The following is a 57,671-nucleotide window of genomic DNA, read 5'->3' on the forward strand; positions in this document are numbered from 1 at the left end:
CAAAATGAATATCATCAAGTTGAATTGAAAGATCAATGTGTGACGCTATCGTCTACCAACGATGAAGTTCAAATTCCTTTCGCTGCATGGAATGGGGATATTACGGTTGAACGAGGTTTGAAGTGGGGCAATTTATATTTTCATGCTCATCAAGAAGACGATCAGCAATTACAGTGGTTAGTTCAAGGTTTACCTTGGCAAGATTGTCAGCACTTTGCCATATTAGCAGTAAGTGAATACCGTGATTGGCAAAGGGATCAAAATAACACTCTGGCTGAATTACTGCCGGCTTGGTTAAAACAGTTACAAGAGCTAGTGAACCAACCTAATTACTTAACGCATTCAGCCATTAATAATTGGATGAATGCTATTTGTGATGATTTAGGCAAAAAAGAATTAGAACTGTCAGATATCATTCATCTTTTTCCTAATATCAATGAGCAAAGTGAGCATGATTCGCTGTCTTCGGGCATGCTATTAATGGGTGGATTAAAACGCTGGTTAACGCATCCAGAACTATCGATTGAGCAACGAAATCAAGTCTGGATCCAAAATCAAACCAATGAATGGAGTGAATTCTTCAAGCAATGCGAACGTTCACCGCTTAATCCATCGCAACAAAAAGCCGTTTTGCTTAATGATGACCATACACTTATCTTAGCGGGAGCAGGTTCAGGAAAGACAAGCGTTCTCACCGCGAAAGTAGGTTACTTGTTACAAAGCGCTCAAGCGACGGCGGAGCAAATATTGATGGTGGCTTTTGGGCGAGAAGCGGCTAAGGAAATGAAACAACGCTTACAAGATAAGTGGGGCAATGAAGCAAAAGGAATTCAAGTTCATACCTTTCATCAATTAGGGCTAAGTATTATTCGCCATGTGGAAGGAAATGATGTCGAAATATCACCGCTAGCAACGACGCCAGCTCAAAAAACAGCATGGTTTTCACAGTGGTTAAAAATGCATTGGATGACAGAAACTAACTTTAAACGTTGGCAGAAACATTTAGCTGAATGGCCAATTGCTTTTTTACGTGGTGATATAGAGCTTGGTTCACATGTTGAAAATCCAAAATTACTCGCCTGGCTAGAACAGCAAGTCGATCAGCTTTCGTCATTGCAAAATAGTAAAAAAGAGCTCCAAGAACGATTAATTGATCGCGAAGATTACCCGCGGTTAAGCAGTGAGCTAACACTTGCATGGCCAGCATACCAAGCATGGCAAAAAATGCTAAAAGAAGAGAATCAAATTGATTTCAACAGTATGATTTTCAAAGCCATCCAATATGTTAAACAAGGGAAGTTTACTCCTAAGTGGCATTTTTTAATGGTGGATGAATATCAAGATATTTCACCAAGCCGTTTAGAATTACTGGATGTCATTTGTCAAAGAACACGTAATCAAATCACAATAGAGCAAACTAAATTGATTCAGCCATGTTCGTTATTTGCTGTTGGGGATGATTGGCAGGCGATTTATCGATTTGCAGGCGCAGATGTTAATTTGACGACTGATTTTAAAACGCGCTTTCCTCATGCTCAAATTCATTATTTAGATACAACCTATCGTTTTAATAATCAAATCGGTGATGTGGCGAACCGTTTCGTGCAATCGAATCCGTATCAATTAGCGAAAAACCTCAACAGTCATAAACATCAAACACAAAAAGCGGTCACTGTTGCGCCAATGCATCATCTTGAAACGATCTTAGATGAACTTAACGTTAAACAAACGACAAGACGAAAAACGGTGCTGATATTAGGCCGTAACCACTACCATGAACCAAAAGCGTTAAAAACGTTACAAAAACAGCATTTGCATGTCGATATACAATTTAAAACGTGTCATGCGAGTAAGGGCCAAGAAGCGGATTACGTGATTATTGTCTCTGCAGATGATGGTCAACTTCCTGCCGTTGAACGTCAGCAACATTTACATGATGCATTACTGTCAGGTCGAGATAATTTTCCATTTGCAGAAGAGCGTCGGTTGTTTTATGTCGCAATGACTCGTGCTAAAGAACAGGTATGGATCTTACACAACGCGAAACCTTCAGTGTTTGTTGAAGAGCTAAAAGCAGGGCGATATCCAATTAATGTGAAGAAAAGATAATCCTATTTTTAAATAAAAAGGATCGGTTGAGGTAAGTTATTACACCGCCGATCTTTTTTATGCTATCGATCTTTTTATGCCAGCGATTTGTTAGACATCAATAAATCAGAAAAGCATGGGTATGACGGAGAGAGTAAGCAATCCCGCCATTGAATAGTTAAACCACTTCAACCTTAATGGTTTACTTAACCATCCTTGCAATTTTTGCCCTGCGAATGCCCATAAGCTCATTGACGGAATATTGATCAAAGCAAACATTAATGAGACGAATAATACCCCTTGCCAATTTTCAGAGGTGTTGTAAACGCTGACAGCGGTTATTGCCATTGTCCAAGCTTTTGGATTGATCCACTGAAAATTGGCGGCTGCGATAAAGCTCATCGCTTGGTATGAGTTTGCATCATTATCGGGTTTCGATTGTGCGATTTTCCATGCTAAATAGAAAAGATAAGTGATACAAAACGCATTCAAAATAAGATGAAGGAGTGGATAAAAAGCAAATACTCTCATTAACCCAACCCCGACCATAATCACCATAAAACTGAAGCCAAATATGATGCCCAATATATGTGGGATCGTGCGCATAAATCCGATGTTAGCGCCAGAAGCCATGACCATAATATTGTTTGGCCCGGGAGATATGGTCGTGATCAATACAAAAGTCAGTAAAGCGATCAGTTGTTGCAATTCCATCAATGTTATTCCAATAAAGTAAGTGATTATGGGTTGTATGTTATGCGGGTTTTCGATAAATTTTATGCCTATTTTATGTGTGATTAACACTAACTGAGCAATAAAATTAAATGATGGATAGATTTGACGACAGAATATTGCAAGAGCTTCAACTGAACGGGCGCTTATCCAATGTGGAGCTATCGGAAAGAATCGGTTTATCGACCTCTGCAACTTTACGCCGTGTACAAGAGTTAGAGCGAAGTGGCGTGATCCAAGGCTACCGGGCGATTTTAGATGCTGAAAAGTTAGGCGTAGGGTTTATCGCTTATGTCACCATTGGTTTATCTAGCCATAGTCAGCAATCACAAAAAGGTTTTGAGGAGCGGGTGTTGTTAGCAAAAGAAGTGACGGAGTGTCATAACATTACAGGTGGCAATGAGTATTTACTGAGAGTTGAAACTCAAGATTTAAGCAGCTATAAAAAATTCCATTCTAACGTTTTAGGTGAGATCTCACAGGTCAATTCAATTACAACATTGGTGGTTATGGATTCTCCTAAAGATCGTAGTTAAAGCCCCCAATAAATTCATATTGGGGGCTAACGTTTTGGATACCTTAACCTGGGTGCCCATCCGCTCTTGGTTTACATAACATGGAGCCGAATTTAAGTACAAACAATGCAAAAGCATAAATCCATAATACCGCTGAAATATTGATCAGTATCATCATGTGTTCTGGCCAAAATGCGACACCAACACCTCGGATGATTGCCGCTAGCACGATAGCTAAAAAGGCATGCCACATCGCGGGGCCTTTGTAAATTTCGCGTCCTGTGTGCCCCATGGTGACTCGAGTGATCATCGCCAAAATTAGACCACCAATCGCACCAATCGCAAGCACATGGATCATGTTGTGCGAAACAAAATAACCATTATCAAGAACGCCCAGTAATGCTAGGCCTTTTATCAATAGTCCGACCGGAATGCAAACATAAGCGGTGTGCAGAGACCAAACGAGAGGCTCTTTAAATGTCGTCCAAGGTTTCCATCGTAAGAAGCGAGCAAATTGCATGACGGCTGCAAATACCATTAATGCTGGGCTGATGCTCGCTGCGGTAATGGGAAAGAAGCTTAAAATGAACAAACACACTAGTGGTGTGTTGGCTGCCGCATCAAGCCATAATAATGAGTTAGCTTTCTCAAAATTCATGCGCTTAGCCGTGAAGAAAGGGATCACGCGTCCACCCATAATCGAGATGAGTAGTACAAACCACCAAATCATGGCTTCCCATACCGCAATGGCAGGAAAAGGGGGCATGCCTTTAATCGTGGCGTAGGCAGAAAAATTGGCCACAATCGCAAGTACGAAAAAAGGTAAAAAGATAAGATTGCGATAGCCTTTTGATTTGATGACTCGAATCGATATCTCATAAGCAACAGCCGCAAGAAATAGTGCTTCAATGATAGAAATAATCCACAGTGGAGTGGGTGTCCAAAATAACACTCTTGGTAATAGCCATAATAAAACCACAATACCTAAAGTTGTACTTTTGGTGCCATTTACCCCAGTCCAGTTTTGTACGGCAGTTAATAAAAAACCCGCCACAATCGCCATCGCAAAACCAAAAATCATTTCATGGACATGCCACCAAAGCGCAGGAACATGTAGCTGGCTTGGCTGACCGTGTTGGAAAGCATAAACCCAAATCGCAATCGCAAGTGGGGCGTAAATAGCACCAAGCAAAAAGAAAGGTCGAAAGCCAAGCCGTAATAGTGGCGTAATTTTATCTTCGATGTTTTTATCAGTTATGTTCATCATTAAAGAAGATCCCTAGCAAAGTTATTGTGTATGTCATTAATTAACACTAATAGGTATAGCACTAATCGTGCCAATATGTAATCTATTGATTTTAAGTTATTATTTTTTAATTGATAACAGAATGATGTTATTTACACATCGTTATGTTAGTTTGAGTGCGATTCGTGTGTTGATGATTTAAATTCTCGATCCATTTCTTTATTTATTATTAACTTATGAGTAACATTTATGGTTAAAAACACATCGCCTGAATATGTGTTGCTACAAATTGCGTTAGAGCTTAATGCAAAAACACCGACGGCCCAACATTATCAAAAATTGATTGATGCTTTGCAGCAAGTTTTGCCTTGCGATGCTTGTGCGTTATTTATTTTAAACCAGCAACGCCATCTTGTACCTGTGGCGATGAGTGGATTATCGAATGAAGTTCTGGGTCGTACGTTTTTACCTGATCTTCATCCACGGCTTAATATGATTTTACAGAGCCGGACTCCCGTACGCTTTCCTACTCATTCCGAGTTGCCGGATCCATTTGATGGATTATTAAGTGATGATCCTAATCATAAAATTGATGTGCATTCATGTATGGGATGCAGCCTATACGTAGAAGATACACTCGTGGGGGTATTAACATTAGATGCTCAAGCAACGGGTGCTTTTGACTATATTGAAGACTCAACCATAGAAACATTTGCGACTTTAGCCGCTGGGATTGTGCGTAATATCAGTTTGTTTGAAGCATTGAATAAAGCGAATCATCAGCAACAATCGATCAACCAATTATTGATCGATGAGGCTCGAAATCGTGGTGGTAAATTGGTTGGTATTAGCCCACAAATTCAGCGGTTGTTAAGCAACATCAAAATGGTAGCAAAATCCAATTATGCCGTTCTGATTAGCGGTGAGACGGGGACTGGAAAAGAACTCGTGGCACATCAAGTGCATGCTCAAAGTCTGCGTTCGGATAAACCTATGGTGTATGTCAATTGTGCCGCACTGCCAGAGTCGATTGCGGAAAGTGAGCTATTTGGCCATGTGAAAGGTGCATTTACAGGCGCTAACTCTCATCGCGCTGGTAAGTTTGAACTGGCCGATGGTGGGACGATTTTCTTAGATGAAATTGGAGAGTTGCCATTATTGTTACAAGCGAAATTATTACGAGTGATCCAGCAAGGTGAAGTCCAGCGAGTTGGCGCAGATAAAAATAACTTGATTGATGTTCGTATTATTGCGGCGACTAATCGGGAGCTGGATAAAGAAGTGGATGAAGGGCGTTTTCGTTCAGATTTATTTCATCGTTTAAATGTATTTCCGATTCATGTGCCACCTTTACGTGAGCGAGAAGGGGATATTCCCGTTTTAATTGGTCATATTCTTGATACGATTCGCACTCAATTTCAATTAAAAACGCTGCATATTCATCCTTCTGCTTTACAAAAGCTTGAACAGCAGCAATGGCTCGGTAATGTGCGAGAGCTTGAGCATGCCTTGATGAGGACTGGCCTACGAGCTATGCAAGAACACGCGGAATTGATTGAGTGGCGCCATTTTAATACCGATCTGGGATCAGATAACTCAGCTAAAAAAATGAAATCATCGAAAGCAACCTCTTCATTATTGCCGATGGAATCGATCCCCATGCGTAGCGCCGTTGAAACATATCAAAAACAGCTTATTGAACATGCTCTGCAACAAAATGGTGGCGTGTGGGCCAAAGCCGCGGAATTCTTACAGGTAGATAGAGGAAACTTATATAAAATGGGGAAAAAATTAGGTGTGTAGTTTCTATTTTAATAGGCTGATTAACCGAATGAAAAGATAAAGTGTGGATGGGCTTATCGGTCTTTAAAATGATGTATGGTAGACTTTGCTATTCAATAATAAGTCATAAATAACAGATTTAGCATACATCAATATATTCGTTCTTACTGTTCAACTTTTACGAGCACACTCTATTATGATAAAACCTGCCACTATCACCATACTCTTATTGTCTGTTTTAACGCTAGTAGGGTGTGATCAATTGAATAATGACTTCAAATTCGATAAGCAATCAGGCACGATTACGGGTTATCTTGCCAATGATAAAAACCTCATTATTCCGAATGATTTGGATGGAGTTCCCGTGACTACTATAGGTGACAAGGCCTTTGCCGGGGTTGGTTTAACGGATGTGGTTATTCCTGATTCAGTCACCGCTATTAATGAATCTGCCTTTGCGAATAATGCTTTAACCAATGTAATTATTCCAAATAATGTTACGAATATAGGTAAAACGGCGTTTGCTAATAATGTATTAACCAAGGTAGTTATTTCTAATTCAGTTATCGTTCTTAGTGATTGGGCTTTTGCAAAAAACACGTTAACAACAGTATCGATACCAAAATCTGTGGTCATTATTGGTGAAGGGGCGTTTGCGGATAATGATTTAACCAGTGTCATAATTCCAGACTCAGTGACAACGATTGGCAAGGGGGCGTTTGCTCAAAACTCTCTAATTACTTTATCAATTCCTAAATCAGTCACTGTTATTAGTGATTGGGCCTTTGCAAAGAATGCGTTAACAAGTGTGAAAATACCTAATACAGCAACAAATATAGGCAAAGGAGCCTTTGCTTATAATGAATTACCTAGTGCTGTACTAACATTAGATGATGTGGATTTTGACAAGAATACCGGAACAATCTTGGCTTATCATTCGAATGAAAAAAATATTACTATTCCTAACGATTTAGATGGTATTCCAGTGACGACTATTGGAGAGAGTGCTTTCTTATTTAAAGGGTTAACGAGCGTTAAAATACCTAATTCATTACAGAGCATCGGTGATGGGGCTTTCAGCGGTAACTATTTAATCCAAGTAACCATACCAAATTCAGTTATATTTATTGGTGTTGAGGCTTTCAGTGGTAATTATTTAACTAACATGGTGGTGCCTAGCTCAGTCAAAACGATCGGAAAGCATGCGTTTGATGACAAAGTAACCATTAAAAGGAAGTGATAAAATAGATTCTCTGTAGTTGTCTTATTTGAAATACAAAAAAAATCGCCAATGGCGATTTTTTCGTTAGAATTACTTTAAATAATGTATTAACAATTATTTTGCAGTATCACATGCACCAATAATGGCTGGAATAGAAATGGCAGGTACAAGTAAGTAATCAGTTGAGCAAGTACCAGCTTGGTTAGTTACAGTACCAGTACAACCTGCAAGAACAGTCAGTACAACAGCAACGAAAGCTAGTTTTGATTTTGTAATGTTCATTATTAAATCCTTATATAATATAATGTTTTAAGCGGTAAAATGTAGCAACAAATCAATAATATATCAAATCATTTTTATGAAGATATATTATTGATTTTTATGAAGCTGAATATACGAATGTGGTGCTTTGATAATCGATTGCAAGCTAATGTTAATATATTGCTTATGCATGAAATATTGGAGATTGGGTGTATATAATTAGCTAAAAGTGCCAATTATCTGATTATCTATAGCGATCGTGGCGTTTTCCTTTAAGGCAATAAGACACTAGGCATGCCCATTTATATGGATAGTACTAATTTTGTTGTTTTTGCATGCCGTATTCTTAATGAATACATTACGTTGTAATAATCACATCTCTCGTTGTTATTACCACCACAAACCACATGGTTAATGGTTTGTTAAATCATTTAAAATCAATGCTTTACATGTTGGCATGTATTGTGCATTTACAGTAATAAGTTTTTATTTGTCTCAATTTATGAGGCGATGTTTTTATTTATTACTGGAGCTTAAAATCATGTTTTGTATTCAATGTGAACAAACTATTCGTACCCCTGTATCAAGTGGTTGTTCTTATTCTCAGGGTATGTGTGGCAAAACAAGCGATGTATCGGATCTACAAGATATCCTAGTGTATACCTTACAAGGTGTCTCTTTCTGGGCTGAACTTGGTCGTGAATATGGCATCATCGATTCTGAAATTGATGAATGGGCACCAAAAGCATTCTTCTCTACTTTAACTAACGTTAACTTCGATGAAGATCGCATCATTGAATTTTCAAACACTGCTTATAAATTTAAAGTTCGCCTTGAAGAAAAAGTACGCGCTGCCGCTGTATTAGCAGACAAAGCATTACCTGAGCTTTCTCCTGCTGCAATTTTTGAGCTTCCAACTGATCGTGAATCGCTACTTAAATTCGCACCATTGGCCGCCGTTAACCGTGGTCATGAAACCGTTGATCCTGATGTAATGGGCCTTCGTCTTCTTTGCCTTTATGGCTTAAAAGGTGCCGCTGCTTATATGGAGCATGCTCGGATTCTTAATCAAACTAGTGTGGAAATTTTTACTGAATACCATCAGATCATGGCGTGGTTAGGAACAGAGCCACAAGACTTGCCAGCTTTGTTAGAGTGCTCAATGCAAATTGGTATGATGAACTACAAAATCATGGAAATCCTTGATCGTGGTGAGACACTAACTTATGGCCATCCAGCGCCAACTCAAGTAAACGTAAAAACGAAGAAAGGTAAATGTATCTTGGTCTCTGGTCACGATTTGCATGACCTTGAGAAAATTCTGCAACAAACGGTAGGTAAAGACATCAACGTTTATACTAACGGTGAAATGCTTCCTGCTCACGGTTACCCTGAATTAAACAAATATCCGCACCTCGCTGGTAACTACGGCAGCGCTTGGCAAAACCAACAAAAAGAATTCGCTAATTTCCCTGGCGCAATTGTGATGACGTCTAACTGCTTAATTAACCCTGAAGTGGGTCAATACGCGGATCGTCTATTTACTCGTAGCATTGTAGGCTGGCCGGGTGTTGCTCATCTTGAAGGTGATGATTTTAGCTCTGTAATTGATTGCGCACTTGCACACGAAGGTTTCCAACATGATGAGATCGAGCACATGATCACAGTTGGATTCGGTCGTAATGCTTTGATGGAGGCTGCTCCTGCGGTTATCGATCAAATTAAACAAGGTAATATCAGTCACTTCTTCCTTGTTGGCGGCTGTGATGGAGACAAAGTTGAACGTAACTACTTCAATGAATTCACAAAACAAACGCCAGATGACAGCGTTATCTTGACCCTAGCGTGTGGTAAATTCCGCTTTAACAAAGAACAGCATGGCGAAATCAATGGTATTCCACGTCTATTAGATGTGGGCCAATGTAATGATTCTTACTCAGCTATTCAGCTTGCTCTTGCACTAGCAAATGAGTTTGATTGCGGTGTCAACGATCTACCGCTAACACTGGTTCTTTCTTGGTTTGAACAAAAAGCGATTGTAGTTCTGCTTACTCTTCTTGCGTTAGGCATTAAAGGTATCTACACAGGACCAACCAAACCTGCGTTCTTAACCGATAACCTAATGGCCGTAATGCAAGAGAAATTCGATCTGCGTTCAATCTCAACGGTTGAAGAAGATATGAAGACTATCTTAGGTGAAAAAGTCGCGTAATTATAACTGTCGTATTTGAAGCTGTAGCTTCGTTGGCTACGTTTATTCACCTCAATCTCCTAGACTAGCTTTAGGTTTATAAAAGAAAGCTCATGAGGCTGAATGATCTTGCCGCCTTGCTACAACATCAACTACTTAGGTTATATATCTGTCGTATTTGAAGCTGTAGCTTCGTTACAGCTTCAAATCTTGGATATAAATAACCGCACCATTATCTTAGAAATGAGAGAATAGTATGAAGCAATTCCAATGGCCTACAAATGGTCCTGTCACTTTAGTCTGTAAACGTAAATGGGCAGAGACTTCAAACAGTGTGAGTTTTACCTTAGCGCCTGAATCAATTCATGATCAAGGCATCGTATTCAACTTTATCCCTGGCCAATTTATTACTTTAGGGATCGAAATCGACGGCAAAATGGAATATCGCGCTTATTCGTTAAGCTCAATGCCAAATCAAACCGAATTACAATTAACCATCAAGCGTGTTGCGGGTGGTCAAGTATCAAACTATATCGTTGATCGCTTACAAGAAGGGCAAGCGGTATCGGTTTTAAAACCAGCAGGTCAGTTTCACCTCGATCAAATCCATGGTGATCGAATTGTATTACTAAGCGCCGGTTGTGGTATTACGCCTGTTATGTCGATGGCGAAAACACTATTGGCAAATAAAAATGATAATACAGATATTCATTTTATTCATGCTGCTACGGAAATTGATCAAATCATTTATCATCAAGAGCTATTAGCGATGGCTGAGCAGCATGAGCGTTTTCACGTCAGTATTATGCTTGAAGATGCTAAAGGCAGTGATTACTTAGAAGGGCGCTTAACGCAAGCTGCATTGAAAAAATATTGCTCAGATATTGCAGAGCGCAGTGCATTTTTGTGTGGTCCGGTAGGTTTTATGGGCGCAATGCAAGAAAACCTACAAGCGCTCGGTATGGATATGGATCATTTTTATCAAGAGAGTTTTACCCCCTCTGAATCCACTCAACCTGATGTGGAGGTAAATGAAGGTGATAAAAAAGTAAAAGCATTAGCCAATGCAACGATATTTGTCCCAACTTTTGGCGCTCAAGTGGAAGCCAAAATTGGCAGTGCATTAATCGATGCACTAGAAGCGGCAAAAGTACCCGTCATTGCTGCATGTCGTAGCGGTATTTGCGGCTCATGTAAGTGTAAAGTGACCAAAGGCGAATTCACTCGTACCAGTACTGAAACATTAACCGCAGATGAAATTGAGCAAGGATTTGTGTTGGCATGTTCTTGTCGCGTTGAATCTGATTTAGAAGTTGCGTTAAATTAACTAAAGTTATCATTTTGTCATGAAGATTAACCGGAATGCGTATATGCTCTAAGTGACATAGCGTTAAATAAGATGGAAGTGGTGTAAAAAGTGACATTTTACGAAATATGGGAATGAATATTTCTGAGTATGTTGTTTAAGTCTTATTAACGATAATGCTAATGGTTACGATTATGGATGAAACTTACTCATGGATGAGATTAAAGATGAATATTTGGCGGGTAACAAGATTGTTACTCCCAAATATATTAAACCTCTCTTTATAGTGTTTACCTTTATTAGCCTGTTGACGGGGCTAATGATCTGGCCTCTGGAAATATTAGAATCCGGTTTTACGTGGTTAATTTTTTATCCAGCAGTGATCATATCAGCACTTTATGCGGGTTTTTATGCCGGATTGTTGGCTACGGTACTTGTATGCTTAGTGGTTTTATTTATATTCCCGTTATTAGGATCTTCATTTCTAACCGTTAGTCAGTTTGGCTTTCTAGATATTGCTATTTTTGCCGCCACAAGCACATTTATTGCTTATTATATTGAAGCAATGCACCTTACTTTCAAATCACTTCAGCAAGCTCAATCTATTTCAAAAAATCACTTCGAAAATGAACAATTTATTCGTTCTATTATTGAAAATACACCGAATATGATGGGGTATTGGGATAAGGATTTACGCTGCCGTTATGCCAACACGGCATTCACGCAATGGTTTAACATTCAACATGAAAAAATTATTGGTATAAAGTTTTTAGACCTGGTTGGTGATGCATTATATGCGTTGAATGAACCTTATATTCATGCAGTGTTGGCAGGTGAACCACAAAAATTTGAACGAAAGCTTTATAAAACTGATGGCAGCATTGGTCATATTATTGGCCATTACATCCCTGATTTTGACAATCATGGCATGGTGAAAGGCTTCGCGATTCAGGCGAGTGAGGTCACTATATTTAAAGAAACTGAACAGAAACTTAAATTAGCGGCATGTGTATTTGATAATACATTAGATGGCGTTTTGATCACGGATATTCATGGTGCTATTTTGTCGGTTAATCCCGCTTTCGTAGAGATAACCGGTTATTCACAAGAAGAGGTTATTGGTAAAAATCCACGTATTCTGCAATCAAATCGGCATGGACCAGAATTTTATTCTGATATGTGGAAAGAAATAAAAGAAAACGGTTTATGGAAAGGGGAAGTATGGAATCGCCATAAAAATGGAGAAGATTATCTACAACGAATGACAGTTAGTATGGTGCGTCGTGATGTTGATGATGAACCAATGCGGTATGTGTCTGTATTTAGTGATATTACTGAACTGTGACGCAAAGATGAATACATTAAACATTTGGCATTTCATGATCCTTTAACGAATTTACCGAACCGAACTTTATTAATGGAGCGTCTTAATCAAAAGCTTCTTAGCTCTGAACGTGAGTGTTGTGACTTAGCCGTGATGTTTTTAGATTTAGACGGTTTTAAAATCATCAATGATCAATATGGGCACAATATTGGTGATGAATTACTTAAAAATATTTCGAGCCGACTATTAGTTCAAGTGAGAAAATCAGATACGGTTGCGAGAGTCGGTGGCGATGAATTTATTTTTATTTTGAATAAACCACAAAATAAAGACGATATCATTTATGTTGGCAACCGTATTATTAATGCTATTAGCGAACCTATCGATATCATGGGAGAAACATTTAACATTGGAATATCGATTGGTGTTGCACAATATCCAACGAATGGAAACACTGCCGTTGAACTTATCCGAAATGCTGATATAGCAATGTATAACGCGAAAAACTTAGGCCGAAATACTATTCAGTTTTACTCTTCTTAAATAGGGATAGAGTCAAGAACTGTTTTACTCTTAATGAGCATGAATACCGGATTATTGAGATCATCCATAAATCCAATTTAACCGATGTATTATATATGAAAATCTTTTAGATTCATGTGAATAAATAATTATAAATAAATGTAAGCATCTGTATACTCTTCAACTATTCTTAACTTGAATACCTTCATTTAACTAGAAACAGGTTATTTTATCTATTGATGGATCTTGATAAATAAATACCTTTATACAATAAGAAATAGGTGAGCACCTTATGTTAAAAAAACTATTGATATTAAGTTTGAGTATTTTGCCAGTGATGGCATTTGCACAAGCTGATGAGCAATTTATGACGGGACAAAAAAAAGCGGCGGTGTGTATGACTTGCCATGGCACTGAAGGGATTTCCAGCATCGCTATATACCCTAATCTGCAGGGCCAAAAATTTGAATATCTGGTGACGACATTGAAAGCTTATCAGCGTCGTCAAAGAACAGGTGGACTTGCTTTAGTCATGTATGAGCAAGCCGATAGCCTGACAGAGCAAGATATGAAGGATATTAGTTATTTCTTTTCTAAAGTCGCCATTGAACCTCAATCAAATATGAGTGATACAGCAGATGCAAAATCTCAATAATGGATTGGTTTACTAATAAGGAGGCGTACTATGGAAATTAATTACGATATGAAGGTAGTGAAGTATTTCATCATTACTAGTTTGATTTGGGCGTTACTTGGAATGACGGTAGGGTTAATTCTTGCCGCCCAACTTTATTGGCCAATACTCAATTTTGATTCAGAATACTTTCAATTTGGCCGATTACGTCCGTTACACACATCAGGCGTTATTTTTGGTTTTGTGGTGAACATATTAATGGGTACATCGCTTTACATTGTGCAGCGTACCAGCAGAACCGCATTGTTTAATAAAAGCTTAGCTTGGATTGTGTATTGGGGATGGCAGCTTGTGTTGTTACTAGCACTAATTACGCTCCCTCTTGGTTTCACATCATCAAAAGAGTACGCCGAACTAGAGTGGCCGATTGATATTCTCATCGCGGTGGTCTGGGTAATGTACGCTGTGCTATTTTTTGGCACGATTGCAATACGAAAGGTAAAACATATATTTGTTGCCAATTGGTTCTTTGGTGGCTTTATCATCGTTATTGCCATGATATTTATTGTCAATAACCTGGAATTACCAGTTAGTGCGACCAAATCTTATTCTGTTTATGCGGGCACACAAGATGCGATCGTGCAATGGTGGTGGGGCCACAATGCGGTCGGTTTTCTTCTGACTGCGGGCATCATCGGAATGAATTATTATTTTATTCCTAAAGCTGCTGAACGACCAATTTACTCTTATCGTTTATCCATTGTTCACTTCTGGGGGTTAGTCGGTTTTTATACTTGGGCTGGAACTCATCACTTAATTTATTCCTCTGTTCCTGACTGGTTACAAAATCTTGGTATTGTTATGTCGTTATTACTGTGGCTGCCTTCTTGGGGGGGCGCATATAATAGCTTAATGACACTTCTTTCTAACAAAGAGAAGCTGAAGAATGACTACGTTATGTTGTTCTTTTTGTCTGCGGTTATCTACTACGCACTGGCGACATTTGAAGGGCCTTTACTCGCTATTCGTTGGTTTAATATGATTGCTCATAATACTCAATGGATTATTGGTCATGTTCACTCTGCGGCATTAGGTTGGGTCGCGATGTCAGGCTTTGCCGTGTTCTATTACTTCATTCCTCGTTTATGGGGACATGAAGAAATGTGGTCACGACGTTTAGTAAAATGGCACTTTTGGTTTGCGCACATTGGGATCGCTATTTACGCAGTGTCACTTTGGATCGCAGGGATCGGTCAGGGTTATATGTGGTTAAAGCAAAATGATGATGGTTCTTTAATGTATAGCTTTGTTGATTCAATGAACTTTGTTGCACCTTGGATGCTCGCACGTTTCATAGGCGGAGCATTCTTTGTCATTGGTGTGATATTGATGATTTATAACCTTTATCGAACGCTCTCTTTACCTGAAAAAAATACGGTCATTACTGAGGAGGGTAAAGCATATGCTAAATAAAGATTTTACTCAGTCTGTCGGTATTTTGATTATTTCTATCATTGCCGTTGCTAGCTTTTCTTTATTGACTTGGGTTATTCCAGACATGTTTATGAAGGGTGAGCAGGTCAAAGCCTCCACAGCAAAACCATATTCGGCATTAGAATTGGCGGGGCGTGATATTTACATTAGTGAAGGCTGCCATACTTGTCATACGCAAATGGTGCGTCCTCTACCTGCTGAAGTTGCACGCTATGGGAAAGCGACTTCAGGTTCAGATGATATTTATGAGTATCCTAATCTGTGGGGTTCTGAGCGAACCGGGCCAGACTTGGCTAATTTAGGGCGAAAATATTCAGATCGCTGGCACGAAATTCATCTTATGGATCCTCGTGCCGTGGTACCGACTTCGATAATGCCATCTTATCCGTGGTTATTTGAAAAGAGACTGAATGGTGAAGATATTGCCGATAAAATGAAAACGCTACGAGTTTTAGGCGTGCCTTATACCGATGATGAAATTGATCGGGCTCGTTTGCAGGTAAAAAATAAAACTTACGCTGATGCATTAATCAGTTACCTGCAAAGTTTAGGGAAATAAGGAGGCAGCATGTTAAGTACATTTTGGAGTGCGTGGGTCATTGTCCTAACTGTCGTTTTTATGCTGATTATGATTTATGTCATTTGGCATTATTGGCATAAAAATAATGAAGCGGATGAAAATAAAGAACTTCATAATTATGATGGCATTGGCGAAAATGATGCTAAGTTACCGAAAGTATTACTCTATTCTTATCTGATCGCTTTTATTGGCAGCGCCATTTTCTTTGTACTGTATCCAGGTATGGGGAACTGGCAAGGTTTAATGAAGTGGCACTCAGATGATGCTCTGCAGCAACAAGATACCAAAATTATTGATAAAAATTTGGCCGAATTAGAGTCAGATACATTGACGTTAACCCAACTCAGTCAAAATAGTGAAGTTGTAGATTACGGTAATCGTTTGTTTCAAACTCATTGCGCAGCGTGTCATGGTGCTAATGCTCAAGGGCAAATGCATTTTCCTAATTTAACCGATGATGAATGGATTTATGATAGCAGTGATAAAGGCATTATTGACTCGATCACTTACGGTCGGCATGGCGTTATGGTTGGTTGGAAAGATGTTCTAACTGCTCAGCAAATTGACGATGTATCGACTTATGTAGCCAGTCTACAAACTAACCGTGCGGTTCCTGCGGCAAAAGTGCAACGTGAACAAGGTCAGCAACTATTTGAATACAATTGCTCTGTTTGTCATGGTGATAATGGCAATGGAAATATTCACATTGGTGCCTATAACTTAACGGATGACACCTGGGTGCATGGTGGGAGTATTGCTCAAATCCAAAAGACAGTACGTGAAGGATTAGACTCGGTTATGCCCGCCTTCGATAAGCAATTATCTAGCGCTCAAATAACGGCAGTTGCGGCGTATATCATTCATCAAAAGTCACAAAATCAACAAGATTTGGCTGGGTTAGATGCCGCTCAAGTGAAACGAGGTGAATACCTTGCCTATGCGGGTGACTGTGTGGCTTGTCATACGGCAGAAGATGGAGAACTGTTTGGCGGTGGATTACCTTTCCCTACGCCATTTGGTACCTTGTATTCAACCAATATTTCGACCCATGTTGAGCGAGGGATTGGCAGTTATACTTATCAAGAGTTCCACGATGCGGTACGTTTAGGCGAGGCAAAACATGGTAATTTATACCCGGCCATGCCCTATACGTCTTATCAGTATATTACTGAGGAAGATACCAAAGCATTGTGGGCTTATATGCAATCGTTGACTCCGGTAAACAGTCCGAATATTCCTAACGGCATGATATTTCCAACCAATATTCGTCTAGGAATGTGGGCTTGGAATATGGCGTTCTTCGATGAAGATAAGTTGGAATATCCGGAAGACCAAACAGATACTTGGAAACGAGGCAAATATCTAACGATGAGTTTTGGTCACTGTGCCGAGTGCCATACACCGCGTAATATTGCTCAAGCTCTAGAAGCCGGACAACCGTTCCAAGGTAATATTATCGACCATTGGAATGCGCCAGATATCACTGCCAACGAGTTACATGAACATGGTTGGGAAGTGAAAGATATTGCCGATTTCTTGAAAACGGGCCACTCAGCGAAAGGGACTGCGTTTGCCGGTATGGCGGATGTTGTAAAAAACAGTACCCGTTATATGACGCGTGATGATCTTGATGCGATTGCCGAATATCTATTAACTGGGGATGAAAATAATCGTTTGGATCCAAATACCAAGCCATTACAACCAAGTGGTTTTAGCGTTGAGGATAAGAAAACCAAAGAGTATGCGATTTTTGCAGAAACTTGTGGTGCTTGTCATGGCCCCGACGGTAAAGGGCGTGAAAATATTGCTCCAGCCTTATTAGGTAATGGCATTATTTCGCACTCGGAGCCATATAATACGGTCGCGGTGGTATTGCGTGGTTTATCGCCTGACTATCTTGAACCCAATCGTGATTATATGCCAATGAGCAGTTTTAACGATATTGCTGGCGATGCCGAAATGGCTCGAATGATCAGCTTTATTCGCGATAAACTGGGAGCACGATCTGAACCTGTGACGACAGAGATGGTAAAAGAGATTCGCATTAGTCTTGAAAAAGGTGGTATTACCGGCGGCTTCCACGAGGTGAAATAGCCAGCTATTTGTATTTCGAATAGTATGAGTTAAGTTTACAAGCCACTAGTGATACATATTGCTGGTGGCTTTTGCTTATAGGTAAGACAACGTTAAAAAATATAAGGAAAACAATTGATTATATTGCCTATTATCATTTTTTGTCAGCTTATCGCTTTACGGGCAGGATTGATTTTTAAAACAATCTATAAAGTGAACCTGAGAAAAAGGAGCAGATATGATAAAGCCTGAATTTCCCTTTAATGAAGCGGAGAGGCTGCATGCTTTACGATCACTTCAAATTATTGATACGTCTGATGAAGAACGATTTGATCGAATTACTCGAATGGCCAAGCATATATTCAATGTGGAAATTTCACTGGTTAGTATTATTGATGAAAATAGACAGTGGTTTAAATCGAAGCAAGGGATTGATGTACCTGAGACACCGAGAGAAGTCTCATTTTGCGGGCATGCCATTAATCAGAACGGCTTATTGATTATTCCAAATGCGATTGAAGATGAACGATTTTATGATAATCCCTTAGTGACAGGAAAGCCCTACATTCGTTTTTATGCCGGTTACCCATTAAAGTTAAGAGCAGGCATCAATTTAGGAACATTATGTCTCATTGATTCGAAACCAAGGCATCTAAGCGAGGAAGAGATGCAAATATTAACTGATCTAGGCGCTATTATTGAGCAGGAAATCCGCTCAATTCAACTAGCAACGTTGGATGAGTTAACTTCTATATCGAATCGAAGAGGGTTTATGGCATTGGGAGAAAACATTCGGAAAACGTGCCATCGAAAAAAAATTTCTATGTCCATAATTTTATTTGATTTGAATAAATTTAAGCCGATCAATGATAAATTTGGTCACCATGAAGGTAATTTTGCTTTAAAGAAGTTTGCTGAGGCAATGTGCAATGTGTTTTATGAGAATAACTTAATTGGCAGACTGGGTGGGGATGAATTTGTTGTCATGTTGATACATGCAAACGATGAACAGATTGATATCGCCTTAAATCGATTTAAAGCTGAAATATTAGCGGTCAACAAGGCAATGAACAAGCCATATATTATAGAGTACAGTGCGGGTGTTGCGAGTTTTCCTCATGATACCGAGCAATCGTTAGAAAAAATGCTTGAGAAAGCGGATGCTGCAATGTACAAGAAAAAGAAAGACAGGTTGAGATAATCTGAGAGTAGGCCGCTAAATCTGAGTCATAATAGGGTATTTCAAAACCACCAGTGAGGTAACGCTCTGGTGGTTTTTTATATATTATCATTTTTGTAAATGGTCATTAATCACAAACTAAGATCCAACATATAATCGAGTTTATTATTTAGATGAACTTCAATAATAGTCCTTATTGGTAACCGTTCACCGGGAGTGTATTGACAAGCATTCTGGAGTATGCCTCAGAGCGTTTTAATGCTTATTCTCTGGCATTTAGAAAAGTTTTAATGCCCGTACGTTATAAAAACACATAATTCCTTACTTTTCACCGTTGTCAAGCCCCTCCCGGTGAACGCTTACCCTTATTGGATTAAAATACGGCACGAGAATTTAACCGAGAACCCCTTGCATGACGAAAATAAGAAACTTCCCAACACCAGTGGCGGGTTTGGCTCTAGGGATCTCGGCAATAGGTTGGTGTTGGGAAAACTATGCACCGCATTTAGGCTTAATACAAAATCTGACCTCAGCGATTGCCTTGGTATTGGTGATGGGCGTCGCGGCAAAATTTATTCGTCATCCTAGCAAACTATTTGAAGAGCTTCGTCATCCGATTGTGGGCTCTGTACTGCCAACCATGTGCATGGCACTTATGGCTATTTCTTATGATCTTATCCACTTTCATCAACTTGCGATTACCGGTCGGGTAGTTTGGTATGGTGCCGTTATCCTACATTTGCTATTTTTCTTTTTATTTACTTACCATCGATGCCGTGGTTTCAAGTTAAAGGATATTATTCCAAGTTGGTTTATTCCACCGATTGGACCTATTTTGGGTTGTTTAGCCAACCCCGGCGCTGATACCTTATGGCTATCAAATATTTTATTAATTTTAGGCGTGGGCTCATATGTAATTATGTTGCCACTTTTAATGTATCGGTTAACCTTTCACGAACGACTTCAACCCGCTGAAATCCCAACATTTGCTATCATGGCAGCGCCATCAAATTTAATTATTATTGGTTATTTAGGTGTTGCGGATGCACCAATGATTAATATGTTATTGATGTTAAGTGGCGTGGCTATATTATTAAATGCAGTGTTCTATTTATCGTTAGTAAGGCTATTACGAGAACCATTTAGTGCAGGGTTTTCGGCTTATACTTTCCCATTGGCGAGTGGCGCGACGGCGATGTTTAAAATGGAAGAGGTGTTAAGCCGCTATCATTTGACAAATGGAGTCGAGATGTTTCATTACTTGGCTATCATCCAACTTTATATTTCCTCTGCGGTGATTGCTTATGTTGCTTTATGCTTTCTTAAACATTATCGCACCAATCTTATTGGCATGTTTGTTAATCGATATTAAAGACAGTCGCTAAAATAAAAAAGCAAGTCTCCTTTAACAAAAGGGGACTTGCTTTATTTCTAGGGGAGTCAATTATCTCTATTTAACCGCGTTAGTTTTGCTATTTAACGGTTTGTTTTATGTTTGCTCTAGTGCTTGGTAATTGCCCAATAATGCATTGTAGAACTCACTATTACTTAAAATTCCCACTAACTGATTATTTTCCACCATGAGTACAGGGTGAGCTGTGCGGTTTTTCAGTTCAATGGCCTCACGCATGTTAATCTCTGGGCTAGCAGTAATAAGCATATTGGCATTGATATCCTCAAGCCGCATATCTGTCGCTTGCCAATCAACTAAAGTGAGTGATTTTTCACTAATAATCTCAAATGATTCTAGCGATAATGACTCATCGGTTCTTTTTAGGCGAATGTCTGAATGCGAGCAAATCTGAATTTCATTATTGGCGAAGGTTAAGTCACTTATTGGCATCATTAACGAACTGCCTTTCAAGACATTTAATGGATTGGTATGCGCCACAAAATCTTTTACATACTGCGTTTTTGGCGCAAGTACAATTTCTTCTGGTGTGCCGTGTTGAATTAAACGACCCGATTCCATAATGGCAATATTGTTACCAATTTTTAACGCTTCATCTAAGTCATGGCTGACAAACAAAATGGTTTTATTGAGCTTGGTTTGCAGCTCGAGTAATTCATCTTGAAGTTGCGCACGAATCAATGGATCCAATGCTGAAAATGGTTCATCCATTAATAAGATATCGGTATCCATCGCAAAAGCACGGGCAAGGCCAACACGTTGTTGCATTCCACCAGACAATTCATGCGGATGTTTATCTGCCCATTCAGCTAGGCCGACCATTTCTATTTGTTCACGCGCTTTTTGACGGCGTTCGGTTTTGCTCATTCCTTTCATTTCAAGGCCAAACGCAACGTTGTCTAATACTGTCAACCATGGCATTAGGGCAAATTTTTGAAAAACCATTGATATGCGATGAGTACGTAGGTGTCGCAATGTGGCTTTATCGCAGCTAGCAAGATCAACAAAATGACCATTGTCTTTAATTTCTAGAGAACCACGGGCAATAGGGTTGAGACCATTAACTGCACGTAACAAGCTCGATTTTCCTGAACCAGAAAGTCCCATTAGTACACAAATCTCACCTTCTTTAACGCTGATACTGACACCATCGACGCCAACGACTTGACCGGTTTGATCAATAATATCTTGGCGTGATTGGCCTTGATCCAGTAAATCGAGTGCCTGATTAGGGTTTTTACCAAACACCACATCAAGATTTTTAATGTTAATTGAGTTCATTATTATCCCTCTTTGGTTTGGTTGGGCGTTTTACACAGACGATCCAAAATAATCGCAACTAATACGATGGCTAAGCCAGCTTCAAAACCTTGAGAAATGTTGACCGTATTCAATGCACGGATAACCGGTTTACCGAGGCCATCAGCACCGACTAACGCGGCGACAACAACCATTGAAAGTGACAGCATGATGCATTGTGTTATCCCAGCCATAATGCTTGGTAGCGCGGCAGGTAATTCCACTTTAAACAGTAATTTCATACGACTAGCACCAAAGGCTTTACCTGCTTCGACTAATTCTTCTGGTACTTTAATAATGCCTAAATAGGTCAAACGAATCGGCGCGGCGATGGCAAAAACAATCGTTGAGATAAGGCCTGGCACGATCCCGAGACCAAACAATACTAACGTTGGAATTAAGTACACGAAGGTAGGGACGGTTTGCATCAAATCCAAAATAGGTCGCATGATGGTGTACAGCCATGGTCGATGCGCTGCCATTATTCCAAGAGGAACGCCAATTAATACGGAAATCGTTGTCGCCGCAAAGACGAGAACAAAGGTTTCCAGCATTTCTTGCCAATACCCTAAATTTAAAATCAGCAGTAAGGCTGCAATGATAAAAATCACTAATGATAATTTACGATGTAAATACCACGCTAATGCGGCCGTAATCGCGATGGGAACAGCGGGTGGCATCCATTGAAATATGTCGACTAAACAGGTGATGATGGTTTCAAGGAAAATGGAAATAGCGTCGAAGAAACTAGCGGCATTCACCGTAAGCCAATCAACAACAATTTCCATCCAATGTCCGAGTGGGATTTTATGATCCGTTATAAAGTTCAATGTATTGCCTTATCTGGCGAGCTTGCACCCGCCAGTCCTATTACTTGTGTTGAGAATGTGAAGAAGCCAGCGCTGCTGATCTTCTGGTGTTACTGAGTTTTATCTTTATGACGTTTTACGCTTTAACATTGCTTAAATATTGAATAACCGCTGGCGCAGCAGGTTTGCCATCTATCGTTTTAATACTTTCTAGCCAAACTTTGACTTGCTCGGGGTGCTGTTCTAACCATTCACGAGCGGCGATAGCCGGTTTTTTGTTTTTATTTAAAATGGAATCCATGATCTGGTTTTCCATTTCAAGGCTAAATTTTAAATCTTTTAATAAATTACCGACATTTGGACATTGCGCTAAATAGCCTTGACGAACGTTAGTATGTACGCTCGCACCGCCATAATTAGGACCAAAGAAGTCATCGCCCCCGGCAAGGTATTTCATATCGACTTTGCTGTTCATCGGGTGAGGCGCCCAACCTAAGTAAACAATCCATTGGTTACGACGTACCGCACGAGTAACTTGTGACACCATGCCGGCTTCGCTCGATTCTACTAACCGGAAGTCTTTTAAATCGAAAGCGTTTTGATCGATCATGCTTTGCAGTAAGCGGTTGCCATCGTTACCCGGTTCAATTCCATAAATGCGGTCGTTAAATTTGTCGGCATTTTTAGCAATGTCTGCAAAGGTTTTTACGCCAGCGTCATACACATATTTCGGTACGGCAAGGGTATATTTTGCGCCTTCAAGGTTAGCTCTAACGCTTTCTACTGTGCCCGCTTCGCGGTATTTTTTGATGTCGTTTTCCATGGTCGGCATCCAGTTACCAAGGAACACATCAATATCGCCGTTGGCCATCGAAGAATAGGTAACCGGAACCGAAAGTAATTGGGTTTTGGTTTGGTATCCCATCCCTTTTAATAGCTCAGAGGCCACCGCGGTTGTTGAGGTAATGTCGGTCCAACCAACATCTGAAAATCGGACGGTTTCACATTGGTTGGCGGCTTGGACATTAAAAGCGGCTAATGAGGTAAACCCTAGAGTTATTAATGTTTTATTTTTCAGTGACATAATCAATCCTTATGATGAGTAACTTACTGTTATTACTTAGTTGTAAAGTGGCGCATTGGTGCATTAATACGCTGTATTTCTTGCCAGTTAGGCGCAATCCATACGGGAACATTAGTAGGTTCGAGTAAGCGCTTACCTAAAATCATATCGGCAGCCCGTTCTGCCACCATGATGGTTGGCGCATTTAAGTTGCCGTTAGGGATAATGGGGAAAATAGAAGAATCAACCACACGTAGGTTTTCTATGCCTAGCACGCGACACTCTTCATCGACGACTGCCATTGGGTCATTTTTAGCGCCCATTTTGCAGGTACAAGAAGGGTGATAAGCACTTTCCACGTTTTCTTTAACCCATTGATCAATCGCTTGATCGGACTCAACCTCTACACCTGGTTGAATTTCGGTGCCTCGGAATGTGTCCATCGCGGGTTGCGCTAAAATCTCACGGGTTAAGCGAATGCAATCTCGCCAATCTTGACGGTCTTGCTGCGTTGAAATGTAGTTAAATTCAATACTTGGCTTAGCGTGTGGATCGCTTGATTCGATAGCGACACGACCACGACTTTCCGGTTTGTTTGGACCTACGTGCACCTGAAACCCATGTCCATCAAAGGATGCTTGGCCATCGTAGCGCATGGCTGCAGGTAAAAAATGGTATTGAATATTGGGCCATTTCAAACCTTTACGTGAGCGAATAAAGGCGCATGATTCAAAGTGGTTCGTCGCGCCTAAGCCAGTGCGTTTTATGATCCATTCTGCGCCAATTAAGCCTTTGCTGACTAAACCCAGTTTGCTGTTTAGTGTGATGGGTTCTTTGCACTCGTATTGAAAATAAACTTCTAAGTGATCTTGTAGATTTTCACCCACGCCAGCCAATTCATGTTTAACGTCTACCCCGGCCTTTTTCAATGTGTCGCGTGCGCCAATACCAGAGAGTTGCAACAGTTGAACGGAACCAATTGAACCTGCACTTGAGATGACTTCTTTATCGGCGTAAACGTTATGCATTTTTCCCAACTTCTCATACTCGATTCCGCAAGCTGTTTTACCTTCAAGTAAGATTTTATGCGCCACAATTCCTTTTAGTAACGTCAGGTTTGAGCGTTTTAGCGCACGTTTTAGGTAAGCATTAGACGTTGAAGCACGTACGCCGCCATCGACGGTCATGTGCATTGGGCCAAAGCCTTCTTGCTGATAGGCGTTATAATCTTGCGTTTCTGGGTAGCCTGCTTCTTTACCCGAATCGATAAAGGCTTGGTATAAAGGATTACGCGACATGTTATTACCGTTACAAGTACCCACGGGGCCATTACCACCTCGGTAGGTGTTACTTCCATCCATCCAGCTTTCTGCTTTGCGGAAGTAAGGTAAACAGTTTTGGTAATTCCAACCGTGAGCACCAGACTCTTCCCACTGGTCAAAATCGCAAGCATGGCCGCGTACATAAACCATGCCGTTAATGGAAGAGCTACCACCGAGTACTTTACCGCGAGGGCAATGTAAGCGACGACCATCAAGCCCTGCTTCTGCTTTGCTTTCAAATTGCCAAGCGTATTTATCACTGTTCATTGGATAAGAGAGAGCGGTTGGCATTTGAATGAAAATACTTTTATCACTGCCGCCAGCTTCTAATAGTAGGACTTTATGTTCACCTGATTCGCTGAGTCTGTCGGCTAATACGCAGCCGGCCGAACCCGCGCCGACGATAATATAATCGTAGCGTTGTTGCATAAGATTGATTCTCCGCTTCCGTTTAAGGACGCATTGGTTTAGAAAATCGGTGAGTATTTCTCACCGTTTAATGGACTATTTTTTATTGATAAGGGCTTTCGAAGTCGCCAAGGTGGACAAAAACACTTTTAGTTTGAGTATAGTGGCGTAAGGTTTCAGCGCCATTTTCGCGCCCAACGCCGGAGTGTTTGTAACCTCCAACGGGCATTTCAGCAGGGGAGTCACCCCAGGTGTTTATCCAGCAAATACCCGCTTGCATTTGGTGGATCACGCGATGTGCGCGAGATAAGTTTTGTGTGAATATACCAGCAGCAAGGCCAAATTCAGTGGCATTGGCGCGTTGAATCACTTCATCTTCATCACTAAATTTTAAGACCGACATGACGGGGCCAAAGATCTCTTGTTGAACATGTTCCATGTTGTCATCGCAATCAATAAAGACCGTTGGCGCGACAAAATTACCGTTCTCTAAACCGTTGTCAATGACTTGGTAACCACCGGTTAGTAACGTTGCTCCACTTTGTTTTGCCGTTTCAATGGCGCTTAAGACTTTACCTAAATGCTCTTTGGAAATGAGAGCGCCCACTTGGGTGTTAATGTCCATAGGATCGCCAATGATCATCTTTTCGGTGCGCGTTTTTAATTGAGCAATGAAATCGTCATACATGGCTTCATGAACAAATACGCGAGTACCGTGAGTACAAACCTCACCTTGGGTATAAAAGTTTGCGACCATAGCGGCAGAAACCGCTTGGTCAAGCTTGGCGTCATCAAAAATAATCAAAGGAGATTTACCTCCTAATTCCATGGTGACCGATTTTAACGTCTTGGCACTGTCTCCCATCACGGCTTTGCCTGTTCCTGATTCGCCAGTGAAAGAAACTTTTGCAATGTCAGGATGAGCAGTCAGCATTTGACCGACACGATAATCACCTTGAACGACATTAAAGACACCGTTTGGAACGCCGGCTTCAGTGAAAATTTCTGCTAATTTGAGTACCGACAATGGTGTTTCTTCAGATGGCTTGAAAATCATGGCATTACCTGCCGCAAGCGCAGGCGCTGATTTCCACATGGCAATTTGAATCGGGTAGTTCCATGCACCAATACCGGCACAAATACCAAGAGGTTCACGTCGAGTGTAGAAAAATTGGTTATCGCTTAATGCTTGCTGATCGCCTTGTAAGCTAGGGACTAGATTTGCAAAGTATTCAATCACATCGGCGCCGGTGACAATATCGACTTCTAATGCTTCTTGTAGTGGTTTACCGGTATCAAGGACTTCTAGTGCCGCCAGCTCATCGTTTCGTGCTCTAAGGATCTCAACCGCTTTTAATAGGATTCGACTGCGTTCAACCGCACTCATTTTTGACCAAACCTCAAATCCTTTTTGGGCAGATTCTACCGCTTTGTCTAAGTCACTTTGAGAAGCTTGATCTATATTTGAGATGACTTCACCTGTTGCAGGGTTCAAGTTAGTGAAGGTTTCCCCTGAGGTTGCTGAGGTTAATTGACCATCGATATAAAGTGTTTTAGTTGTCATGTGAAAGCCTAATTATTAGAGATTTTTAAGTGATGATTGAGCATAAAATGTCAATTGTTTATCGAGATAATCGTTAATGATCTCACGCGCTTTATCGGCATCAATGCCTTCTGGATTCAAAGTGCCACGTAGCCAAATACCATCGATCAATGAGGCGATCCCATGAGCCACCAATATGGCTTGTTCTTGTGGTAATAATGCCTTTAATTCAATTTTTAAATGAGAAAGCAAGCGTTGTTCATTGACGCGTTGGAGCCTTTTTAATTGAGCGTCATGCATTGAATAAGACCAAAAGGCTAACCATGTTTTCGTTACTTTGTTCTCTGCTTGAAAGCCTTCAACGTTGGCATCGATAATGGCATTGATCCGCTGGTGATGGGCGTCTTGCGACAACGCATTGAGTTTCGTTTTTACCGTGTTAGAAAGATCTCTTAAAATTGCACGCATGGTTTCTTCTAATAGACCATGTTTGCCACCGAAATAGTGATTAATGATCCCGGTCGAAACGTTCGCTTCTTTACTGATTAAAGAGATGCTTGCGCTGTGTAAACCAACTCGTTCAATCACCGCCATGGTGGCTTTGACTAACTGCGGTTTTCTAATATCTGGCATTCCAATTTTTGGCATATTTCGAACCCATTTATTTTTCATTGAACGATCAATTAATAATAATGCTACACATAAAATGTTTAGACCTCAAACTAATATATTGAGTTTTATTTACGTTAATTTGTATTTTTTGATATAAAATTGTTATTTATCAGTGAAATAAAATGGTATTAAATATTTTTTTATAAGAATAATTGTTATGGATGTAATGATTATTATTGAGGGGATTGATAAATAAAGGGATGCGGATGAGGAAATAATGCACAAAATAAAAATGCCACCAAAAGATTAGTAGCAAAAGTAAGGGGGTAAAAATACCAATCAATACACTCGAAAATCAGAATAATTTAGGAGCATATTATGAGAAATAAGTGAGTAGATGGGTTATTTTTCAACTAGGCCATTCCTTACCAATCCACGGCGTACATTTTTGCATAACTTCCCGAATCGGTTGAGTTCATCAAAATCGGGCAGTTGATCTTTTTTGAGTTTAGATTCCCAAAAGATGAGTTCACTTTCCACTAATTCTAATAGCTTTCTTGGGCAACCCACGCAAGTATCACCACAAATAGAGGCTTCTGGAGCATCTAATGGGAAGTCTTTTTTTACCGTTTCGATAATATTTAACATAACGGTTTTACGATCAGGTTTGGCCATGATGAACTCCTGTTTATACGATAAGTTTATTATATCAAAAATAGTTTGGGTTTTTATATACTGACTTGGAGGTAGTCATATAGAAAAAGCCAGCATACTGAAAATAGATGCTGGCTTAAAAAGGTACCGTGTTGATTTAGATTTTAACGGCGGTTACGCACGATTTGGTAGCGACGGGTTAGATACTCCACTGGCACGCTCCAAATATGAACTAAACGACAGAAAGGGAATAACAGGAACATGGTCATACCCAGTACGATGTGTACTCTGAAGATCATAGCGACGCCATCTAAATGCGCTGAAGAATTGGCACCAAACGTCATCACTGATTGTGCCCAGCCCACTAATTTCATCATTTCACTGCCGTCCATGTGTTGGGCAGAAAAAGGAATGGTTAGCACACCTAAACAAGCTTGGATAACTAGTAAGGTTAAGATGCCAATATCGGCAAAGCTCGATGTTGCTCGAACGCGTGAATTAGTTAAACGGCGTTTTAGCAGCATTGCGCCACCTGTTACCGTCATTAGTCCACATGCACCACCTGCAATCATCGCCAATTGTTGTTTAGCTGCAATGGTAATGAAAGGAGCATACATCCAGTGTGGCGTTAACATACCGACAAAGTGACCCGCAAAAATGCCTAAAATCCCAACGTGGAATAGGTTAGACGCAATGCGCATGTAGCGTTTGTCATCTCGGCTACTCAGCATCTGGCTAGAGCCTGCTCGCCATGTATATTGAGCGTAGTCATAACGGATCCAACTGCCAATAAAAAACACAGCACTGGCGATGTAAGGATACACGTCAAAAAAGAACGTATTTAGAAAACTCATTGTTGGCCTCCAGATGCTGAAGTTGATGATGCAGTTGACGTTGGAAGTGAATCCAAGCTGACATATTGTGGTTGTACGCTGCCAGCAAAACGTTTTTGGTGCATGTTTTGTTCAGCAGACGCGCAACCTTCTTCACCTAAGAATTTGATTTGCTCTTCTTCCCAAACCGCATCTAATGCTTCGGGCGTATCGTCGCGTTCTTCTTTTTCTACATTACTATTTAAATGCTCAGGACGAACTTTTGTGCCTGATAACTCAAGTAATAAAGTAAACAAGTGGCGATAAATGCTGTCACGCTTTTCTAAACGAGCGCCAAGCAGCGCCAGAATAGGGGCGATATCCGCTAAACCTTGAATCGATTCTTCACGGGTTTGCGTGGCTAAGTATTCAAGGTAAACCGGTAAGTAATCAGGTAGCTCAATACTTTCGATTTGAAGTCCTGCGGCTTTGTACTGATCCATCAAGTCGATCATGGCTTGGCCACGATCTCTTGATTCACCATGCACGTGTTCAAACAACAATAATGACAATGAACGCCCACGGTCGAACAGTTCAATGTAGTTAGATTGAGCATCCAATAAATCTTGCTCAGTCAGTTCTTCAATGAAGGTGTACAACCGACTCATCTGAGCGGGAGAGAGAAAGAGCATCTCAGAAATGTCTTTCATCAACTCGTCTTTGTGTAACCAGATCTCACGATCTGGGTACTCAAGTAAGAGAGAAATAATCTTTAGATTTTCCATTATTTCGCTCCTTTACCATTCATATCTGAAGGATCCATAAATTGAACGCTATTTTGAGGGGCCGTTTTTGGATCAATGTTGATAGCATCAATGCGTTTGCTGTCAAATAGATTGAATTTGTTTTCGCTCCCGCCGCCGTGACAACCATCACCAAAGCTAAACCCACAGCTACTTTTTTGTGCATAAGCACCGGTGTCATCAAGTGCGCCTGGGAACGATTCTTTGGCCATTTCACGGTGACTGGCTGGAATAACAAAGCGATCTTCGTAATTAGCAATCGCAAGGTAACGATACATTTCTTTCGCTTGAGCTTCGGTTAATCCCGCTTCTTCAAGTGCCGAAGTATCGATAACACCATCAACGGTTTCTGCGCGTTTGTAATGACGCATAGCCAGCATACGTTTTAATGCGCTGAGGACTGGTTTTTCATCACCTGCGGTAAGCAAGTTAGCCAGATATTTCACTGGGATACGCAGTCTTTCAATTTCTGGCAAGATGCCGTCGCCGTCAAGTACACCCGCATCCGTTACCGCTTGAATTGGCGATAGTGGTGGCACATACCATACCATTGGTAGGGTGCGATATTCTGGGTGAAGGGGAAGGGCTAATTTCCAATCAACCGCCATTTTGTAAACCGGTGATTTCTGCGCCGCTTCAATGGTGCTCATTGGAACGCCTTGTGCTAACGCTTCTTTAATCACAGCAGGATCGTTGGGATCTAAGAATACATCCAATTGTTCTTGATACAGATCGGTGACGTTCTCGGTTGATGCGGCTTGCTCTACTTTATCAGCATCGTAAAGCATTACGCCAAGGTAGCGAATACGACCAACACAGGTTTCAGAACACACGGTTGGTTGACCTGCTTCAATACGCGGGTAGCAGAAAATACATTTTTCAGATTTACCTGATTTCCAGTTGAAGTAGATTTTTTTGTATGGGCAGCCAGTTAAGCACATACGCCAGCCGCGACATTTGTCTTGATCGATTAAGACAATGCCATCTTCTTCACGTTTGTAGATTGAACCGCTTGGACAAGTAGCAACACAAGTTGGATTCAAACAATGCTCACATAAACGCGGCAAATACATCATGAAGGTGTTTTCAAACTCACCGACGATTTCTTTTTGCTTTTTCTCAAAACCGAACGCATTCAAGTTGTAATCTTTTGAACGTTTTGAATACTCGCCACCAAGAATTTCTTCCCAGTTTGGTCCGTTTTCAATTTTGTCCATACGCTTGCCGGTGATCAAAGAACGTGGGCGAGCGATAGGTTGATGCTTACTTTCTTTGGCATTTTGCAGATGCTCATAATCGAAAGTAAATGGTTCGTAGTAATCATCAATGCTTGGCATATCTGGGTTGTTGAACAATTTTGACAATACGCCAACCTTGCCGCCCATTCTTGGCTCAATTTTGCCATTGATTTTTCTAATCCAACCGCCTTTCCATTGGTCTTGGTCTTCCCAATTTGCTGGGTAGCCTACACCAGGCTTACTTTCTACATTGTTGAACCACGCATATTCCATACCTTCGCGGCTGGTCCATACGTTTTTACAAGTGACTGAACAAGTGTGACAGCCAATACATTTGTCTAGGTTAAGCACCATGCCGACTTGAGAGCGGATTTTCATGCTTATTTCTCCTGTCCAGTTTGCGTTTTATTAGACGGTTGAGCGATTGCTTTTTCTTGATCGTAATCGTTGTTTTCGTCATCTAACCATTTCACGTCTTTCATCTTACGCACTACAACGAATTCATCGCGGTTAGAACCCACGGTTCCGTAGTAGTTAAAGCCGTAAGATTGCTGAGCGTAACCCCCAATCATGTGGGTTGGTTTTGGCGTAATACGAGTCACTGAGTTATGAATACCACCACGTTGCTTGGTGATTTCAGAGCCAGGAAGGTTCACTAAACGCTCTTGCGCGTGATACATCATTACCATGCCTTCTGGTACACGTTGACTCACAACAGCACGAGCGGTTAGAGCGCCGTTACTGTTAAACGCTTCGATCCAATCGTTATCTTCAATGCCAAGTGATTTTGCATCGTCCTCACTCATCCAAACAATTGGACCACCGCGAGACAGCGTTAGCATCAATAGGTTTTCACTGTAGGTCGAGTGGATACCCCATTTCTGGTGCGGAGTAATAAAGTTCAACGCTTTTTCAGGGTTGCCATTGCTCTTTCTATTGATTTCGCTTTGTACTGAGCGAGTATCAACCGGCGGACGATACGCTACTAAGCTTTCGCCGAAATCACGCATCCATTGGTGATCTTGATATAACTGCTGACGGCCAGACAGAGTACGCCATGGGATAAGCTCGTGTACGTTGGTGTAACAAGCGTTGTAAGACACATGTTCATCTTCCAAACCAGACCACGTTGGGCTTGAGATAATCTTGCGAGGTTGCGCTTGAATATCACGGAAGCGAATTTTTTCATCTTCTTTATTCAAGGCTAAATGAGTGTGGTTGATACCGGTTTTCTCACCCAGTGCCGCCCAAGCTTTTACTGCGACTTGGCCGTTAGTTTCTGGCGCAAGTGACAGGATAACTTCTGCCGCATCAATGGCACTTTCAATCAATGGGCGACCTTCAGCTGAGCCTTCTGTTTTGGTGTAGTTCAGCTCTTTTAGGAAATCGACTTCAACTTGCGTATCCCAGTTGATGCCTTTGCCGCCGTTGCCTTCTTGATCCAAAATTGGGCCGAGTGAAGTGAAACGCTCATAAGTATTTGGATAGTCACGAACCACGGTTTTTAGGTGTGGCGCCGTTTTACCCGGAATGAGGTCACATTCGCCTTTTTTCCAATCTCTCACATCAAACGGTTGAGCAATCTCAGCGTTTGAATCGTGTTGAATTGGTAGCGAAACAAGGTCCGTTTCAACCCCTAAATGGCCAACACAAACTTCAGAGAATTTCTTCGCGATGCCTTTGTAGATTTCCCAGTCACTTTTCGCTTCCCAAGCAGGATCAACCGCTGCAGAAAGAGGGTGGATGAATGGGTGCATGTCTGAGGTGTTCATGTCATCTTTTTCATACCAAGTGGCAGTAGGAAGAACGATGTCTGAGAATAAACAGGTGCTCGACATACGGAAATCTAGTGTTACCACGAGATCAAGCTTGCCTTGTGTGCCTTGGTCTTTCCATTCAATTTCTTCAGGCTTAACCTTACCTTGTTGGCCAAGATCTTTACCTTGAATGCCGTTTTCAGTACCCAACAAGTATTTCAGCATGTATTCGTGACCTTTACCTGACGAACCTAATAGGTTTGAACGCCAAATAAACATGTTACGAGGGTAGTGGTCTTCAGGTTGTTCAGCGGCAAACTTGATGCTGCCATCTTTTAAGTTTTTCACCATGTAATCTTCAGAACTTAAGCCTTCTGCTTTGGCTTTCTCAGCCACATGCAGCGGGTTAATATTGAATTGTGGTGATGATGGTAACCAGCCCATGCGTTCTGCTTTCACGTTCATGTCGAGTAAGCTTTCGCTGTAACGCGACTTGTCGGCAAGCGGAGAAAGAAGATCGTTCGAATTAACCGTTTCATAACGCCATTGGCTTGAGTGGTTGTAGAAGAACGACGTACCATTCATATGGCGAGGCGGTTTCTGCCAATCTAGACCGAAGGCAAGAGGTTGCCAGCCAGTTTGTGGGCGCAGTTTTTCTTGACCAACATAGTGCGACCAACCGCCGCCACTTTGACCAACACAACCACAGAACACCAACATGTTGATAATGCCACGGTAAGACATATCCATGTGGAACCAGTGGTTTAAGCCAGCGCCAACAATAACCATTGAACGGCCGCGAGTTTTCTCGGCGTTTTCACCAAATTCACGAGCAATTTTGATGATTTCAGCGCGATTTACACCAGTAACAAGTTCTGCCCAAGCAGGAGAATACGCTTTCACTTCATCGTAAGTGGATGCGCAGTTCTCATCATTCAGACCACGATCAATACCGTAGTTCGCCATGGTTAAGTCGTAAACGCTGGTGACTAAAATCTCGTTACCTTGTGCATTGGTAAGGCGTTTGGCTGGCAATTTATGCTGAATAACATCGTTCAATTCAACATTTTGGAAATGCTCGCTTGGCAGGCCACCAAAGTATGGGAAACCAACACTGACGATTTCATCGTATGAATCCACAAGGCTCAAACGCAGGTTACGTTCTTGGTCAGTTTTGCCATCTTTTTGTTGAAGATTCCATTTTCCATCTTCACCCCAGCGATAACCGATTGAACCTTGCGGCGCAATCAATTCACCTGTCGCTTCATCAATCGCAATGGTTTTCCATTCAGGATTGTTATCTTGGCCAAGGTTATCGACTAGATCAGAAGCACGCAGCTGACGACCCGCAACAAAAGTACCATCTTCGCGTTTTTCAAGTTCAACCAACATTGGCATGTCGGTGTATTGTTGAGTGTAATTTTTGAAGTATTCAACTTGGCGCTTGGTGTGGAACTCGGTCAACAAAACGTGGCCCATTGCCAATGCCATTGCACTGTCGGTGCCTTGTTTTGGATTTAACCAATGGTCACATAATTTTGCTACTTCAGCGTAATCGGGCGTTACTGCAACCGTTTTGGTGCCTTTGTAACGAACTTCCGTAAAGAAATGCGCATCAGGAGTACGCGTTTGAGGAACATTTGAGCCCCACGCGATGATATATGAAGAGTTATACCAATCGGCTGATTCAGGAACATCGGTTTGCTCGCCCCATGTCATTGGTGAGGCTGGTGGTAAATCGCAATACCAATCGTAGAAGCTTAAGCACGTTCCGCCGATAAGAGAAAGGTATCGTGCGCCTGATGCGTAAGACACCATCGACATAGCAGGAATTGGAGAGAAGCCAACGATTCGGTCCGGGCCATGTTCTTTCGCAGTATGAACGTTTGCTGCGGCAATGAGCTCATTAGCATCGTCCCAATTAGCACGGACAAAACCGCCACGTCCACGGGCTTTTTTGTATTGCTGCATTTTGGCTGGATCGGAAGTGATTGATTTCCAGGCATCCACTGGATCGGGATGCTGTAGCTTCGCTTCTTGCCAAAGTTGTAACAGGCGTTTGCGAATCATTGGGTATTTCACGCGGTTGGCACTGTAAAGATACCAAGAATAACTAGCACCACGAGGACAACCACGAGGTTCATGGTTAGGGAGATCTGGACGAGTTCTAGGGTAATCGGTTTGTTGTGTTTCCCAAGTCACTAAGCCATTTTTAACATAGATTTTCCAGCTACATGAACCGGTACAGTTAACCCCGTGAGTGGAGCGAACAATCTTGTCATGTTGCCAACGACTACGATATCCATTTTCCCAATCGCGGTTAGAATCCATCGATTGGCCGTGGCCATTTGAAAAGGTTTCACCTAGCTGCTTAAAGTAACGAAACCGGTCAAGAAATTTGCTCATCCGGGGGATCTCCTCATCAGGTTTTTCACCTGTAGTTATATGTATTTAGTGAATGTTGACATTGGTCATCTCTACCAGAATAGGGAGCATAAGATGGCGAGATATTGATTTTGATCAATAAGTACTTTGTTTATGTTAGGAACTAGAAGTTATCTACCTCCAATTGATTATGCTTAAGTTTTAGTTAAATCATTGTTTAATAGGTTATTTTTGGTTTTGTTGGCATGAGGTAATGATGGGCGAAGATGAGGGGACTATTGAGGGGTATAAGGAATTTAAGCTTGATAAACGATACCGTGTCCTGAAAAACGAATACATGCTAAACAAGGACATGCTAAACAAGGACAGCTTGATCGATAACAATCAAGCTGTCTTTTATAGTCAGAAACCAGAAACCAGAAACCAGGAATCAAAACTAAAAGTTAGAAACCTGTGACTTATTTCTTCTCATAACGACCATAGACCGCCCAAGTCAAAATAATACACACAAGGTAAAAGCATAAGAAAACTTTCATGGCACCAATCGGCGATCCAGTCAGTGCTAGAGACGTACCAAAGGCTTTAGGGATAAAGAACCCACCAATTGCGCCAATGGCAGAGATAAAACCTAATGCTGCGGCTGAATCTTTAACTGCTCGTACTTGCGCTTTTTCTTCGTTACCACCATTTTCACGCAGCATCCTTTCAACCGTTAATTGTCTAAATACCACAGCAATCATTTGGAAAGTTGAGCCACTTCCTAAGCCAGCCGTAGCAAATAACAACATAAAGCCAATAAAGAACAATTTGAAATTACCGTTGGCCGATGCTTCTCCCGGTAAAAAATAGAATATTGAAGCTGTAAATATAGCCATCAATATAAAGTTTACTGTGGTGACTTTTATCCCTCCAAGCTTATCGGATAATGCACCGCCCACAGGTCGCATTAATGCACCTAATAATGGGCCTAAGAATGCGATATGAATAATATCTACCGTTGGGAATTGGGTTTTGGTTAACATCGCAAAGCCTGCAGAGAAACCAATAAACGAGCCAAATGTCAATAAATATAAGAAACTCAACACCCACATATGAGGGCGTTTTAATACTGGCAATTGTTCTGAAATAGACGCTTTAGCAGTGGCAATATCGTTCATGCCAAACCATGCCGCTAAGGTGGTTATAATGATAAACGGAACCCAAATGAGAGGCGCGTTTGCGAGCCATAACATGCTGCCGTCGGGTTGTTGAGAGCCAGAAACAAAGAAGCTAAAGATCCCCAGAGAAACTGCAAGTGGTGCAAATAATTGCATAACACTCACGCCAAGATTGCCTAAGCCACCATTTAAGCCCAGCGCACCACCTTGTTTATGTTTTGGGAAGAAAAAACTGATGTTTGACATGCTTGATGCAAAGTTGCCACCCGCAAAACCACACAGTAGGGAAATTAAGACAAAAATAGAATAAGGCGTATTGGAATCTTGAACCGCGATGGATAGCCAAATGCATGGCACGGCAAGGAAGGCGGTTGTGAAGGCGGTCCAACGACGTCCTCCTACAATGGGAACCATAAACGAATAAGGAATACGCATGATCGCGCCGGAGGCAGAAGGTAATGCGGTTAACAAAAACAGCTGATCGGTAGTAAAAGTGAATCCAACTCGATTAAGGTTGATAGAAACGGTGCTAAACATCATCCAAACACAAAAAGAGAGCAATAAACAGGGAATAGAAATCCATAAATTCTTACGTGCAATATGTTGGCCTTCTTCTTGCCAAAATTTTGGGTCTTCCGGTACCCAATTGGTTAACACTTTGCTTATATTTTTATTCTTATGAATGGTCGATTCCATTTCAAAATCCTTTACTAAGTTTGAAAATAGCCGCTAGCTTTGATCTATTTTCAAGAAGACTTTTTGACTCATATCAATGGAATGGCTGTTTTCTAGTGGCATAGAGGTGACATCAATCCTATAGTGGTAGTATTTATGTGGTTATTATATTGTTTATTATTAATAAGTTAAGTTTCATTGCCGCTGTTGGAATATGAAAACATGATGTGGTGGATATTAAGTGATACCTACAAATGGTTATATGGTTCTATCTCAAAAAGCATAAAATATGACCTTATTGTTTGTGAAAGATTGCCATGAAGCCAATTCGATTAAAGAAAGTTCAATTAAAGAAAGCTAAATCAAAGCAAGTTCAGCTAAAACAAACGCCTGCTAGTCCTTTTTGGAACCCATTTTCACTCGTCAGTAAAGTGTCTTTATCGATGTTAGTGATCACGGTATGCGCGATCATCGGCATGTCGGTTTCTGCATGGGTTGCCAATAGTATTCAGGGGAATGCCCATGCGATTAACCGAATTGGTTTTATGCGGATGCAGAGCTTTGAATTGCTATCATTAGTGCCATTTAATAAACAGACAGCAGACGTGCTCTTTGCTATCGATAAGAAAAGCCATTCCCAATTTTTAGAAGATTATATCCATGAACGTGGCCTTTCAGACGAATATAAAAAGGTACATCGTTATTGGTTAGAGAGTGTTAAACCGGCTTTGCTTGAGGTGAGTAATTCAGATGAAGCAAGGCAAGTTATTACTCAATATGTGATCCAATTAGATCAATTAGTGCACCTAATTGATAAAGAAACTGAGCATCGTTTATGGATTTTAAAATCCTTACAGACCACGTTTATCATTTTATTACTGCTGATTTTATTGGTTAACGTCATTCATTTACGCAACCGTATTTTTCATCCTTGGCGTCAATTATTGACTATGGCGTTTGAGTTAAAAAATGGCCGTTTACAATCTCGATTTCCTGTTAATAATAAAAAAGATGAGTTAAATCAACTGGGTATTATGTTTAACAGCATGGCAGATAAGCTCGAGAGTATGTATTCCAGCTTAGAAACCTTGGTGGAAACCAAAACGGAGAGTCTTACTCATAAAAATAAGTTGCTCGATTTTTTGTACCGTTCCAGTGGGGTTTTAATTCTAGACAACAGTGAACGCTATTGTGCTTTATTTTCTCCAATAGTATTTGAGCTTAGAGATATCACTGGTTATCAAAATATTACTTTAGAAATTGCGGATTACCATAAGTCGGGCAATTGCCAAGTGATTTCAACTGTGCAGCATCAAAGGCCAGAAAACTGCGTCGATCATAATTGTGATGCCTGTTTTTTCTCGATATCTGAACGATTACCGAATTCTTCCGGTGACGTTAAGGTTTGGGAACTGGAGGATGGATTACGCAGTTATGGCACTTTAAAGATTGAATTTTTGAATGACCAAGCCGCTTCAGAAGATGATTTACAGCTGATTGATACGTTAAGTAAACAAATTACTCGTTCATTAGCTTCTAAATACCAAGAACATTTAAATAGTGAATTAATGTTAGCCAATGAGAGAGCGACGATTGCTCGTGAATTGCATGATTCCATTGCCCAATCTTTGTCTTGCATGAAGATCCGTTTGAGCTGTTTGCAAATGCAAAATAGTAATTTTACCGATGATCAAAAAATCTTGGTAAAAGAAATGCGTCAGGAAGTGGATATGGCATACACCCAACTGCGTCATTTGCTGGCAACGTTCAGGTTGAAATTAACGGAGCCTGGTTTATTAGCCGCATTGGAAAATACGGTTGAAGAATTTAATGAGAAATTAGGTTTAATGATCAACCTAAACTTTAAAGTGCCCGCCAATAGTATTTCTTCTCATCAAGCTGTCCATATTGTGCATATCGTTCGTGAAGCATTATCCAATATTTACAAACATGCAAATGCGAGCATTGTTCATATTGATGCTAAATATGATGTTAGTAGCCAAAAAGTCGCGGTCACTGTAACGGATAATGGTCGAGGTATGAATACAATCACCGAGCCCAAAAATCACTATGGTCTCACTATTATGAGAGACAGAGCCAAGTCGTTACCCGGTCAACTCAATATTGAGTCAAAACAAGGAATAGGGACTCGTATTAATATTGAGTTCTCGCCACAATAAAAAGGTATTGCTATGGAATTACAACACAACGATAAATCGACCATATTATTAATTGATGACCACCCAATGCTATGTGGTGGTGTGAAGCATTTGATTGAGATGAATGGCAAGATGCAAGTTGTAGCAATGGCTCACACTGGTGTAGATGGTGTAGCCTTGGCAAAGGAGCATGATCCGGATCTTATTTTATTGGATCTTAATATGCCTGAGATGAACGGGTTAGAGACTTTGCGTGAATTACGAAACTGCCATTTATCGAGCCGAGTCGTGGTGTTTACGGTCTCGAATTATAAAGGTGACTTAACCAATGCAATTAAGTTAGGTGCAGATGGCTATTTACTAAAAGACATGGAACCAGAAGAATTAATAAAGGCAATTGATCAAGCTTGTAATGGTCAAATGGTATTAAGCCCAGAAATGGCCCCAATTTTAATGGAAGGCTTACGCAGTAAAAAAGAAGCGCCACGCGGAGTGGATAGTTTAACCAAGCGAGAGTTTCAAACCTTAAAGTTGGTTGCAACAGGCATGACGAACAAGATGATTGCTCGTAAACTTGGCATTGCGGAAGGGACGGTGAAAGTTCATGTTAAAAGTTTGCTTAAAAAACTGAATTTACGTTCACGCGTAGAAATGGCTGTGTGGGTACATGAAGAAAAAGTATGTTAATCAACGGCTAATTAAAGAATATAGATCCTAGCATTTGCTCTTAAATACTAGGATCGAATTAATTCTAAATTCTATCGTTTAAATAGGCTTGATAGTCTGGGATTTCGATATCAACTTCTTGCTCAAGTAACTCAGAATTAAACAAGAACTTAGCGGTAGCTCGATTGGTAGCAACTGGAATGTTCCAGACAGAGGCGATACGCAGTAAAGCTTTAACATCAGGATCATGCGGCACTGCATTTAATGGATCCCAAAAGAAAATCATCATATCAATTTTGCCTTCAGAGATTAATGCACCAAGTTGTTGATCACCTCCCATCGGACCACTGATTAAACTCTTAATGGCTAATCCTGTTTCTTTACTTAACATATTACCTGTGGTGCCTGTCGCGTATAAAAAGTGACGCTGTAGCTTTTCTTTGTTCTCAATTACCCAACGTAAAAGTTCTGGTTTGTAGTGATCATGCGCGACCAGAGCAATATTTTTATGGGCCGGCATGGTACGAATGATTTTTTGCATTATGAGTATCCTAACTGAGTAATAATAAGTATTGGCTACTGAGCAGCATAAGTGAAACCTGAAATAAAAAATAGATGCTGAGTTATTAATTCTTAATTACTTGATGATTAAGCGTTGATAACCTTTGAATATCAATAATTAGCGGTTCTCAAAGCGATTATAATCGAGCAACCCGGCTTCAATAGGTTGATCTTTTTCATACCACTGATGCAACTCATCGCTAAATTGCCAAAAGTTATCTGCACCACGTCTCACGCCATAGCGATCTAATAAAGCAATGTAGTCGTCATCATCATTTAAATTAGCGAGTCGTTGGTAAAAATCAGCGGTATCGGATTCTTTTAATTGAATAAAGGCCGAGGGGTAGCTGCCAAGTACGCCTTTGACTAAAGCCAGGGTATCTTTCTCTTTTTGGCGATTACTTTCTTCATCAAATAAGCTCGAAATATTGCTATGAGCATTATTATGAATCAATGTGAACACCTGTTTTTTACCCGATTTAGTGGTCATCATGATTGAAATTAGCTGCGGTATACGATAAATCCCTTTTCCTTTCAGGTTATTAATCTGTCTTAAAATGGCTTCATTTTTTACCGATAATCCTGTGTTTTTTATCGAGTAACGGTCAGATAAAACAGGTTTAAGACGCTGTTCTAACATGCCATACAATTCCATTTTTGTATTATCGGTTTTATAGTGAATATTGGTTGGTTGCTCAAATGGTGTGACATCTCGTTGAATAAAGTCACTTAGTTGCGGTGACGGATCTTGATACCAACTTTCCATTTGTTTATGACGCTCTTCAACGGGAAGGAGTGATAAGAAATTTTCTTCTCCTTCCATACGTAGGAAATCCATAAACATGCGAGTCATTAATTGATGACCAAAATTACCGTAAATATCAAACCCATCCACAAGAAGATATTGGATTCGTTCTAATAAAGCGTAATCCATTACCCAAGCTGTTTTTGGTGGGTTACCCACTAAACCTTTTACGACCGAGGCGCTATCAAAATGACGAAAAACGGTTAGTGCTGCATTATCATTCTCCCCATCACCATCCCAAATCAATTCAGTTGTTAAATGCTGACCATCCTTGAACCATTCATTCATATAACGAGATTTAGCTTCTAAATAAGCGGCTTGTTGCTTGGAATAAGATAGCCATTGATAAGTGGGAACGACGGTACTTTTTTCCGTCGGTAAGCGTAAGTTTTTTATTTGACTGCTATAAAATTGTTTTACTTTATCTAAGCTTGAGGATTTAGGATCGACGAAGAAAACCCAAAAATGATCATTAATTACGTTCAGTGCTAATTGCCCCCGGCAAACAGGGCCTTTGATAAAACTCATGATGGTATTTTGAGCATTATCCAGCATGAAGCGATATCGAGATTCAACGGGGATGTCCACAAATGCCGTCATGGGATTTGCTGCAACCGAAGCTTTATAACTTGGTAAAGCCTTGACTTCATACGCTGGCTTGATAAATAAAGATTCTATCCGCTTTAATTTTTGATCATTTAATGCATAAGGCTGGTGGGTTTTATCAACAATGGTGGCAGGGTAGGCAACTAAGCGATAATACACTCGATCGGTTTTAGGATCAGAGTAAGGGCGACGAGTAACAATTCGTTTGACCGGCTCACCAGGTGGGGTAAGCGATCGAACTATCATGAAAAATTGAATGTCACTCTCCGCGCTCGCTCTTTGAAAGTCTGAAAAATATAAATGTGATAAAAAGAGGTGTTCATAAACATAACGACTCATTAATTGCTGTTTTAATGAGTCACCATTTAAAAAAGCCTCCCATTTATCTACTTGTTTTCGCTGAGGTTGTGATAAAGGTTGATGAGCCGTCATTAAGGCGCCATCTGAAAGCCACTGCATTAAGGTTTGGTGCTCTTTACTGGTTAATGCTGGCATTCCATAAGGCATTCCCCATGTTGGATAATTGGCGGCGTATTGGTCATATTCTTCAATCGTTGGGCATTGCTGGGCTCGATCAACCGAGAAATCAAATCCTTCTAGCTGATCTTGCTTCACCATTGGATGTTCTTTTTTCTGAGTTAATAAGCGAGCAACTAACCCTGCTTCTAGATTTGCTTCTGGAATTTGAGATCGCTCATTGAGCACTGGATGAAAGCCAATGTCTCGCCATTCTTGCGTTGTCTGAGCATCTTCGAATAAACGGGTTGGATTGGTCGCGGTTAAACGGGTTCCTGCATATACGAGGCTTTTATTTGCGCCTCGATCAATACCGTCTACTGACGATAATTTTAATTGGCAGGGAGCATCATAACAGGCATGACAAACGACACAGCGGTTATCTAAAATGGGTTTTATATCGTTGATAAAATGTTGTGCTGCTTGAGTGTCGAACTTTGGTATTCGTGGCTGAACTTGCTGTTTGCCAAAAAGGTTATCATAATTTAACCCAGTATAAACTGCGCATCCAGAGAACGTTACGAGTGCCAGTATGGAGAGGAAGTGCTTCAATTTCATTGAGAATTCACTATTGATAAGTTAAGTCATATGCTTATTAATAATGAAGATAGCAAATCTGAATTAATTGTTAACTATTATTTACTGGTTATATAGCCGTCACTAGAAATTTTGTTAAACACTGCTAACCTTAGTTAAACAATCAGTAACTTAAATGCAATTCTATAGATACATTCAGCATGATAATGTTGGTGGTGTGTTTTTTTACATAAGTGAGAGGGCGCACTCTTTTTTCCTTTAATTTCAATCGAATAAACTTAACGAAAGTGTTCCGTTGTGCTAAATTTAGCCTGAATTTAAACATAATAAAATAGAGATTATTAATATGAAAAAATTAAAAATAGCAGTAGTGGCGGCTCTAGGAGTGACAACGCTTAGTGGTTGTATGGGGCAAATGGGTGTAACAGGACTGGTTGGTAAAGCTAACTTAATGGCAGTTGATAACCGTTATGCGCGTGAAGGCCTATTTCTTTTAATGAGCCCAATTTATGCGATTGCATCTGTTGGCGATTTATTCATTTTTAACGCCATCGAATTCTGGACTGGTAAAAACGTGATCACTGGTAAATCACCAGCCGTTGTTGATACTCCTGCTCCATCTTTACTTAAAGTAAATGATAAACTAGATAGCTCTTTGACTACCGTACCCGTTCAAGCGAACAATGCTGATATTGAAAATGCAACAATTGAACAAATTGATGCAAACACACTGCAAATGAACGTTGCTTATGTAAATGGCACTCAAAAAACATTGCGTGGTGTTAAATCTGGTGACCTAGTTACTTTTTATGCTGACAATCAACTTATCACCACCGTAAAAGTACAAGAGTTAGAAGATTACGTAGCCGCTGCTAAGCTGTAATTTGAGATAGTGTTGACTTGAAGCCACAGTTTAGATCCGCTCTCGGGTATATCACGTTTAAGCTTCATGAATAAAATGCAGAGTAGACTTCATCGGTCACTCTGCATTTTTTTATTTATGCTGGTTGTTAATATCATGATTTATAAAGATCCATGGTTTATAAAGATTATTACTGATAAAGATCATTGCCCATAAAGATCACATAATCTGATATTTACGACTTAAGTCCAACAGTCGTGGATTAAAAAAAACGACATAGTAGTAGCATTATATCGTTAATCGCAACGGATTATGGGAGCGGTGAATATGATTGAAATGACACTATTGATGATAGAGAAGAGCTTTCTTTTAATAGGTATTGGTCTAATTTTCATTAGCATGATTCAATATGGAAAGAGGAGTCAAGATTGGAAAGGTTTAGCCACTATCTTCTATAAACGCGTAGAAATGTCGATCAGTGAATTTAAATATTATAAATTAGGTGTGTCATTAGTGGTATTTGCAGTGGTATTGCGCATATTGTTTTTGACATTATGGCCATAATCACTAGTTAACTACTTATTTAACAAATAGTTATAGAGTTTTATCTAGGGGGAGGTTCTGAGGCTAAGATGGTTTTATGAGTTACTATCTTTCATAAGGTATCATAAAAAAAAATGAAATATCAGACTAGTAACAAAAATATCTGAACCTATAATACTGAAAACCGGAGCGCCTGCCAACGCTCCGGTTTTTTTGTGTCCGAAATATGCGAATGCTTCTGCCAAAGCGATTTTCGCAACGCAACTTGCTGATACAGTAAAGCTGCGAACTAGAATCGGACGCGTCATTATTTGTTTCAAAGGAAGTGTATAAAATGCGTATCGAACAAGAACTAAAGTTAGGCTTTAAAGATGTTTTATTTCGCCCTAAGCGTTCAACTCTAAAAAGTCGTTCTCAAGTAAACTTAACCCGCGATTTTACATTCAAGCATAGTGGCCGTCAATGGTCTGGTGTACCTGTTATTGCGGCTAATATGGATTCAGTCGGCACTTTTGCAATGGCGCAAGCGCTTGCTGAGCATAACGTAATGACTGCGATTCATAAGCACTATACCGTTGCTGACTGGGCCGATTTCATTAAAAATAATGAAGCTAAAGTTTTAAATAATGTCATGGTTTCAACGGGGACATCAGACGCTGACTTCCAGAAAACCCTAGATATTATGGCATTAACCGATGAGATAATTTTTATCTGTGTCGATATTGCTAATGGTTATTCTGAGCATCTTGTGGATTACGTGATGAAAGTACGCCAAGCTTTTCCTGATAAAGTGATTAGCGCAGGTAATGTGGTCACTGGCGATATGGTAGAAGAGTTGATTCTTGCCGGCGCCGATATAGTGAAAGTTGGCATTGGCCCGGGTTCTGTCTGCACAACTCGCGTAAAAACGGGGGTTGGTTACCCTCAACTTTCTGCCATTATTGAATGTGCGGATGCGGCACATGGCCTTGGCGGAACGATTGTGGGCGATGGTGGTTGTACTTGCGCAGGTGATGTATCTAAAGCCTTTGGTGGTGGCGCAGATTTCGTCATGCTTGGTGGTATGTTAGCTGGGCATGAAGAGTCAGGTGGCGAACGTGTTGAGCAAGATGGTAAAGCATTCATGAAGTTCTATGGCATGAGTAGCCAGTCTGCGATGAAGAAGCATTCTGGTGGTATGGCGAAGTACCGCGCAGCAGAAGGTAAAACAGTTTTGATTCCATTTCGTGGAACCGTGCATGACACTATCAACGATATTCTTGGCGGCGTGCGATCAACCTGCACCTACGTTGGCGCAGCGAAGCTTAAAGAGCTGACAAAACGCACCACATTTATCCGTGTTCAAGAGCAAGAAAATAACGTTTACGGACGTGAATAAACTGCTAGCTTAAACCTAAATTGGCCGCTTTTTTAAGCGGCCTTTTTTATGTCTAAAATTTACACGGATAAAAAGAATAGACATGCGATGAAAGTATACTGTATATTTAAACAGTTGTAGGGCGCTGGTAAAAAGGAAAATAGAATGACAAATGTCTACGAATTTAAGAAAAAAGAAGATTATGCAACAATAGAGCAAGTGGAACATTTACGCTGGATGTTTTCCCCTTTTAATTCTAATCGCGATCAATTCACATTAGCTAAAGTCAGCACCACACATCAAATCATGTCTTTTACTGATCGTGGTTGCACATTAAGCCCTAAAGAAATTCATGAATATTTAAGTGAAATAAAACCAATGCCAAAAAGTGCACATCAAATGGTTGCCAGTATGATGACGGCGTGTTGATAGTACAAACATCGAATAAAGTGCATAAAAAAAGCCAGTAACTAGGTTGAAGTGACCTTAAAGTTTACTGGCTTAATAAAAATCGTTAACGCACTTTATTGAGGGCTAAACAGAAAGATAAAATGATTAACGATTTAAACTACGGCTTTGTAACTCAAAAATTAATTTTTCAGCGCTACATTCAAATCTAATATGAGCCGTTAACTGTGTTGCATCATCAGTCATGTCTTCAATTTGATATTCAAATTTTTCATTTACACGTTTTGCTAATGCTAAATAAGGTTCTAGATGAGTGATTAGGGTTGCCTTATTTGGACCTTGAATATGAACATCTGCTACATCATCACCTTCCTTGATGATAAATCCCATTTCAGCACTGCAACCACAGGCTTCACAAACTTCGTTCTCAGTTATTTCTAGCTCTAATTCTTGTCTTTGATTATTCATGCTTATTGCCTTATAAGTAACGATTTACTCTATTTTACGCCTCATTTTTTTGCAAAACTAGCCAATAACCATGATGAAAATCAAACAATAGTTTAATTTCTGAAAGATTGTCCTTGTGAGGTAAAACCTATACCGGATAAACGACGGGAAAACCATAAGTAGGGTGTGGCTGAATAAATGTTGGATACCCGTAGACTTGTGAAATATTTTTTGGGGTTAATGTTTCCCAAGGAGTGCCATCTGCAATGATTTCTCCTTGGTTAAGTAATAAGATCCGATCCGCGTATTGCGCCGTTAAGTTTAAATCATGAAGTACGATAATGACGGTAGCACCGTTATCTGCCATTGTTTTCGCTAAAGATAGCGTTCTATGTTGATGGGCCAAATCTAAAGCCGACGTTGGTTCATCTAGCATAAAAATACAATTATCGGCTGCACTGCTTAATTGAGTGAGTACCCGAGCTAAATGAACTCGTTGTTTTTCTCCTCCCGACAGTGAAGGGTAAGAGCGCTCACTTAAATCAGAAATACCAACGGTTGCCATGGTTTTTTGAGTCGTTTGCTTTAAATCGTGATTATTCAGACTTAATGGAATGCCCCCTAACTCCACGACTTCTTTAGCCAAAAATGGGAAAGTAAGCGTACTTTGTTGAGGTAACATGCCAAGCTGTTTGGCTAACTGAGATTTATCCCAATCTTGCTGTGCTTTACCAAAATAATGCAAAGTTGGCTCTTGATCGTTATTAGTTAATTTAGGTTTCTTGGAAAGCGATTGTTCACCACTTAAAATTTTGAGTAGGCTACTTTTTCCTGTTCCATTCGGGCCTAATAAAGCGGTCACTTGTCCTTGGTAAATATCTAAATTAAGATCATTTAGTATAAGCTTATTGCCAAATTGTAGATGAATATGACGAGCTTTAATGGCGGTAGCTAAAGGTGCTGAAGTAGTCAACATTAAACAATCCGTCCTTTTTGGGAAAACAGAAGGTATAAAAAGAATGGGGCACCCACAATTGCCGTCACAATACCAACCGGTAATTCTGCAGGTGTTACGGCAACACGTGCGAACATATCCGCTAATGTTAGTAATAACGCGCCTAAAATGGCTGAAAATGGGAGTAGTGCGCGATGATCTGGACCAATTAACATTCGTCCAAGATGAGGGATGACGAGTCCGATAAACCCTATCATGCCACTTAAACTCACTGTAACGCCGACACCGACGGCGGTTAATAATATTAATTTACGTTTCAATGATTGGACTGGAACGCCAAGATGAATGGCTTCAGCCTCACCGAGTAATAAGGCATTGAGTGGCATGGCTTGTCGCATAAAAAATGCCAGTAAGCTGATTAATGTTATAGCGGCTAAACCAATTCCGGCCCAGGTAGCACCCGCTAACGAGCCCATTGACCAAAGAGATAAATCTCTCAGCATTTGATCGTCTGCAATAAAGTTTAAATAACCTATCGCGGCACCCGATAATGCGCTTATTGCGACTCCAGCGAGTAGCATTACGGTCACGGAAGTACCAAATTGGCTCGTACCTAATTTATAAACAATGATGGTCGTCAATGCACCACCTAAGAAAGCAAAAATTGGAACAGCGGCCATATCCATAAATAGCGGATAGTCTTGTTTTAATTCAGCGAAGAAAACAATGGCGAGCGCCGCGCCAAGTGCCGCGCCAGATGACACCCCAATAATTCCTGGTTCGGCTAATGGATTACGAAATAGCCCCTGCATGACGGCGCCACATAAGCCTAAAATTGCGCCAATTAATAAGCATAACAGTGTGCGAGGTAAGCGTACTTGTTGGATGATAAGCTCAACATGTATCGGCAAATCGTGTATCTTTGGTGTCATAAACGTAGGCAAAATATTTTGAATACTACTTTGAAGGCTGTGACTAAACGAAATATTCATAGGGCCGACAGAAATAGAGATCACGATGATCATACACAGTAACAATGTAAATGCCGTAAATAGAAGGCTAAAAGGAATATGGCGTAACATGTTACTTCCTGTCTAATAAGTTAAGGATAAATGAGAGTTTGGATTCGTTTTGCTTCGGCTAAGCTTTTTAGCCCTAAACCACCGACTAAAGCATGACCATCAATGGTAATAATACTTTTAGATTGACCAGCGGGTGTTGCTGCCAGCAGTGGCATTTTTTTCAAGATAGCGTCCGCGCCACCTAATTTATCAAAGCTACGACCGCTAACTAAAATAATATCAGGCTGCATTTCAATCATGGCTTCAGTTGAAATTGGCTTATAAGACTCTAATTTTTCAGCCGCTGGATTAACACCACCAACAAGTTTAATAATGGCATCTGGGGTAGTGTTTCTTCCCGCAACATTGGCAGGCCGCCCTTCATGGATCAGTAAGAAAAGAATCTTTTTCGCAGATGCTATTTTCTGCTGCGCAAGATTTTTTTGTTCTAACTGCGCCACTTTCGTTTGAATATCTCGTTCTAATGATTGGGCTTTTGATTGTGTATGTGTCAGTTGAGCAATTTCATTTATTCGTGTTAATAATCCATCAATATCACTCTGGCTATTGACCACATTTATTTTCACGCCAGCTTCTTTCAATGTATTGAGTGTCGAAGCCGGACCCATTTCATCGGATCCAATAATTCTACTTGGATTGAGAGCCAGTAAACCCTCGCTTGAAAGCTGGCGATGATAACCGACTACTGGTAATTCAGATTTTGTTGGTTGAGTACTCGTTAGATCGATAGCAACTAGTTGATCACTCGCGCCTAAAGCTTCTATTATTTCAGTGACAGCGCCACCTGCGCTTATGATTCGTTCAGCAGCCATTACCGCTGTTTGTGGCAAGAATGTTAGAACTACACTCAAAGTTAATCGATGAAAAAAAATGCCGATATTAAAAGATTTAAGTAGCGTAATTAATGGTTTGAAATTCATCATTTAGGGTCTTCCATGAGGATTTGTGTAGCAGCAATATTATGCTGATGTAAAAAGGCGAATAATTTGACGATATGCTGGATTTCTGCACTTTTATCCGCCGCTATTACGATTGGCTTTTCTGGGGATGTTTTGACTAATTCAACTAAGGCTAATTGGAAGCTCTCCCAATCTGACATTGCTTTGCCATCAATAGCCCAGAAAGGTGCTTTTTTTAAGATATTCAGTGTGATCGATTTATTATCAACGGCTTGAGTCGCCGATTGTTCAGAATTGGGAAGATCTACTTCTAGAGAGCTTAATTTTACCGAAGCGGTGAGAAGTAAAAATACCATGACGATAAAAATAATATCCAATAAAGGGGTCAGATCTGGCGTTAGTCCTGCTGTTGAATCAGACCGTTGTGAGCGGATCATGATAGTTCGACTGTATTAATGTCAGTATTCGTCACCGTATCTAAATGCGCTCTGTTACTTGGAGTAAGATCAACACCTTCTAACCATAAATTAAGACGATTTAACCCATGCTCTAAACGAAATATTACTCGTTCAGACCAAAGTGTGAATAATTGCGCTGCTGAGATTGCGGGTAGAGCAACAATCAAACCTGCAGCCGTTGTTCTCATTGCAAGTCCTAAGCCATCGGCCAGATCATTGGGGGTAATATTACCCGTGCTTGCTGCAACGCCTTTGAACATATCGATTAAGCCTAATACCGTTCCTAATAATCCTATTAATGGGCTAATTACACCGATCAGCGTTAATAACTTCAAACCACTTTGAAGTTGCAATCGTTTCTCTTGTAACCACATTTCGGCAATATCTTCACGTAATGCTTTTGGGGTATGTTGCTGACGAAGTAATAGACTTGCACCTTGATAGAGCAATGCTTTCTTGCCGGATAATTGTTCTGATAATTTAAATATTTGGGATGAATCATTCCGGTCAACATTATTTAAGTGCTGGGCCATTTGCTTGCGCCCAATATGTAAATTGAGCACAACATGGAGGCTGCGTTCAATTATGATAATAAGAGTTAGGAGTGAGCAGATGACTAATGGCCACGCCATTAAACCGAATTGTGCTTGAATATGTAAAATAAATACCATTGTTAATCCAACTTAAATCGAATAGGGATCTGGACACGATGTGCCATGGAAATACCGTTTACCTTTCTTGGGGTAAATTTCCATTTTTTAATTGCATCAAGTGCCGCTGCATCTAGCATATTGGCACCTGATGATGAAACTAATGTGCGTTTAATCTGTTGGCCAGTCTCATCCAGCCAGATTTCATAGGTTGCAGTCCCTTCAATCCCTTTGCGCTGAGCTAGACGAGGGTAGCGGGGCTTGGTAGGTGGTGAAATGAAATCAGGCTGATCGATCAAAATGGGCTGCTCACTGACGCCTTTTTTAGCATCTTGTTTGGTCATCATTTTGGTAGAGTGTTCTGTTTTCGTCACTGGGGTATCGATTTTTTTGACGCTTTTAACTGGCTTTGTCGATGTTTTTGTAGTGACTTTATTTTTTGGTACCGGTTTAATCGAAGGATGGTTTTGTTTAAGTGGTTTACTTAATGTCGGTTTTTTTCAGCTATCGGTTTCAATTTGGGCGCGGTTTGCTTTGGTTCTACAGGAGTGGCTTTTTTTTGCACGTTAGTCAATGGCGCTGCTGAAGAATTGGACATTACACTTGGTGATGCAGCGATTAAATTAATCGATACTTTAGTGCTATTGCTGCCTGCCGGCATAGCATAGGCTTTTTGATCATCTAACTGAGTTACCATTAATACATGTGCGCCAATCGCGATGGCAGCTGAAAATGTATAGCGACTGAAATTCACAAGATATCCTTATCAATGATCTTAGAAGAAACGTAATGACGGGAATTATTGATCAAGATGCAAATAATATCAATTATCATTTGCATTATTATTTACGTGAAATTATGATGCTTTTATACAAAAATAGTTGGTTATTAAATGGAATAGGTACGAATGGAATTAAGTCAGCAGAGTGATGTGACAGAAGTAAAGCTGGATAGCATGAAGGGTGCAGTATTAACGGCCATTACTGAGGACCCTAGCTTATTGCCTGCTAGCATTGCTCAACAGCTCAATATTTCAGAGCTTGAGGTGGTTTTATCATTACCTAAAGAGATGGCAGTGATTATTAGTGGAAGCCATGCACAAAGTATTTTAGAGCAGTTGGTTGGTTGGGGGCCGATGACCAGTATTGTGCATTCAAGTGGCTCTATTTTCGAAGTTAAAGCTCCGTTTCCAAAAGGAAAGGTAGCGCATGGTTATTATAATTTAATGGGGCGAGAAGGTGAGTTACACGGGCATTTAAAGCTTGAAAGCATGTCTAAAGTAGCTCTTATTTCCAAGTTGTTCCGTGGAAAAGAAAGCTATTATTTTGGCTTTTTTGATCAACAAGGTGACAGTATTTTTAAAGTTTATTTAGGCCGAGACAATAAACGCGTGTTGTTTCCAGATCAGGTAGAAAAATTTAAACAACTTCAATCCTCATTGAACTCATTATAAAGGGATAAATTATGCAAAACGAAGTTAAGCAGGAAAGATTACAAGGTCGTTTAGGCCCAGAAATCCAAGAGTTTAGAGATGAAAGAAAAACTATTCAGCTTGCTACCATTGATAGAGATGGTAAACCTAATGTGAGCTACGCACCCTTTGTGTCGAATAAAGACGGTTACTTTGTTCTGATCTCAGAGATTGCTCGCCATGCACGAAACTTACTAGATACTCCCAATGTCTCTTTAATGCTAATTGAAGATGAAGTGTCTGCGAAACAACTTTTTGCTCGTAAACGTTTAACTTTTGATGCAGTGGCAAGTGTTGTTGAGAGAAATAGCATTCAATGGCAAGCCGCTATTGCGCAAATGGAAGTTCGTTTCGGTGAAATAATATTAAGCCTCAGCCAGTTAGAGGACTTTAAACTTTTTTGCTTAAAGCCAGAGAAAGGTTTATTCGTAAAAGGTTTTGGTCAAGCCTTTCAAGTTTCTGGTGATGATTTAGTTGATGTGGTTCATTTAGAACAAGGGCATAAGAAAGTAGTTAATAGCTAACCAGCATCGATTATCTATAATGTGATTATCAGCCTTAAGGCGAAAAATAAATAAAAAAAGGGTCAGCTCATATGAACTGACCCTTTTTTCATTCTTGCAAGCAAAGGTATTGTAGCTCTCCCATTATTTAGGGATGTTATTGTATATAAATAATACACTTAGATTAACAATAGTATATTTTGAACATTTGTATATGAGATTTACTTCGTGTTTTGTGCAATCATTTTTCAGATTTATATTTGAATATCTAATGTGAGTCTAAAAAGTGAACCGCTTTAAAGTATTGCTATTTATTGATATGAATATCAGTATTTAATTGGTTATCTTGCAGTTACCTATAGATAAGAATATGGTAAACCGAATTATTTGTTTCAGTTCATACACTGATTGAATGCCTAATAGTAAAAGAATGGGATAATTATGATTTGGAAGAAAGAAGTTAATCTCGATATTTTGAATGCGAGCTCTAAGAATACGTTGATGGAGCATTTAAATATTGTTTATACCGATTTAGGTGATAACACCATTAGTGCGACTATGCCGGTTGATCATACTACTCATCAACCTCTTGGCATGTTGCATGGTGGCGCATCGGTTGTATTGGCTGAAACGTTAGGCTCATTAGCAGCCAATATGTGTGTGGATGATAACTCGTATTGCGTAGGATTAGATATTAACGCCAATCACATCAGAGCCAAACGCCGCGGCTTAGTCACTGGTACCACATGGCCCATTCATATTGGTGTATCAACACAAGTATGGCAGATTGAAATTGTTGATGAAGACAAGCGCTTGCTTTGTACTAGTCGTATAACCATGGCAGTGAAATCTCGATAATGATCATTGAATTCTCACACGGTAAAGTCATTGCTAATATGCACGAGGTCGTTGTACGGCTAACAGGCGTTGGGTTGGTGACATTACAAGCTCAAACCGATGCATTAACCTTGATTGGCCGTGGTGCTAATGTTGTTACCGCCTATGATATGCAGTGTCAGTGGTCAGTACAGCTTGATTCTCAAGAGCAGTTACAGCAGCTTTCTAATTTTATTGGTACGCCGATTCAGGAGTGATGGATTTATTACATCACGGACATTCATGAAATAATAAATAATAAATAATAAATAATAAGGCAATTTCTTCGTACATTCTTTGACACTTAACCAAAGAATTCTTCAGTTTAGCGTGCTAATCTAGGAAATATTTTTCTGACTTAAGATAGTTGAGTTTCCTCTTTATGAGCAGTCCTCGTTTACGTATTCAATTTGAACGTTTGTTTGAACATCTTCAAGGTGAAGATACTTCTATTCAGCTCGATGATTTGACTGATATTTTGTGTTGTACACGCCGTAATGCTCGTATTGTTTTGAATAAATTAGCCGATGAGGACTGGATAGAGTGGATCCCAGCGGCGGGACGTGGAAAACAATCGCAGCTTATTTTTAAACGTAATAAATATGATGTGAGTGAAAACCTTGCTAAGCGATATTTGGAAGAAGGTAAGATTGGACATGCTCTATCGGTATTAGATAATGACCCTTCTCGCCTAACGCAAATATTTCAAAGTTATTTGGGGGTCAGTCATTTAGAAGGCGAGCAGGTTGTTCGTTTGCCTTATTATCGTCAACTTGCCAATTTGAATCCTGTTAAACCTACTCGTCGCTCTGAACAACATATTATTCATCAAGTATTTAGTGGTTTGACAAAGCTTGATGAACAAGAAAATGTTCAGCCCGATCTTGCTCACCATTGGGAAATGCTTACCCCAACACACTGGCGCTTTTATTTACGTTCAGGAGTACGATTTCATAGTGGTGATCGTTTACAAATGAATGACGTTATTGAAAGTATTGAGAAAATGAGCACGATGTTACTGTTTCAACATATCGAATCGGTTATGTCACCAGCAACGAATACGCTCGATATTGTATTAAATAAAGCAGACCACTATTTACCATTATTATTAACAGAAACATTGGCTAAAATTCTGCCTAGTACTTCAGAGCGCTCAGACTTATTTGATTTAATCCCAAATGGTACAGGGCCATATAGAGTTACTCGCAATGATGAAACTCGATTAGTACTAGAAGCGCATGATCAATATTTTGGTTACCGACCTCTTATTGAGCGAGTGGAAGTATGGGTGATTGATGAATCACATTCTTCGATGGTTTACCCGAGTTTAACCAACCCAATGAAACCCAAAGAAGGGCAATTTATTGATGTTGAGCTTGATCCTGGCTGTACTTACTTATTATTAAATCAATCTACGGGACTGGCGAAAGATCCACTTTGGGCGGAATACTTTGCGAGCCGTTTGAATTCCTTTAGTTTATTACGAGAAATACCGAATCAAAAAGTAATCGAGCTTGGCTTGCTTCATGCTCACGGTTTAAAGCCGGGGTGGCATCACAGTGGCACTTATCATACTGACATTCGGTTACCATTTGGTGAGGAGATGTCAAAGCCTATGATCACGGTTGCGTATCACTCTATGCATCCTTTATTTCCTCATGTGGTTGCCGCGATTAAATCATTATTGAAAAAAGATGGCCTTCAGATCCGAACGATAAAATATGATATTGAAGTTGAAAACCCTCAAGAAATCGATCTTTGGCTTAAACCAATGGGATTAGCCAATAATCGAAAAGATGCGTTGATGGGTTGGTTACTCGGCTATAGTGATATAGATAAAATGAGCAAACCGGAGTTATTTAACAACTGGCAGAATTTAATTAATGATTGGCGGAGCGAGAGTTTAGCGTCATTTCCTGCCAAAATATTAGCGAAAGAGTTAGTACAAAGTAAGCAAGTTATTCCAATGTTCCATTGCTGGTTAGGGGTAGGTCAAGACCATTGTGGGTCATTACAAAATGCTACTTGTAATGCGTTAGGTTGGTTTGATTTTAGCCAAGTTTGGGTTAAACCTGAATAATTAGCGCAAAGGAGCGTAATCTAGAAATTGTTTAAAGGAGAGACTGTCATGAGTGTTATCACCGATAGCAATATTTTAAAAAATGATCAGGGTCGATTACAACCTTGTGCGGTTGTGCTTACGACAACGAACGATGATGAAATTACACAGTTACTTATTAGGCAACTTCTTGAAAAGCAACTAGCTGCATGTGTGCAAGTCTTACCTATTTCAAGTTATTACCAGTGGCATGGTGAAGTGAATCACGATCAAGAATCCTTGCTTATTATTAAAATGGTTAAGACTCAGTATAAAGAAGTAGAACGTTTGATTCTGGACCTAAATACTTATCAAGTGCCGCAAATTATCATGTTACCAATAGAAACGGGATACTTTGAATATTTGCAATGGATCAATAAACACGCTCAACCTGATATCTCCTAGCTCATCTATTATAACTTAGGCCACTGTCAGCCAATTATTTTTTAACTATGGATTTTTATGCAAACCGTCTCGATTTTAGTTGATGTACAAAACATTTATTACACCACTCGTGATATTTATCATCGTCATTTTGATTACAATGCCTTTTGGGCAAAAGTGATGAAAGAACGAACTTTAATTCATGCCAATGCTTATGCGATTGCTCGCAGTGATGATAAGCAAAAACAATTCCACAATATTTTACGCGGAATTGGTTTTGACGTGAAACTGAAACCGTTTATTCAAAGACAAGACGGTTCCGCTAAAGGTGATTGGGATGTTGGTATTGCGTTGGATGCGATTGAATTAGCCGAAATTTCGGATGTGATAGTGATTGCATCTGGCGATGGTGATTTTGACTTACTCGCTAAGCGTATTCAGCAACGTTACGGTAAGAAAGTGGAAGTGTATGGCGTTCCTGGTTTAACGGCAAATTCATTGATTGAAGCGGCAGATGAATATTTCCCAATTCAAGCAGATTTACTACTCTGATAGATTTGAATATGAAGCCGCTTTTAATTAAGAGTTCTCATTATTGAAAGCGGTATCAGAATATCATTACTGGTAGTTTTACGCGTGCTAAACACCAGTAATGAGTCTTTAAATAGAGCGAATGTCACCGCTGATACCCAAAGTGAGTTCGTTTACTCTAGTGATACAAGATAAGAACGAATAACTTGTAATACACCAGAATCTCGGTGACTAGGTGCACTGAAACGGGCAAATCTCTTCACTTCTTCGTGAGCATTATCAACGGCATAGGAATGGTAGCTGGCTTGCAGCATTTCAATATCATTAAAATAATCACCAAAACTCATGGTTTCTTCATAGCTAAAACCTAATGTGTTTTGTAGGTGCTTTATAGCATCACCTTTAGATGCTTTGATGTTCATAATATCGAGCCAAATTTTTGCACTTACTACTACTTTATGGCTTTGACCAAAGAGCTTATTGATTGTTGGGTGAACATTTTCAGCGGTTCCATCAAAATGGCAAATCGCGACCTTGATAAATTCATCTTCAACGCTTAGCAAGTCATTGACATATTCACAACGATGGTAATACTTTTGTATTTCTTCTAATGCCTTTGGATCTTGTGTTTCAATATAAGCCGATTTTTTACCACATAAAACAGTGTATGCACCCGCAATGGTACGAGCTTGCTTTATGATTTCTTTAATTGAAGGGGAATCGATGGTGCAGCTATACAACTCTTTATCCTGATGCATCACTAAAGTGCCATTTTCAGCAATAAACATCATTCTATCTTTTATGGGAAGAAAGCTTTCCACTAGGCTGTAATATTGACGCCCAGATGCGGCAGCAAACATAATGTTTTGGGCTTCAAGTTGGGCAAAAACGTTGAAAAAATCAGGATCTAACTTGCCATGTTGATCCAGTAAAGTCCCATCCATATCGGTCGCAATGAATTTGATTGTAGGTGATGACATTTGAATACTCACTCAATAATGGAATAAAAATCATATAGGAAGCTGAGGCTTATTATATAAAATCCAATAAAAAACGCCCATCTATCAATGAAGTTGATTACTTCATAACAGAGTAGGCGTTATGTTATCGGCTATAAACCTAATCTAACTAGAGTCGTTAGATTAACAGTTTAGTAAATGAATTTGAAATTAATCCAAGTGAATGCTGTTAGTGCGATA

The 57,671-nt window shown here is 40.1% G+C and carries 54 protein-coding genes (2 of these 54 cut by a window edge); 27 read left to right on the forward strand and 27 right to left on the reverse strand.

The genetic code is table 11. The features are described from left to right. Positions 1–2,109: the 3' portion of a DNA helicase IV gene (gene helD, locus FH976_RS00240; protein WP_194089096.1), read on the forward strand. Its footprint begins 39 nt before the window's first position; the window shows 2,109 of its 2,148 coding nt (coding positions 40–2,148); its start codon lies beyond the left edge, outside the window; the stop codon is at positions 2,107–2,109. A gap of 105 nt (positions 2,110–2,214) precedes the next feature. Here helD and FH976_RS00245 read toward each other — a convergent pair whose 3' ends face one another. Next, on the reverse strand, positions 2,215–2,802 hold the full coding sequence (locus tag FH976_RS00245) for a LysE family translocator (RefSeq protein WP_194088899.1): 588 nt from the start codon (positions 2,800–2,802) through the stop codon (positions 2,215–2,217). 113 nt (positions 2,803–2,915) lie between these two features. Between FH976_RS00245 and FH976_RS00250 the strand changes: the two genes are divergently transcribed. Further along, complete coding sequence (locus tag FH976_RS00250; protein ID WP_194089097.1) at positions 2,916–3,356, forward strand: Lrp/AsnC family transcriptional regulator; 441 nt, start codon at positions 2,916–2,918, stop codon at positions 3,354–3,356. A 43-nt stretch (positions 3,357–3,399) separates the two neighbouring features. On the opposite strand, the gene FH976_RS00255 is transcribed toward FH976_RS00250, so the two are convergent. Then, complete coding sequence (locus FH976_RS00255; RefSeq protein WP_194088900.1) at positions 3,400–4,602, reverse strand: NnrS family protein; 1,203 nt, start codon at positions 4,600–4,602, stop codon at positions 3,400–3,402. 228 nt (positions 4,603–4,830) lie between these two features. On the opposite strand from FH976_RS00255, the gene norR reads away from it, so the two are divergent. Together norR and FH976_RS00265 are read left to right on the forward strand one after the other, a co-directional pair. Beyond that, the gene (gene norR, locus FH976_RS00260) at positions 4,831–6,384 is read left to right on the forward strand and encodes a nitric oxide reductase transcriptional regulator NorR (RefSeq protein WP_194088901.1); all 1,554 of its coding nucleotides are present in this window, start codon (positions 4,831–4,833) and stop codon (positions 6,382–6,384) included. Positions 6,385–6,625: 241 nt separating this feature from the next. Further along, positions 6,626–7,603, forward strand: a complete 978-nt coding sequence (locus FH976_RS00265) for a leucine-rich repeat domain-containing protein (RefSeq protein ID WP_194088902.1) — start codon at positions 6,626–6,628, stop codon at positions 7,601–7,603. Positions 7,604–7,699: 96 nt separating this feature from the next. Here FH976_RS00265 and FH976_RS00270 read toward each other — a convergent pair whose 3' ends face one another. Next, the gene (locus FH976_RS00270) at positions 7,700–7,867 is read right to left on the reverse strand and encodes a DUF4223 family protein (RefSeq protein WP_194088903.1); all 168 of its coding nucleotides are present in this window, start codon (positions 7,865–7,867) and stop codon (positions 7,700–7,702) included. Between the two features lie 520 nt (positions 7,868–8,387). On the opposite strand from FH976_RS00270, the gene hcp reads away from it, so the two are divergent. The 10 genes from hcp to FH976_RS00315 all read left to right on the forward strand — a co-directional run bounded on the left by hcp (position 8,388) and on the right by FH976_RS00315 (position 20,522). Next, positions 8,388–10,058 carry a hydroxylamine reductase gene (gene hcp / locus FH976_RS00275; protein WP_194088904.1) on the forward strand — a complete coding sequence of 557 codons (1,671 nt, stop codon included), beginning with the start codon at positions 8,388–8,390 and terminating at the stop codon, positions 10,056–10,058. Positions 10,059–10,293: 235 nt separating this feature from the next. Further along, positions 10,294–11,364, forward strand: a complete 1,071-nt coding sequence (locus FH976_RS00280; RefSeq protein WP_194088905.1) for a hybrid-cluster NAD(P)-dependent oxidoreductase — start codon at positions 10,294–10,296, stop codon at positions 11,362–11,364. 190 nt (positions 11,365–11,554) lie between these two features. Beyond that, positions 11,555–12,688 carry a PAS domain S-box protein gene (locus FH976_RS15825; protein ID WP_228767286.1) on the forward strand — a complete coding sequence of 378 codons (1,134 nt, stop codon included), beginning with the start codon at positions 11,555–11,557 and terminating at the stop codon, positions 12,686–12,688. Positions 12,689–12,712: 24 nt separating this feature from the next. Next, complete coding sequence (locus FH976_RS15830) at positions 12,713–13,210, forward strand: GGDEF domain-containing protein (RefSeq protein ID WP_228767287.1); 498 nt, start codon at positions 12,713–12,715, stop codon at positions 13,208–13,210. Positions 13,211–13,481: 271 nt separating this feature from the next. Further along, positions 13,482–13,844, forward strand: a complete 363-nt coding sequence (locus tag FH976_RS00290; RefSeq protein ID WP_194088906.1) for a c-type cytochrome — start codon at positions 13,482–13,484, stop codon at positions 13,842–13,844. A 30-nt stretch (positions 13,845–13,874) separates the two neighbouring features. Then, a complete protein-coding gene (gene ccoN, locus FH976_RS00295) occupies positions 13,875–15,296 on the forward strand; it encodes a cytochrome-c oxidase, cbb3-type subunit I (protein ID WP_194088907.1) in 1,422 nt (473 codons plus the stop codon). After that, positions 15,286–15,876, forward strand: coding sequence for a cytochrome-c oxidase, cbb3-type subunit II (gene ccoO / locus FH976_RS00300; protein WP_194088908.1), 591 nt, complete (start codon positions 15,286–15,288; stop codon positions 15,874–15,876). Before ccoN ends, ccoO begins: the two co-directional genes overlap by 11 nt. 9 nt (positions 15,877–15,885) lie before the next feature. Next, on the forward strand, positions 15,886–17,991 hold the full coding sequence (gene ccoP / locus FH976_RS00305) for a cytochrome-c oxidase, cbb3-type subunit III (protein WP_194088909.1): 2,106 nt from the start codon (positions 15,886–15,888) through the stop codon (positions 17,989–17,991). Positions 17,992–18,208: 217 nt separating this feature from the next. Further along, the gene (locus FH976_RS00310; protein WP_194088910.1) at positions 18,209–19,171 is read left to right on the forward strand and encodes a sensor domain-containing diguanylate cyclase; all 963 of its coding nucleotides are present in this window, start codon (positions 18,209–18,211) and stop codon (positions 19,169–19,171) included. A gap of 391 nt (positions 19,172–19,562) precedes the next feature. After that, positions 19,563–20,522, forward strand: a complete 960-nt coding sequence (locus tag FH976_RS00315; protein WP_194088911.1) for a TDT family transporter — start codon at positions 19,563–19,565, stop codon at positions 20,520–20,522. A gap of 117 nt (positions 20,523–20,639) precedes the next feature. On the opposite strand, the gene choV is transcribed toward FH976_RS00315, so the two are convergent. The 12 genes from choV to FH976_RS00375 all read right to left on the reverse strand — a co-directional run bounded on the left by choV (position 20,640) and on the right by FH976_RS00375 (position 37,119). Continuing rightward, positions 20,640–21,842: a choline ABC transporter ATP-binding protein gene (gene choV, locus FH976_RS00320; protein ID WP_194088912.1), complete on the reverse strand. Its 1,203-nt coding sequence runs from the start codon at positions 21,840–21,842 to the stop codon at positions 20,640–20,642. Positions 21,843–21,844: 2 nt separating this feature from the next. Continuing rightward, positions 21,845–22,690, reverse strand: a complete 846-nt coding sequence (gene choW, locus FH976_RS00325) for a choline ABC transporter permease subunit (RefSeq protein ID WP_194088913.1) — start codon at positions 22,688–22,690, stop codon at positions 21,845–21,847. Positions 22,691–22,805: 115 nt separating this feature from the next. After that, a complete protein-coding gene (locus FH976_RS00330; protein ID WP_194088914.1) occupies positions 22,806–23,753 on the reverse strand; it encodes a choline ABC transporter substrate-binding protein in 948 nt (315 codons plus the stop codon). A gap of 32 nt (positions 23,754–23,785) precedes the next feature. Continuing rightward, positions 23,786–25,483 (reverse strand): choline dehydrogenase, encoded by a 1,698-nt coding sequence (gene betA, locus FH976_RS00335; RefSeq protein ID WP_194088915.1) that lies wholly within the window; start codon positions 25,481–25,483, stop codon positions 23,786–23,788. Between the two features lie 82 nt (positions 25,484–25,565). Then, positions 25,566–27,026: a betaine-aldehyde dehydrogenase gene (gene betB, locus FH976_RS00340; protein WP_194088916.1), complete on the reverse strand. Its 1,461-nt coding sequence runs from the start codon at positions 27,024–27,026 to the stop codon at positions 25,566–25,568. Between the two features lie 15 nt (positions 27,027–27,041). Continuing rightward, the gene (betI, locus tag FH976_RS00345; protein ID WP_194089098.1) at positions 27,042–27,653 is read right to left on the reverse strand and encodes a transcriptional regulator BetI; all 612 of its coding nucleotides are present in this window, start codon (positions 27,651–27,653) and stop codon (positions 27,042–27,044) included. Between the two features lie 366 nt (positions 27,654–28,019). Next, positions 28,020–28,292, reverse strand: a complete 273-nt coding sequence (locus FH976_RS00350) for a hypothetical protein (RefSeq protein ID WP_194088917.1) — start codon at positions 28,290–28,292, stop codon at positions 28,020–28,022. Between the two features lie 143 nt (positions 28,293–28,435). Further along, positions 28,436–29,125 (reverse strand): respiratory nitrate reductase subunit gamma, encoded by a 690-nt coding sequence (narI, locus tag FH976_RS00355; protein WP_194088918.1) that lies wholly within the window; start codon positions 29,123–29,125, stop codon positions 28,436–28,438. After that, entirely contained in the window at positions 29,122–29,868 is a 747-nt protein-coding gene (gene narJ, locus FH976_RS00360; protein ID WP_194088919.1) for a nitrate reductase molybdenum cofactor assembly chaperone, read from the reverse strand. The genes narI and narJ overlap by 4 nt, the downstream gene beginning before the upstream one ends. Beyond that, on the reverse strand, positions 29,868–31,502 hold the full coding sequence (narH, locus tag FH976_RS00365; RefSeq protein ID WP_194088920.1) for a nitrate reductase subunit beta: 1,635 nt from the start codon (positions 31,500–31,502) through the stop codon (positions 29,868–29,870). Before narH ends, narJ begins: the two co-directional genes overlap by 1 nt. A gap of 2 nt (positions 31,503–31,504) precedes the next feature. Next, positions 31,505–35,287: a nitrate reductase subunit alpha gene (locus FH976_RS00370; protein ID WP_194088921.1), complete on the reverse strand. Its 3,783-nt coding sequence runs from the start codon at positions 35,285–35,287 to the stop codon at positions 31,505–31,507. Between the two features lie 437 nt (positions 35,288–35,724). Continuing rightward, positions 35,725–37,119 (reverse strand): NarK family nitrate/nitrite MFS transporter, encoded by a 1,395-nt coding sequence (locus tag FH976_RS00375; protein ID WP_194088922.1) that lies wholly within the window; start codon positions 37,117–37,119, stop codon positions 35,725–35,727. A gap of 296 nt (positions 37,120–37,415) precedes the next feature. Here FH976_RS00375 and narX point away from each other — a divergent pair, with 296 nt between their 5' ends. Then, a complete protein-coding gene (narX, locus tag FH976_RS00380; RefSeq protein WP_194088923.1) occupies positions 37,416–39,278 on the forward strand; it encodes a nitrate/nitrite two-component system sensor histidine kinase NarX in 1,863 nt (620 codons plus the stop codon). Between the two features lie 12 nt (positions 39,279–39,290). Continuing rightward, a complete protein-coding gene (narL, locus tag FH976_RS00385) occupies positions 39,291–39,944 on the forward strand; it encodes a two-component system response regulator NarL (protein WP_194088924.1) in 654 nt (217 codons plus the stop codon). Between the two features lie 64 nt (positions 39,945–40,008). Here the strand turns inward: narL and FH976_RS00390 are convergent, their stop codons facing one another. Both FH976_RS00390 and FH976_RS00395 read right to left on the reverse strand, forming a co-directional pair. Further along, positions 40,009–40,464: a methylglyoxal synthase gene (locus FH976_RS00390; protein ID WP_194088925.1), complete on the reverse strand. Its 456-nt coding sequence runs from the start codon at positions 40,462–40,464 to the stop codon at positions 40,009–40,011. Positions 40,465–40,602: 138 nt separating this feature from the next. After that, positions 40,603–42,969, reverse strand: coding sequence for a fatty acid cis/trans isomerase (locus FH976_RS00395; RefSeq protein WP_194088926.1), 2,367 nt, complete (start codon positions 42,967–42,969; stop codon positions 40,603–40,605). Between the two features lie 325 nt (positions 42,970–43,294). On the opposite strand from FH976_RS00395, the gene FH976_RS00400 reads away from it, so the two are divergent. From FH976_RS00400 to FH976_RS00415, 4 genes are all read left to right on the forward strand, one after another. After that, the gene (locus FH976_RS00400) at positions 43,295–43,831 is read left to right on the forward strand and encodes a DUF3332 domain-containing protein (protein WP_194088927.1); all 537 of its coding nucleotides are present in this window, start codon (positions 43,295–43,297) and stop codon (positions 43,829–43,831) included. Positions 43,832–44,137: 306 nt separating this feature from the next. Further along, the gene (locus FH976_RS00405) at positions 44,138–44,374 is read left to right on the forward strand and encodes a hypothetical protein (RefSeq protein ID WP_194088928.1); all 237 of its coding nucleotides are present in this window, start codon (positions 44,138–44,140) and stop codon (positions 44,372–44,374) included. A gap of 313 nt (positions 44,375–44,687) precedes the next feature. After that, positions 44,688–45,731 carry a GMP reductase gene (locus FH976_RS00410; RefSeq protein ID WP_194088929.1) on the forward strand — a complete coding sequence of 348 codons (1,044 nt, stop codon included), beginning with the start codon at positions 44,688–44,690 and terminating at the stop codon, positions 45,729–45,731. Positions 45,732–45,875: 144 nt separating this feature from the next. Continuing rightward, on the forward strand, positions 45,876–46,139 hold the full coding sequence (locus tag FH976_RS00415) for a hypothetical protein (RefSeq protein WP_194088930.1): 264 nt from the start codon (positions 45,876–45,878) through the stop codon (positions 46,137–46,139). Between the two features lie 126 nt (positions 46,140–46,265). On the opposite strand, the gene FH976_RS00420 is transcribed toward FH976_RS00415, so the two are convergent. The 8 genes from FH976_RS00420 to FH976_RS00455 form a co-directional block, all read right to left on the reverse strand. Next, entirely contained in the window at positions 46,266–46,586 is a 321-nt protein-coding gene (locus FH976_RS00420; protein ID WP_194088931.1) for a DUF406 family protein, read from the reverse strand. Between the two features lie 127 nt (positions 46,587–46,713). Continuing rightward, positions 46,714–47,541, reverse strand: a complete 828-nt coding sequence (locus FH976_RS00425) for a heme ABC transporter ATP-binding protein (protein ID WP_194088932.1) — start codon at positions 47,539–47,541, stop codon at positions 46,714–46,716. Beyond that, positions 47,541–48,602 (reverse strand): FecCD family ABC transporter permease, encoded by a 1,062-nt coding sequence (locus FH976_RS00430; protein WP_194088933.1) that lies wholly within the window; start codon positions 48,600–48,602, stop codon positions 47,541–47,543. Before FH976_RS00430 ends, FH976_RS00425 begins: the two co-directional genes overlap by 1 nt. A gap of 20 nt (positions 48,603–48,622) precedes the next feature. Then, positions 48,623–49,414 (reverse strand): heme/hemin ABC transporter substrate-binding protein, encoded by a 792-nt coding sequence (locus FH976_RS00435; protein ID WP_228767301.1) that lies wholly within the window; start codon positions 49,412–49,414, stop codon positions 48,623–48,625. 107 nt (positions 49,415–49,521) lie between these two features. Continuing rightward, positions 49,522–49,938, reverse strand: a complete 417-nt coding sequence (locus tag FH976_RS00440; RefSeq protein ID WP_194088934.1) for an ExbD/TolR family protein — start codon at positions 49,936–49,938, stop codon at positions 49,522–49,524. Further along, entirely contained in the window at positions 49,935–50,630 is a 696-nt protein-coding gene (locus FH976_RS00445; protein ID WP_194088935.1) for a MotA/TolQ/ExbB proton channel family protein, read from the reverse strand. Before FH976_RS00445 ends, FH976_RS00440 begins: the two co-directional genes overlap by 4 nt. Positions 50,631–50,632: 2 nt before the next feature. Beyond that, complete coding sequence (locus tag FH976_RS00450; RefSeq protein ID WP_324187398.1) at positions 50,633–50,983, reverse strand: energy transducer TonB; 351 nt, start codon at positions 50,981–50,983, stop codon at positions 50,633–50,635. Between the two features lie 110 nt (positions 50,984–51,093). Further along, positions 51,094–51,363 carry a hypothetical protein gene (locus FH976_RS00455; RefSeq protein ID WP_194088936.1) on the reverse strand — a complete coding sequence of 90 codons (270 nt, stop codon included), beginning with the start codon at positions 51,361–51,363 and terminating at the stop codon, positions 51,094–51,096. A gap of 201 nt (positions 51,364–51,564) precedes the next feature. Between FH976_RS00455 and hutX the strand changes: the two genes are divergently transcribed. The 7 genes from hutX to FH976_RS00490 all read left to right on the forward strand — a co-directional run bounded on the left by hutX (position 51,565) and on the right by FH976_RS00490 (position 56,493). Next, the gene (hutX, locus tag FH976_RS00460) at positions 51,565–52,062 is read left to right on the forward strand and encodes a heme utilization cystosolic carrier protein HutX (protein ID WP_194089101.1); all 498 of its coding nucleotides are present in this window, start codon (positions 51,565–51,567) and stop codon (positions 52,060–52,062) included. 11 nt (positions 52,063–52,073) lie between these two features. Then, positions 52,074–52,604, forward strand: coding sequence for a heme utilization protein HutZ (gene hutZ / locus FH976_RS00465; RefSeq protein ID WP_194088937.1), 531 nt, complete (start codon positions 52,074–52,076; stop codon positions 52,602–52,604). A 417-nt stretch (positions 52,605–53,021) separates the two neighbouring features. Next, complete coding sequence (locus tag FH976_RS00470; RefSeq protein ID WP_194089102.1) at positions 53,022–53,441, forward strand: hotdog fold thioesterase; 420 nt, start codon at positions 53,022–53,024, stop codon at positions 53,439–53,441. Next, positions 53,441–53,677 carry a DUF3389 family protein gene (locus FH976_RS00475; protein ID WP_194088938.1) on the forward strand — a complete coding sequence of 79 codons (237 nt, stop codon included), beginning with the start codon at positions 53,441–53,443 and terminating at the stop codon, positions 53,675–53,677. The genes FH976_RS00470 and FH976_RS00475 overlap by 1 nt, the downstream gene beginning before the upstream one ends. 164 nt (positions 53,678–53,841) lie before the next feature. Next, positions 53,842–55,539 carry an SgrR family transcriptional regulator gene (locus tag FH976_RS00480; RefSeq protein WP_194088939.1) on the forward strand — a complete coding sequence of 566 codons (1,698 nt, stop codon included), beginning with the start codon at positions 53,842–53,844 and terminating at the stop codon, positions 55,537–55,539. Between the two features lie 48 nt (positions 55,540–55,587). Beyond that, on the forward strand, positions 55,588–55,962 hold the full coding sequence (gene cutA / locus FH976_RS00485) for a divalent-cation tolerance protein CutA (RefSeq protein ID WP_194088940.1): 375 nt from the start codon (positions 55,588–55,590) through the stop codon (positions 55,960–55,962). A 57-nt stretch (positions 55,963–56,019) separates the two neighbouring features. Continuing rightward, positions 56,020–56,493, forward strand: a complete 474-nt coding sequence (locus FH976_RS00490; protein WP_194088941.1) for a LabA-like NYN domain-containing protein — start codon at positions 56,020–56,022, stop codon at positions 56,491–56,493. Between the two features lie 152 nt (positions 56,494–56,645). Here FH976_RS00490 and FH976_RS00495 read toward each other — a convergent pair whose 3' ends face one another. Continuing rightward, complete coding sequence (locus FH976_RS00495; protein ID WP_194088942.1) at positions 56,646–57,452, reverse strand: Cof-type HAD-IIB family hydrolase; 807 nt, start codon at positions 57,450–57,452, stop codon at positions 56,646–56,648. A gap of 170 nt (positions 57,453–57,622) precedes the next feature. Then, on the reverse strand, positions 57,623–57,671 hold the final stretch of the coding sequence (locus FH976_RS00500) for a hypothetical protein (protein ID WP_194088943.1). The gene runs 116 nt beyond the window's last position; 49 of the gene's 165 nt are visible here — the last part of the coding sequence; its start codon lies beyond the right edge, outside the window; its stop codon occupies positions 57,623–57,625.

The organism is Vibrio hibernica (assembly GCF_015223435.1).
Classification (GTDB): domain Bacteria; phylum Pseudomonadota; class Gammaproteobacteria; order Enterobacterales; family Vibrionaceae; genus Vibrio; species Vibrio hibernica.

Bases quoted from the DNA above. Each gene is read 5' to 3' on its own strand.
- FH976_RS00245 (WP_194088899.1), bottom strand. From the start codon at position 2,802: ATGGAATTGCAACAACTGATCGCTTTACTGACTTTTGTATTGATCACG.
- FH976_RS00250 (WP_194089097.1), top strand. From the start codon at position 2,916: ATGGATAGATTTGACGACAGAATATTGCAAGAGCTTCAACTGAACGGG.
- FH976_RS00255 (WP_194088900.1), bottom strand. From the start codon at position 4,602: ATGATGAACATAACTGATAAAAACATCGAAGATAAAATTACGCCACTA.
- norR (WP_194088901.1), top strand. From the start codon at position 4,831: ATGGTTAAAAACACATCGCCTGAATATGTGTTGCTACAAATTGCGTTA.
- FH976_RS00270 (WP_194088903.1), bottom strand. From the start codon at position 7,867: ATGAACATTACAAAATCAAAACTAGCTTTCGTTGCTGTTGTACTGACT.
- hcp (WP_194088904.1), top strand. From the start codon at position 8,388: ATGTTTTGTATTCAATGTGAACAAACTATTCGTACCCCTGTATCAAGT.
- FH976_RS00280 (WP_194088905.1), top strand. From the start codon at position 10,294: ATGAAGCAATTCCAATGGCCTACAAATGGTCCTGTCACTTTAGTCTGT.
- FH976_RS15825 (WP_228767286.1), top strand. From the start codon at position 11,555: ATGGATGAGATTAAAGATGAATATTTGGCGGGTAACAAGATTGTTACT.
- FH976_RS00290 (WP_194088906.1), top strand. From the start codon at position 13,482: ATGTTAAAAAAACTATTGATATTAAGTTTGAGTATTTTGCCAGTGATG.
- ccoN (WP_194088907.1), top strand. From the start codon at position 13,875: ATGGAAATTAATTACGATATGAAGGTAGTGAAGTATTTCATCATTACT.
- ccoO (WP_194088908.1), top strand. From the start codon at position 15,286: ATGCTAAATAAAGATTTTACTCAGTCTGTCGGTATTTTGATTATTTCT.
- ccoP (WP_194088909.1), top strand. From the start codon at position 15,886: ATGTTAAGTACATTTTGGAGTGCGTGGGTCATTGTCCTAACTGTCGTT.
- FH976_RS00310 (WP_194088910.1), top strand. From the start codon at position 18,209: ATGATAAAGCCTGAATTTCCCTTTAATGAAGCGGAGAGGCTGCATGCT.
- FH976_RS00315 (WP_194088911.1), top strand. From the start codon at position 19,563: ATGACGAAAATAAGAAACTTCCCAACACCAGTGGCGGGTTTGGCTCTA.
- choV (WP_194088912.1), bottom strand. From the start codon at position 21,842: ATGAACTCAATTAACATTAAAAATCTTGATGTGGTGTTTGGTAAAAAC.
- FH976_RS00330 (WP_194088914.1), bottom strand. From the start codon at position 23,753: ATGTCACTGAAAAATAAAACATTAATAACTCTAGGGTTTACCTCATTA.
- betA (WP_194088915.1), bottom strand. From the start codon at position 25,483: ATGCAACAACGCTACGATTATATTATCGTCGGCGCGGGTTCGGCCGGC.
- betB (WP_194088916.1), bottom strand. From the start codon at position 27,026: ATGACAACTAAAACACTTTATATCGATGGTCAATTAACCTCAGCAACC.
- betI (WP_194089098.1), bottom strand. From the start codon at position 27,653: ATGCCAAAAATTGGAATGCCAGATATTAGAAAACCGCAGTTAGTCAAA.
- FH976_RS00350 (WP_194088917.1), bottom strand. From the start codon at position 28,292: ATGGCCAAACCTGATCGTAAAACCGTTATGTTAAATATTATCGAAACG.
- narI (WP_194088918.1), bottom strand. From the start codon at position 29,125: ATGAGTTTTCTAAATACGTTCTTTTTTGACGTGTATCCTTACATCGCC.
- narJ (WP_194088919.1), bottom strand. From the start codon at position 29,868: ATGGAAAATCTAAAGATTATTTCTCTCTTACTTGAGTACCCAGATCGT.
- narH (WP_194088920.1), bottom strand. From the start codon at position 31,502: ATGAAAATCCGCTCTCAAGTCGGCATGGTGCTTAACCTAGACAAATGT.
- FH976_RS00370 (WP_194088921.1), bottom strand. From the start codon at position 35,287: ATGAGCAAATTTCTTGACCGGTTTCGTTACTTTAAGCAGCTAGGTGAA.
- FH976_RS00375 (WP_194088922.1), bottom strand. From the start codon at position 37,119: ATGGAATCGACCATTCATAAGAATAAAAATATAAGCAAAGTGTTAACC.
- narX (WP_194088923.1), top strand. From the start codon at position 37,416: ATGAAGCCAATTCGATTAAAGAAAGTTCAATTAAAGAAAGCTAAATCA.
- narL (WP_194088924.1), top strand. From the start codon at position 39,291: ATGGAATTACAACACAACGATAAATCGACCATATTATTAATTGATGAC.
- FH976_RS00390 (WP_194088925.1), bottom strand. From the start codon at position 40,464: ATGCAAAAAATCATTCGTACCATGCCGGCCCATAAAAATATTGCTCTG.
- FH976_RS00395 (WP_194088926.1), bottom strand. From the start codon at position 42,969: ATGAAATTGAAGCACTTCCTCTCCATACTGGCACTCGTAACGTTCTCT.
- FH976_RS00400 (WP_194088927.1), top strand. From the start codon at position 43,295: ATGAAAAAATTAAAAATAGCAGTAGTGGCGGCTCTAGGAGTGACAACG.
- FH976_RS00405 (WP_194088928.1), top strand. From the start codon at position 44,138: ATGATTGAAATGACACTATTGATGATAGAGAAGAGCTTTCTTTTAATA.
- FH976_RS00410 (WP_194088929.1), top strand. From the start codon at position 44,688: ATGCGTATCGAACAAGAACTAAAGTTAGGCTTTAAAGATGTTTTATTT.
- FH976_RS00415 (WP_194088930.1), top strand. From the start codon at position 45,876: ATGACAAATGTCTACGAATTTAAGAAAAAAGAAGATTATGCAACAATA.
- FH976_RS00420 (WP_194088931.1), bottom strand. From the start codon at position 46,586: ATGAATAATCAAAGACAAGAATTAGAGCTAGAAATAACTGAGAACGAA.
- FH976_RS00425 (WP_194088932.1), bottom strand. From the start codon at position 47,541: ATGTTGACTACTTCAGCACCTTTAGCTACCGCCATTAAAGCTCGTCAT.
- FH976_RS00430 (WP_194088933.1), bottom strand. From the start codon at position 48,602: ATGTTACGCCATATTCCTTTTAGCCTTCTATTTACGGCATTTACATTG.
- FH976_RS00435 (WP_228767301.1), bottom strand. From the start codon at position 49,414: ATGGCTGCTGAACGAATCATAAGCGCAGGTGGCGCTGTCACTGAAATA.
- FH976_RS00440 (WP_194088934.1), bottom strand. From the start codon at position 49,938: ATGATCCGCTCACAACGGTCTGATTCAACAGCAGGACTAACGCCAGAT.
- FH976_RS00445 (WP_194088935.1), bottom strand. From the start codon at position 50,630: ATGGTATTTATTTTACATATTCAAGCACAATTCGGTTTAATGGCGTGG.
- hutX (WP_194089101.1), top strand. From the start codon at position 51,565: ATGAAGGGTGCAGTATTAACGGCCATTACTGAGGACCCTAGCTTATTG.
- hutZ (WP_194088937.1), top strand. From the start codon at position 52,074: ATGCAAAACGAAGTTAAGCAGGAAAGATTACAAGGTCGTTTAGGCCCA.
- FH976_RS00475 (WP_194088938.1), top strand. From the start codon at position 53,441: ATGATCATTGAATTCTCACACGGTAAAGTCATTGCTAATATGCACGAG.
- FH976_RS00480 (WP_194088939.1), top strand. From the start codon at position 53,842: ATGAGCAGTCCTCGTTTACGTATTCAATTTGAACGTTTGTTTGAACAT.
- cutA (WP_194088940.1), top strand. From the start codon at position 55,588: ATGAGTGTTATCACCGATAGCAATATTTTAAAAAATGATCAGGGTCGA.
- FH976_RS00490 (WP_194088941.1), top strand. From the start codon at position 56,020: ATGCAAACCGTCTCGATTTTAGTTGATGTACAAAACATTTATTACACC.
- FH976_RS00495 (WP_194088942.1), bottom strand. From the start codon at position 57,452: ATGTCATCACCTACAATCAAATTCATTGCGACCGATATGGATGGGACT.